This is a genomic window from Enterobacter sp. Taxon_2 (assembly GCF_058355295.1).
Window position 1 is genome coordinate 3,377,326 of sequence record NZ_CM178024.1, and the last position, 56,715, is coordinate 3,434,040.

Here is a 56,715-nt window from a genome sequence, read left to right on the forward strand (position 1 = left end):
CGAAAGCTGGGTACGCAATTGCTCCAGCGCGAGGAAAATCGAATTCACGCGAACCTCTCCCTGTTAAAGCCTCGTATTATACGGGGTACCATACGAAATATCAGTACCCACGTATAGGGAGTGGTTAAACGGCTTAACGACGGGCTAACAGCAGCCCCAGCACCAGGCCTACGGCAGCACCTACTCCAATGCCCTGCCACGGTTTTTCATGCACGTAATCATCGGCACGGTACACCGCTTTTTTGGCGCGGTAGTAGTAAGTATCTGACGCATGGCTGACGCGGTTTTTCACTTCATGCAGCGCCTGCTCGGCGCGGGCTTTTAGCTCAATATATTTCTGATCGGCAGGGTCGCCCGAGGAACGTAACACCTCTTCCAGCGTTTCGCTCAGTAAGGCCAGGTCGTCGTCGATACGGGTATCCCAGGATTGAAATGACATATTTTTCTCCATGTTAGTACACCAGTCCGCTAACTATAGCCAACGACTCGTCATTACGCCTGCTTCGCTTCCCGCGCCATGCCGATGTGGGGAATGCCGTCTTCATCGTACACCTCGGTGACGGGCACGAAACCAAAGTGGTCGTAGAAGGACTGCAGGTGCGCCTGCGCACCCAGGTATAACGCTTTGTCCGGCCACTGTTTCTGGCACGCCTCCAGCGTTTTTTCCATCAGCTGATAGCCGAGTTTTTCACCACGCGCTTTGCCGCTGATGATGACGCGGCCAATGACAACAGGCTCAAAATCGTCTTCGCTTTTCAGAATCCTCGCATACGCCACCAGCTCGTTATCCCGCCAGCCGAGGATATGGCGGTTCTCGCCGACGAGGTCATCGCCGTCGATGTCCTGATACGGGCAGGTCTGTTCAACCACAAACACTTCGCAGCGCAGCTTCAGCAGGGCGTAAAGTGAATGAACGGTGAGGTCACTATGGTGTAAATCTTGCCACTGGATCATGTCAGTCTCCTTCCTGGGGTTCATCACGTTATACTAAACCCCTCCCCGTTCGGCAAAGGGCTGATTGCGTTATGGAACTGATTTTTCTGGGTACGTCCGCTGGCGTGCCAACCCGCTCACGGAACGTGACGGCGATCCTGCTGGATCTTAAACACCCCACCCGCGGCGGGCTGTGGCTGTTTGACTGTGGTGAAGGGACGCAGCATCAGCTGTTACACACCGCTTATCACCCCGGCAAGCTGGATAAAATTTTTATCACCCATCTGCATGGCGACCATCTGTTTGGCCTTCCCGGACTGCTGTGCAGCCGCTCGATGGCCGGTAACGCCAACCCGCTGACGATTTACGGGCCTGCGGGTATTCGTGAATTTATTGAAACCACGCTGCGCCTGAGCGGGTCATGGACCGATTATCCGCTGGAGGTCGTTGAGATTACCAAAGGCCTGGTATTCGATGACGGGGATTATCGGGTTACTGCTCAACCACTTAATCATCCAGTGGAATGCTATGGCTACCGTATTGAAGCGCATGACAAACCCGGCGCGCTGGATGCCGCCGCGCTGATGGCCGACGGCGTAAAACCCGGACCGCTGTTCCAGCGTCTGAAGCACGGAGAGACCGTCACGCTGGAGGACGGACGCGTCATCAACGGCCAGGATTATCTCGCCGCCCCACAGCCCGGCAAAAAGCTGGCGATTTTTGGCGATACGGCCCCGTGCCCGGCGGCGCTCACGCTGGCCCAGGGCGTGGACGTGATGGTGCATGAAGCGACGCTTGAAATGGCGATGGAAGAGAAAGCCAATAGCCGGGGACACAGCTCCACGCGTCAGGCGGCGCAGCTTGCCCGTGACTCGGGCGTCGGGAGGCTCATCGTCACCCACGTCAGCTCCCGCTACGACGCGCGGGGATGCGCAAGCCTGCTGGCAGAGTGCCGCACGCTGTTTCCGGAATGTGAGCTGGCCGAAGATTTCGCTCAGGTCAGCGTTTAGTCCTTCATTTTTCCCTCAGGATGCCGATAACGATTAAAAGGTCAGCATTTCTCTCGAGGGTAGAATGGATAATTTCCAGAAAGATATTGATGACAGGGCGAATCTGACCCTGTCGAACCGTTTTGAACTGTTGCTGTTCCGTCTTGGCACCTCTCTGAACGAAAATAAATCTGAGCTGTTTGGCATTAACGTCTTTAAGCTACGTGAAATTGTGCCGATGCCGGAGTTCACGAAACCCGCCGGGATGAAGTCACCGCTGATGGGAATGGTGAATATTCGCGATCAGGTGATCCCGGTGATTGACCTGGCCGCCGTGGCGGGCTGTAAGCCCACCACCGGGCTGAACATTCTGCTGATCACCGAATATGCGCGCAGCGTGCAGGCGTTTGCCGTGGAATCGGTTGAGAACATCATGCGTCTGGACTGGAAGCAGGTGCACGCGGCGGAAACCGCCGTCAGCGGCCGCTACATCACCAGTATCGCGTGTCTTGACGAGAAGACCGATACCAACGATCTGGCGATGGTGCTGGACGTTGAGCAGATCCTGTATGACATCACCCCGGCCAATCACGATCTGCACGCCACGAACCTGAAGACCACCAAATTCCATATCAAGCCAGGCGCTGTCGCCATCGTCGCGGAAGACTCCAAAGTGGCGCGCTCGATGCTGGAGAAAGGTCTGCAGGCAATGGAGATCCCGGCCCAGCTGCATATCACCGGCAAAGAAGCGTGGGAGAAAATTGGCATACTGGCGGCACAGGCCCAGGCTGAAGGGGTTCCCATCACCGATAAGATCGCGCTGGTGCTGACCGACCTCGAAATGCCAGAAATGGACGGCTTTACGCTGACGCGCAAAATCAAAACCGACCCGGTACTGAAAGATATTCCGGTGGTGATCCACTCTTCCCTTTCCGGCAACGCTAACGAAGACCATATTCGTAAGGTGAAGGCGGACGGGTATGTGGCGAAGTTTGAGCTGAACGAACTGTCGTCAGTGATTGAGGAAGTGCTGGACCGCTCGATGAAGAAGATTGACGGGCCGTTAATTAGCCGCAAACAGCTGGCTTAGTCGGGTGGCGCTTCGCTTACCCGACCTACAAAACCCGTAGGCCCTGCAAGCGTAGCGCCGCTGGGCAATAAAAAACCCGCCGAGGCGGGTTTTTTGTTTTTACATTAATGGCATTGCTCGCTGCACGATATCAATCAGCGGCTGCGGATAGATACCGAAGATCAGCACCAACAGCGCGGAGATAAGCACTACGATACCACCGGCGCTGTACTGCCAGTTGGTTGGGGCATCGCGGTTGAGCTGCTGAGGTGCGCTCAGGTACAGGCTCACGGCCACGCGCAGGTAGTAGTAGAGACCAATCGCGGAGCCGATCACCACGCCCGCAGTCAGCCACCACAGGTGCGCCTGCACACCGACGGCCAGCACGTAGAACTTACCGATAAAGCCGAGCGTCATCGGAATACCCGCCAGAGAGAGCATCATCACCGTCATCACCGCAGACAGGATCGGACGGTGCCAGAACAGACCACGGTAGGAGAACAGTGAATCGGCATCCGGACCACGGTATGGGCTGGACATCAGGCTCACCACGCCGAAGGCGCCGAGGCTGCTGAACAGGTAGCCGGCCAGATACACGCCCACGGCTTCCATCGACATCTCACCGCTCTGCAGCGCAATCAGCGCCACCATCAGGTAGCCCAGATGAGAGATAGACGAGTAGCCCAGCAGACGCTTGATGTTGGTCTGGCTCAGCGCCATCAGGTTACCGAAGATGATGGAGACGAACGCGATAATGCCCAGCACCACGCGAACCGCTTCGCTGTCACCCACCGGTGCGTACAGGAAAAGACGCATGACCACACCGAAGATAGCAATTTTGCTCGCCGTCGCCAGGAAGGTCGACACCGGAGCCGGAGCGCCCTGGTAGACGTCTGGCGTCCACAGGTGGAACGGCACCAGAGAGAGTTTAAAGCCGAGGCCAACGATCATCATGCCCAGACCCGCCAGCAGCAGCGGCTCATGAAGCATGCCGTCACCGAGGCTCTTGCCGAGCGCCATGAAGGAGAGGTTACCGGACTGTGCGTACACCAGCGCAATACCAAACAGCAGGAACGAGGACGCCGCCGCAGACAGGATGGTGTACTTGATGCTTGCTTCCAGGGAGCGCTTCTGGCGGAAGGCGTAACCAATCAGACCGAACAGCGGCAGAGAGATCAGCTCAATGCCGAGGAACAGCGCGGCCAGGTGGTTCGCATTCGCCAGCAGAATGCCGCCCAGCGCCGCAATCAGAACCAGCAGGTAAAACTCTTCTTTGTTGTCGTTGTAGCCTTCGAGCCACGGGTACGCAAAGGTGCAGGTTGCCAGGCTCGCCAGCAGCACCAGACCGGTATACAGCATGGCGTAACCGTCAACGCGCATCAGCGGAGTGACGTCCATCGCCCCACCCTGGCCAACAAACCAGAGAGAGACTAACGCGGCGTTCAGGCCGATGACCGACAGCGTGGCATTCAGGAAGTGATTGCGTCGCCACGCAATGGAGAGCATCACAACCACCACCGTCAATCCGACGATCAGCAGCGGTAGCAGCGCGATCAGTTGTTGTGGAGTTATTGTCATGGCGAATTACGGCCTTGTAGTAGAAACAGAATTAACAAACCACTGCTGGATATTGCCCATCGCGCTGTGCGAGGTATCCAGAATCGGCTGCGGGAAGAAGCCCAGCAGCACCAGCAGTACGACCAGCAGCAGGATGATGAACAGCTCACGCAGCGACATCCCCGGCAGTTCTTGTGCAGCAATTTCGCTCTTCGCTTTACCGAAGTACGCGCGGTGCAGCATCGCCAGCGAGTACACGGAAGCGAACACCAGACCAAAGGTGGAGATCACGGTAATCACCGGTACCACTTTGAAGCTGCCGAACAGAATCATAAATTCGCCGACGAAGTTACCGGTACCCGGCATCCCCAGAGTCGCCACCGCGAAGAACATGGAGAGCGCTGGCAGCCACTTAATTTTGCTCCACAGGCCGCCCATCATCCGCATGTCGCGGGTATGCAGACGTTCATACAGCTGACCACACAGGATGAAGAGGCCGGCTGCGGACAGACCGTGCGCAATCATCTGGATCACCGCGCCCTGGTACGCCAGCTGGCTGCCGGTGTAGATAGCAATCAGCACGAAGCCCATGTGGGAAACGGAGGTGTAGGCAATCAGACGCTTGATGTCGTACTGCGTGAAGGCCATCCAGGCACCGTAGAAGATACCGATCACACCCAGCCACATGGCAATCGGTGCGAATTCTGCGGAGGCGTTCGGGAACAGCGGCAGAGCGAAACGCAACAGACCGTAGGCCGCCGTTTTCAGCAAGATGCCCGCCAGGTCAACGGAACCCGCCGTTGGTGCCTGAGAGTGCGCGTCTGGCAGCCAGCCGTGCAACGGAACCACCGGCATTTTCACCGCGAAGGCGATGAAGAAGCCCAGCATCAGCAGGTATTCAACGCCGTGGGACATTGGCGTCTTCAGCAGTTCTTCGTAGTTGAAGGTCCAGGTTCCGGTCGCGTTGTGGTGAACAAACACCAGCGCCAGAATGGCAATCAACATCACCAGACCACTCGCCTGGGTATAGATGAAGAACTTGGTTGCCGCCGTGATACGCGTTTTACCGTCGGACGCCTTATGTCCCCACAGCGCGATCAGGAAGTACATCGGCACCAGCATCATCTCCCAGAAGAAGAAGAACAGGAACATGTCGATGGCAAGGAACACGCCGATCACGCCGCCCAGGATCCACATCAGGTTCAGGTGGAAGAAGCCCTGGTATTTTTCGATTTCTCGCCAGGAGCAAAGTACCGCCAGAACGCCGAGCAGACCGGTCAGCACCACCATCAGCAGTGAGAGACCGTCAATCGCCAGGTGGATCGTAATGCCGAAACGTGGGATCCACGGCAGGATGAACTCAGACTGCCACTGCGGAATGCCCGCAGACTGGGTCAGTGAGTAACCGCCCTGCAACCACAGTTGCAGGCCAAGCGCGAGCGTCAATCCCATGGTGATCAGCGCGATCCAGCGCGGCATCTTCACGCCAAAGCGTTCAGTCTGCCAGCACAGGAAGCCGCCGATGAAGGGAATTAATATTAGCCAGGGTAGTAACATGGCGATTTACATTCCTTTTTAAGGCCCCCAGCAGGGGCCTGATTTTCAACGAATTCGAATAAAATTCACTTAACGATCAACGCAACACCATCAGCAGCGCCAGCACGACAACCGCACCGATGCTCATGGACGCCACATACCAGCGCAGGTAACCGTTCTCGCTGTATAGCAGGCCTTTACCTGCAAAGCGGGAGAGGATCGCCGGGATATTCATCAGGCTGTTCAGTGGGTCGCGCTTCACCAGCCACGCAATGCCCAGGAACGGCTTAACGAAGATCATGTCGTACAGCCAGTCGAAGCCCCACGCGTTGTACCACCAGGTGCCCAGCAGACGGCCTGGCGCACTGTTGGCAACGGCAGTCACCAGCGTACGTTTGCCCAGCCACAGCCATGCCGCGATCAGGATGCCCGCGATAGCAACCACACCGGAGGTGATTTCAAGCGTCATAACGCGACCGTGCTCAAGCTCGGTGGTGTCTGGCAGTACGCCCTGCAGCGGCGGCACAATCATCGCGCCAACGAAGGTGGACAGTACCAGCAGCACAATCAGCGGCAGGTGGTGGGTAATCCCCTTCCCTGCGTGAGCGTGAATTTGTTCTTTACCGTGGAATACGATGAAAATCATACGGAAGGTATACAGCGAGGTCATGAACGCACCGACCAGACCCGCAACCATCAGATTGATATGACCATTCGCCATGGCACCCGCAAGGATTTCGTCCTTACTGAAGAAGCCCGCGGTGATCAGCGGCAGTGCCGCCAGCGCCGCGCCGCCCACCAGGAAGCAGACATAAACCAGCGGAATGGACTTACGCAGTCCGCCCATCTTGAAGATGTTCTGCTCGTGATGGCAGGCCAGAATCACCGAACCGGATGAGAGGAACAGCAGCGCTTTAAAGAACGCGTGCGTCATCAGGTGGAAAATGGCCGCGTCCCACGCCTGAACGCCCAGCGCCAGGAACATGTAACCAATCTGGCTCATGGTGGAGTACGCGAGAACGCGTTTGATGTCGGTCTGCACCAGCGCGGCAAAGCCTGCCAGCACCAGCGTGACCGCACCGACGATACCCACCAGATGCAGAATTTCCGGGGTCATCAGGAACAGGCCATGGGTACGCGCAATCAGGTAGACACCGGCGGTGACCATGGTCGCAGCGTGGATCAGCGCGGAGACAGGGGTTGGACCTGCCATCGCGTCGGCCAGCCATGTCTGCAGCGGCAGCTGCGCGGATTTACCCACAGCACCACCCAGCAGCATCAGCGTTGCCCACCACAGCATGTTATTGCCTGCGGCGAAGTGCGCTGGCGCCAGTTCCACCATTTCGCGGAAGTTCAGCGTGCCCAGTTCGTTGTAAAGAATGAACAGCGCGAAAGCGAGGAAGACGTCACCCACGCGGGTCACGATGAACGCTTTCATGGCCGCTGCGCCATTCTTCGGATCGGTATAGTAGAAACCGATCAGCAGGTAAGAACACAGACCCACGCCTTCCCAGCCCAGATACATCAGCAGCAGGTTATCGGCCAGGACCAGAACCACCATGCTGGCGATAAACAGGTTGGTGTAGGCGAAGAAGCGGGAGTACCCCTCTTCACCGCGCATATACCAGGAGGCGAACATGTGGATCAGGAAGCCAACGCCGGTAACCACGGAAAGCATGGTCAGCGAGAGGCCGTCCAGCACCAGGTTGAAACCGATGTTGAAATCACCGACCGACATCCACGTCCACAGCGGCACGCTGAAAGGCTGACGCCCGTTGTTAAAGAAGTCGATACCCGCATACGCTGTCACCAGCGCGGCCAGGCCAACAGAGCCCATGCCGACGGTTGCAGACAGATTCTCAGACCAGCGGCCGCGAGAAAACGCCAGCAGCACGAAGCCAATCAGCGGAAAAATAATGGTTAAGGCAAGCATGTTCATCCACGCAACTCACTTACTGAATCGATGTTCAGATTCTGGCGGCGACGATGGAGCTGCAGCAACAGCGCCAGGCCAATACTCGCTTCGGCAGCCGCGAGGCTGATGGCGAGAATGTACATCACCTGACCATCGGTCTGGCCCCAGTAGCTTCCGGCGACCACGAAGGCCAGCGCGGAGGCGTTAATCATGATTTCCAGCCCGATCAGCATAAACAGCAGATTGCGGCGGATAACCAGACCGGTCAGACCCAGAACGAATAAAATCGCAGCGAGGATCAGTCCATGTGTTAAGGGGATCATGCGCGCTCCTCCGTTTTTCTTTTCGCGCGGTCGTCAGTGCGGTTGCTCAGCACCTCGCCAGCACGCTCTTCGCGGCCAACGTGGAAAGCCACAACCAGACCTGCCAGCAGCAGCATTGAGGCCAGTTCCACTGCCAGAACGTATGGGCCAAAGAGCGTGATACCCACCTCTTTCGCGCCAATCGGCGTGCCGTCGATGCCCTGATCGTTAACACCCAGAATGGCGTAAACGATCACCACCAGCATGATGGCCGACAAAATTGCCGGGCCGATCCACACCTGCGGTTTTAACCACTGACGTTCCTGCTCAATTTCAGAGCCGCCCAGGTTCAGCATCATCACCACGAACACGAACAGCACCATGATGGCCCCGGCGTAGACGATGATTTCCAGCGCACCGGCGAAGTGCGCGCCCAGTGCGAAGAACACCCCGGAAATGGCCAGCAGCGAGATGATTAAGTACAGCAGCGCATGCACCGGATTGGTGTGCGTGATCACTCGCAGCGTAGCCAGGATGGCGATAAGGCCACAGATATAAAAAGCGAATTCCATTGCCCTCTCCTTACGGTAACAGGCTCTTGACGTCGATAGGCTTAGCTTCGTTCTCTGCTTCGCCCTTATCTTTGCCGTCGATTGCCATACCCGCCATCCGGTAGAAGTTATATTCCGGGTATTTGCCCGGACCGGAAATCAGCAGATCCTCTTTCTCGTACACCAGGTCCTGACGCTTGTACTCACCCAGCTCGAAGTCTGGAGTCAGCTGAATCGCCGTGGTTGGGCACGCTTCTTCACACAGACCGCAGAAGATGCAGCGTGAGAAGTTGATGCGGAAGAACTCAGGGTACCAGCGACCGTCTACCGTCTCGGCTTTCTGCAGAGAGATACAGCCGACCGGGCACGCTACCGCACACAGGTTACAGGCAACGCAGCGCTCGGAACCGTCCGGGTCGCGCGTCAGCACGATACGGCCACGGTAGCGCGGCGGAAGATATACCGGCTCTTCCGGGTACATCCGGGTTTCGCGTTTGGCAAACGCGTGCAGGCCGATCATCCAGATACTGCGTACCTGGGTACCGAAGCCTACCAGTAATTCTTTTAAGGTCATGGTCTATTGCCCCTTATGGCTGCTGCCAGAGAATGACAGCGGCCGTTACCAACAAGTTGACGAGCGTCAGCGGCAGGCACACTTTCCAGCCGAAGGACATTACCTGGTCATAACGCGGACGCGGTAACGCTGCGCGAATCAAAATGAACATCATCATGAAGAACGCGGTTTTCAGCGCGAACCAGATGAACGGCGGTAAGAACGGGCCATGCCAGCCACCGAAGAACAGCGTTACCATCAACGCGGAAATGGTGACGATACCGATGTACTCGCCCACGAAGAACAGACCGAATTTCATACCGGAATATTCGATGTGGTAACCGTCGGCCAGTTCCTGTTCGGCTTCTGGCTGGTCAAACGGGTGACGGTGACACACGGCCACGCCCGCGATGGCAAAGGTAATAAACCCAAAGAACTGCGGAATAACGTTCCAGATGTCGGCCTGGTTGTTGACGATGTCGGTCATGTTGAATGAACCGGCCTGCGCCACCACGCCCATCAGGGAGAGACCCAGGAACACTTCGTAGCTCAGGGTCTGCGCGGAAGCACGCATCGCACCCAGCAGCGAGTATTTGTTGTTACTGGACCAGCCTGCGAACAGGACCGCGTAAACCGCGAGGCCTGCCATCATCAGGAAGAACAGAATGCCGATGTTCAGGTCAGCGACCACCCAGGTCGGGCTGACCGGCACGATAGCAAACGCCAGCAGCAGCGAGGTGAAGGCGATCATCGGTGCCAGAGTAAAGATCACGCGATCCGAGAAGCGCGGGATCCAGTCCTCTTTAAAGAACATCTTGATCATGTCCGCGACCAGCTGGAGTGAACCACCCCAGCCCACGCGGTTCGGTCCGTAACGGTTCTGGAACAGACCGAGCAGACGACGTTCACCAAAGCTCATGAACGCGCCGCAGGTGACCACCACCAGCAGGATAACAATCGCTTTCAGAATGCTCAGCAGGATGTCGATAAGATCCGGCGTTAACCAACTCATGCTTTTGCCTCCTGCAGATTATCAAGACGCGCACCCGCCAGAACCGGCGCGATGCCAGGCATACCCATCGGCAGACCGACCTGCCCTGCTGTCAGACTTTCAGAAATAATCAGCGGCAGGCTGATGGTCTGGCCGTCATAGCTAAAGGCAATGTTCGCGCCCGCGTTAACGCCAAGCTTCGCGGCATCCGCCGGGTTGAGCTTGATGTACGGCTGCGGCATACGGGTCTGGAAGACCGGTGAACGCTGGGACAGCTCGTCGCTACCGAACAGATGGTAGTACGGCGCAATACGCCAGTTGCCTTCCTGCGCCTGGAAGCTCGCCGGAACGGACGTGAAGAAGTCCAGACCGGTTTCGGAAGCTTCTATCAGACGCACGCCCGGATCGCCGTGGCGCAGGGAGCCGCCCACTTCAGCCTGGAACTTGTTCCATGCCTGCGGGGAGTTCCAGCCCGGTGCCCATGCGAACGGGATTTGCGAACGCGGTGCAGACGGCTGGTTGTTCCCTTCCATGGAGAAGGCGAACATGGTGTCTTTATCCTGCGGCTGGCGCGGTTCGTGCACGCTGATATTGGCGCGCATTGCGGTACGGCCGCTGTAACGGTGCGGTTCACGCGCCAGTTTCTGGCCGCGAATGCGGAAGCTTGCTTCAGGCGCGGCATCTTTAATGCCTGCCAGCTGAGGCAGTTTTTCCACCACCGCGTCGATAACGTGGTCGAGCTGCGTCCAGTCCACTTCACGGCTCTGCACGGTGCTGTGCAGGGAGTGCAGCCAGCGCCAGCTTTCCAGCATCACGGTGTTGCTGTCGTAGTAAGCCGGGTCATAAACCTGGAAGAAACGCTGCGCGCGGCCTTCGTTGTTGATAACGGTACCGTCGCTTTCTGCGAAGCTTGCCGCAGAGAGCACCAGGTGCGCTTTGTCCATAATCGCGGTGCGCTGATGGTCAATCACCATCACCAGCGGCGCTTTGGAGAGCGCGGCGTCAACGCGAGCGGCAGAAGCATGACGATGCAGGTCGTTTTCCAGCACCACCACGGCGTCAGCGGCACCGGATTCCAGTTCGCTTAACGCAGCTTCCAGCGAGCCGCCGCCAATCATGCCCAGACCGATGCTGTTCACCGCACGGGCAATCATGGTCACGCCGACGTCAGCACCGCGGCCTTTCAGGGCTTTGGCCACGTTGGCTGCGGCCTGAATGATCTCAGCGCTGCCGGCGTTGGTACCGGAAATAATCAGCGGTTTCTTCGCACCTGCCAGGGCCTGAACAATCACGTCAACCTTGTTCTGCAGGTCGCGATCCAGTTCTACCGCCGGAGAGTTGCTGTCCAACGCGTGGGCAATGGCAAAGCCAAGGCGCGCCTGATCTTCAACCGGTGCGCAGTAGGTCCACGCCGCGATGTCGTCCAGACGGGTGTTGTCGACGTTGGTCACAAACAGAGGATGCTTCGCGCGCTGACCGATGTTCAGGATCGCCGCAATCTGCCAGTCAGCCACTTTTTGCGCCGCTGCCATTTCACGTGCTTTACCCTTCACCGCCTGACGAACCGCCAGAGCTGCGCGGGCGCCCGTCTGCGTCAGGTCTTCACCCAGCACCAGGACCGCATCATAGGATTCGATTTCGCGCAGCGCAGGGGTATGGATACCGCCTTCACGCAGCACTTTCAGTACCAGCTGCAGACGTTCCTGCTCGCCCTGGGCGATGCCGGTATAGAAGTTTTCCGCCCCGACCAGCTCGCGCAGCGCGAAGTTGCTTTCGATGCTGGCGCGCGGGGAGCCGATACCGATCACTTTCTTCGACTGGCGCAGAATATCTGCCGCGCCCTGCATCGCCTGTTCTGCGTTCAGGGTAATGAAGTCGTCGCCACGGCGCTGAACCGGCTGACGCGGACGGTCTTTCAGGTTCACATAGCCATAGCCGAAACGACCGCGGTCGCACAGGAAGTAGTGGTTAACGGTACCGTTGTAACGGTTTTCGATACGGCGCAGTTCGCCGTAGCGCTCACCCGGGCTGGTGTTACAGCCGAGGGAACACTGCTGGCAGATGCTTGGCGCAAACTGCATGTCCCATTTACGGTTGTAACGCTCGGAGTGGGTTTTATCCGTGAATACGCCGGTCGGGCAGATTTCTACCAGGTTACCGGAGAATTCGCTCTCCAGCACGCCGTCTTCCGGACGACCGAAGTAGACGTTGTCATGCGCGCCATACACGCCCAGATCCTGACCGTCTGCATAGTCTTTGTAGTAACGCACGCAGCGGTAGCAGGCGATGCAGCGGTTCATTTCGTGAGAGATGAACGGCCCCAGGTCCTGGTTACGGTGGGTACGCTTGGTAAAGCGATAGCGACGGAAGCTGTGACCGGTCATCACGGTCATATCCTGAAGGTGGCAGTTACCGCCCTCTTCACAAACCGGACAGTCGTGCGGGTGGTTGGTCATCAACCACTCCACCACGCTTTCGCGGAACTGTTTGGCTTCTTCGTCATCAATCGAAATAAAGGTGCCTTCGGTGGCTGGCGTCATACAGGACATCACCAGGCGACCACGCGTGTCTTCCGCGTTTTGATATTGCTTCACCGCACACTGGCGGCAAGCACCGACGCTGCCCAGCGCCGGATGCCAGCAAAAGTACGGAATATCGAGGCCAAGAGACAGACAAGCTTCCAGCAGGTTGTCCGCCCCGTTGACTTCGTATTCTTTGCCGTCTACATGAATCGTAGCCATTAGCATGCTTCCAGTTGGCTCGGTCGAAACCGAGCGTTAATCAAAATTCTTGTCGTTACCAGCGCGCTTTAAGCAGGTTCGGCTGAATCCCATTGATCGCATGGGTATTGCTGAACGGCTGCTTGATGCCTGCTTCGAACTCGTCGCGGAAATATTTGATCGCGCTCTGCAGAGGTTCGACGGCACCCGGTGCGTGGGCACAGAAGGTTTTACCCGGGCCTAAGAATCGACACAGTTGCTCAAGCGTCTCGATATCACCAGGCTGGCCTTCGCCACGTTCGATTGCACGCAGGATCTTCACGCTCCACGGCAGACCATCACGGCACGGTGTACACCAGCCGCAGGACTCACGGGCGAAGAACTCTTCCAGGTTACGCACCAGCGAGACCATGCCGATCTCGTGGTCGACGGCCATCGCCAGCGCCGTACCCAGACGGCTGCCTGCTTTACCAATGCTTTCGAATTCCATCGGCAGGTCAAGGTGGGCTTCAGTCAGGAAGTCAGTCCCTGCCCCACCCGGCTGCCAGGCTTTGAATTTCAGGCCATCGCGCATGCCGCCCGCGTAGTCTTCAAGAATTTCACGTGCGGTAGTACCGAACGGCAGTTCCCAGACGCCAGGATTTTTAACGCGACCGGAGAAGCCCATCAGCTTGGTACCGGCATCTTTGCTTGAGGAGATGCCCTGATACCACTCCACGCCGTTGGCGAGGATAGCCGGAACGTTACACAGGGTTTCGACGTTGTTTACGCAGGTCGGTTTACCCCATACGCCGGAGCTTGCCGGGAACGGTGGCTTGGAACGCGGGTTCGCGCGGCGGCCTTCCAGGGAGTTAATCAGCGCGGTTTCTTCACCGCAGATGTAACGCCCGGCGCCGGTGTGCACGAACAGTTCGAAGTCAAAGCCGGTGCCCAGGATGTTTTTACCGAGCAGGCCCGCTTCGGTGGCTTCGGCAATCGCGCGACGCAGGTTTTCCGCCGCTTCGATGTACTCACCGCGCAGGAAGATGTAGCCACGGTACGCTTTCAGCGCAAACGCGGAGATCAGCATGCCTTCCACCAGCAGGTGCGGCAGTTGTTCCATCAGCAGGCGGTCTTTATAGGTGCCCGGCTCCATTTCATCGGCGTTACACAGCAGGTAACGGATGTTCATGGATTCGTCTTTCGGCATCAGGCTCCACTTCAGACCGGTGGAGAAGCCCGCACCGCCGCGCCCTTTCAGGCCGGAATCTTTTACCGCATTAACGATGTCGTCCGGCGCCATGCCGCCAAGGGCTTTACGCGCGCCGGCATAGCCGTTTTTGCTCTGGTACTCGTCGAGCCATACCGGCTGTTTGTCATCGCGCAGACGCCAGGTCAGCGGATGCGTCTCAGCAGTACGAATTACAGTTTTCATTTGTACTGCTCCAGCAGGTCAGGAATCGCTTCCGGCGTCAGATGGCTGTGAGTGTCCTCATCAATCATCATGGTCGGCCCCTTGTCGCAGTTACCCAGGCAGCAGGTTGGCAGCAGAGTAAAGCGTCCATCGAACGTGGTCTGGCCCGGCTTGATATTGAGCTTCTTCTCAATCGCAGCCTGAATGCCCTGATAACCGGTGATGTGGCAGACTACGCTGTCACAGTAGCGGATCACATGGCGGCCTACCGGCTGACGGAAGATCTGGCTGTAGAACGTGGCTACGCCTTCTACGTCACTTGCCGGAATACCCAGCACTTTCGCGATCTCATAGATCGCCCCATCCGGCACCCAACCACGCTGTTTCTGTACGATTTTCAGCGCTTCAATGGACGCCGCACGCGGGTCTTCGTAGTGGTGCATCTCGTGCTCAATAGCGGCACGTTCTGCTTCACTCAGCTCAAAAGCCTCGGTTTGTGGTTGTTGATTCTCGTGCATAATTAGCGGTCCACATCTGACATAACAAAATCGATACTACCCAGATACACAATCAGGTCGGAGACCAGACTGCCGCGGATGGCGGACGGGATCTGCTGCAGGTGCGCAAAGCTCGGCGTACGCACGCGGGTACGGTAGCTCATGGTGCTGCCGTCACTGGTCAGGTAGTAACTGTTAATACCCTTGGTCGCTTCAATCATCTGGAAGGATTCTTGCGCCGGCATGACCGGACCCCAGGAAACCTGCAGGAAGTGGGTGATCAGGGTTTCGATATGTTGCAGCGTGCGCTCTTTCGGTGGCGGCGTCGTCAGCGGGTGATCCGCCTTGAACGGGCCTTCCGGCATGTTGTTGAGGCACTGCTCAAGGATGCGCAGACTCTGACGCAGCTCTTCTACTTTCAGCATCACGCGGGTGTAGCAGTCGGAAACACCGCCGCCCACCGGGACTTCAAAGTCGAAGTTCTCGTAGCCAGAGTAAGGACGGGCTTTACGCACGTCGAAATCAATACCGGTCGCACGCAGACCTGCACCTGTCGTCCCCCACTCCAGCGCCTCTTTCGCGCCGTAGGCAGCAACGCCCTGGGAACGGCCTTTCAGGATGGTATTGCGCAGCGCGGCTTTCTCGTAAGAGGCCAGACGTTTTGGCATCCAGTCGAGGAATTCACGCAGCAGACGGTCCCAGCCGCGCGGCAGATCGTGTGCCACACCGCCGATACGGAACCAGGCCGGGTGCATACGGAAACCGGTAATCGCTTCCACCAGATCGTAGATTTTCTGACGGTCGGTAAAGGCGAAGAAGACCGGGGTCATCGCGCCGACGTCCTGAATGAAGGTGGAGATATACAGCAGGTGGCTGTTGATACGGAACAGCTCTGAGAGCATGACGCGAATCACGTTAACGCGATCCGGCGTAACGATACCTGCCAGTTTCTCAACGGCCAGCACGTATGGCATCTCGTTGACGCAGCCGCCGAGGTACTCGATACGGTCGGTATACGGAATGTAGCTGTGCCAGGACTGACGCTCGCCCATCTTCTCAGCACCACGGTGGTGGTAACCGATGTCAGGTACGCAGTCGACAATCTCTTCGCCATCAAGCTGAAGAATAATACGGAATGCACCGTGCGCAGACGGGTGGTTTGGACCGAGGTTGAGGAACATGAAGTCCTCGTTGTCGGTACCGCGCTTCATGCCCCAGTCTTCCGGTTTGAAGGTCAGCGCTTCCATCTCCAGATCCTGCTTGGCTTTGGTCAGCTCAAACGGATCGAATTCGGTGGCACGCGCCGGATAATCTTTACGCAGCGGGTGGCCTGTCCAGGTCTGCGGCATCATGATGCGCGTCAGGTGCGGGTGGCCGTCAAAGGTCATGCCGAACATTTCCCAGGTTTCACGCTCGTACCAGTTGGCGTTCGGGAAAAGTTTGGTGATCGTCGGCAGATGCATGTCGTTTTCAGACAATGCCACCTTGAGCATGATATCCGTATTACGGTCTATTGAGATCAGGTGGTAGAAAACGGAAAAATCCGCAGCAGGGAGACCCTGGCGGTGGGTACGCAGACGTTCATCCATGCCGTGTAAGTCAAACAGCATGACGTACGGTTTTGGCAATTTCTTGAGGAAATCGACAACTTCCAGCAATTGCTCACGCTTCACCCAAACAACGGGTACCCCGGTGCGGGTAGCCTGAACAGTAAAGGCATCCGGCCCAAAACGGTTGCGCAGTTCGCCAATGACTGGGTCATCCAGATGATCCCGGGTCTGCCAGGCGGCTTCTTGCGCGGTTAAGTCGGTCATATTGTTCACCATTGCAAATGGTCCGTGGTGACTGTTGAGCCTGGCTTCGCGCTATTTGAGTAGTGATATGCGAAGGTGTTCTCCAGGCCTACAGGCGCAAATTAAATTTCGTCAGGCGTACGCAGATTGGTGACGGCAATACGTTCACCACGTTTACGCTCGCGCTCAGACTGCATGTTCGCGCGATACACACCCTGATCGCCAACAACCCACGACAGTGGGCGACGTTCTTTACCGATAGACTCCTGCAGCAGCATCAGCGCCTGCATGTAAGCTTCCGGACGTGGCGGACAACCCGGGATGTACACATCCACTGGGATAAATTTATCTACGCCCTGTACGACGGAATAGATGTCGTACATACCGCCAGAGTTTGCACATGCGCCCATGGAGATAACCCATTTAGGCTCCAGCATCTGGTCATAAAGACGCTGAATAACAGGTGCCATCTTGGTAAAGCAGGTACCGGCTACCACCATCAGGTCAGCCTGACGTGGTGAAGCACGCAGTACCTCGGCCCCAAAACGCGCAACGTCATGCACCGCAGTGAATGACGTCACCATTTCAACGTAGCAGCAAGAAAGGCCAAAGTTGTACGGCCAGATGGAGTTCTTACGACCCCAGTTGACCATATCGTGCATGGCATGTTCGAGTTTGCCCATGTACACGCTTTTATTGACTTCTTGCTCCAGGGGGTCGGTTACGATCTCCTGTTTTTGCAGGGGGTAACGGTCATTCTCACCGTTAGGATCTATGCGGGTGAGCGTATAATCCATCTTATTGCCTCGCTGTTACTGCTGACGATTAGAGATACTGTTTTCCGGGTTGATGTGTTCACGACGTGAACGCGCAGGCGTCCAGTCAAGCGCGCCAATACGCACCAGATAAACCAGACCGGCCAGTAGCACTAAAATGAAAATTGCGGCCTCGACAAAGCCCACCCAACCACTTTCGCGGATGGACGTTGACCATGCGAAAAGGTAAAGCGCTTCCACGTCGAAGATGACGAAGAACATGGCTACCAGATAGAACTTGGCAGACAGGCGTAAGCGAGCGGAACCTACTGAATCAATACCTGATTCGAAAGGTGTGTTTTTGTGCCTTGCACGGGCGCGACCGCCCAGGAACCAGCCGCCGACTAACATCAGGCAGCACAGGCCAATGGCTACAATAAGAAAGATTGCGAATGCCCAGTGATGAGCGATGACTTCTGTGGATGTTGACATACTCATTGCTTACTCATCAAAAGTGATACCAACGACACTGCTCTTGCTGGCAGATGGGCATCACATCGATTCATGGGGAGGAACAAATAACCTTACACTAACTGTCAGAAATGAGACGTAGACAGCAAAATGATGGGGTTTTTTACTCCTTTCTATAACCTATTGTCAACTTTAACAAAGGTTTCTTCACATTAAATTACATCGAGCGATTCTCATTAACATTTGGTGCCCTTTAACCCTGGTGGGTGCATGACTTTCCGTCAAATGTATGTTGTTGAATCGTGTCCGTTTCGGAAGTAAAAAAAATAACCCTCCTATTTTGACAGGATTTGCCAACGATTCCTCCCCCCAAATAGGAGTATTTTCTTGATCTGTGACACGCTTTTGTTAATTCAACCAGGAAAACGGCAACATATTTCCTGTTTTTTTAACATGGGAGGTAGGTGGTTGAAGTTAGAACGGAAAACGGACAAGTTTTAAGCAAAAGCATTTAGCATGTTGATAAATATGAAGTATCCTGAAAACCCATGCGCCATAAGCGGATATTTTTGCTAAAAAAAAGCCACTGCATGTGAAAATCACACGAGTGGCTTTTTTTTACACTTACATTTTGTTACCAGAATTTTGAGCTATCGATCACTCGAAATCCCCTTCAACGATCAGGGAATCATCCCCCCCTTCGGAGGTAACGCGTTCGAACTGCCACGGGTTATGGTAGTTTTCCATCGCCTCGAACACCACTTTGGCCAACTCGTTATGGCTGGACGAATTGTGGCAGAGCAGATACTCCGTATCCGGCAGCGCAGGAAGCCCATCAGATTTTCCCAGGACGCGCAGATCGGGGCTCATCATCTCAACCGGACGGGCCGTCACACCCAGACCGGCCTTCACGGCAGCACGGACCGCTGGCAGCGTGGAAGCCACATACGCCAGACGCCACGGAATGTTGGCCTCATTCAGCGCCGTGAGCACCATATCGCGGAACGGGCTCGGGTCATCAAGTAAGACCAGTGGAACCGGCTCCCCTTTTTGCAGCACATATTCGGCCGCGCAATACCAGTGCGTAGGCGATGTACGCAGCGTCAGGCAGTCAAACTGCCCGGGACGATGCGTGGTGACCACCAGATCGACTTTATTCTCATTTAACATCTCAACCATAAAGGCATTACGCTTTACGCTTACGTCCAGCGCAAGCTTCGGATAAACCGAACTAATACGATTGAGAAGAAACGGCAATATAGTATCCGCTGACTCATCAGATGCGCCTAACGTTAGCACCCCTTGAAGGTTGCTAAACATTAATGACATACATGCTTCATCATTAAAGCGAAGAATTTTCCTGGCATAACCCAGAAGCTGAATACCGTGTTCCGTTAAGAGCTTATTACGCCCATGACGCGCAAAAAGCTCTTTACCAACCAGTTGCTCCAGCCGCTGCATTTGCTGGCTGACGGCAGACTGAGTTCGGCAAACGGCGGCAGCAGCGGCTGCAAAAGTGTTGAGATCGGCGACCGCAACAAACGTTCTCAGCAGATCGAGGTCGAGATTCATTATCGGACGATTTGCATTTATCATATCTATTCACTTTCAGGTTGCTCGTGCGGAGCTGCCCGGGTTGAAGCTGTGTGTGTACAGTTAAGCAATTCCCTCTGAAGATTTTCCCTCGCATCCCGGCCCGGCAGACTGCCTGACAGATAGTTATTGTGCTGCTTTATATCAACAGTCAGAAAGCACGTTTCATGACGTTATTTTTATTCTCTTAAACGTTCAGGATATTTAGATGTTCGCAGGTTTATGTAAATTACATTAAAGGTATAACACCTTTTCTGCCATCTGTATCGCAGCGCTGTCAACGTAGCAGGAGATGTTCGACACATTCCTGCCAGAGATAACTCCAACAATAACAATCAATTAATGAGGAAAACCAGTCACAGATATACAAAAAACGTGTATCTGCACTCTGCTTTCCTGGAAGGCATCTTAACCCAAATCCACTTTATTTATAAGTCTTATTGCAATATTGAGGATTAAAGAAGAATGTTAAGCTTCTAAACTAATTTTATTAGAATTAACTAAAGTTGCATTTTTTAGGTTAATAATAAATAAATTTTAATTTAGATTAAGACCATTCATTAATGGCACTTAACATTAATTTCACATGAGTAACTTTTAGCCACAGTATGCTATTACAGAAACAGGTATCAAGCATTCAGGTTTAACGAAATGTCACTCAGAGTGATTGCCACCTTTGTCCTGCTTCCCACCTATTTTTACCAGCACAATATACACAATTTTGACAAATGAATAGCACATTTAACCTAACATGGCATGGTGCGCACAACTTTAATCCAGCATAAAAGCATGCAAGCAGAGAAAAAGATTTATCAAAATTTTGCTGCCGACACAAAATCTTCTACTGCACACCCTTCAAAACGAAGCGAGGGGGGAGTACATTATTCCGTGCTGACTTCCACGGCAGGGAGCGGCAATCATAGCGAAAAGGTTAAAGGTTCATGTCCCCTATCGAAAAATCCAGCAAGCTAGATAACGTCTGTTATGACATCCGCGGCCCGGTTCTGAAAGAGGCAAAACGCCTTGAAGAAGAAGGCAACAAGGTTCTGAAACTCAACATTGGTAACCCTGCGCCATTTGGTTTTGAAGCGCCGGATGAAATTCTGGTTGATGTGATCCGCAACCTTCCTACTGCACAAGGCTATTGCGATTCAAAAGGACTTTACTCCGCACGTAAAGCCATTATGCAGCACTACCAGGCACGCGGTATGCGTGATGTTACCGTTGAAGATATCTATATCGGCAACGGCGTCTCCGAACTGATCGTGCAGGCGATGCAGGCGCTGCTGAACAGCGGTGACGAAATGCTGGTACCCGCGCCGGACTATCCGCTGTGGACGGCAGCCGTGTCACTGTCCAGCGGTAAAGCGGTGCATTACTTGTGCGACGAGTCCTCTGACTGGTTCCCGGACCTCGATGATATTCGCGCGAAAATTACGCCCCGCACGCGCGGCATCGTGATCATTAACCCGAACAACCCGACGGGCGCAGTGTACTCAAAAGAGCTGCTGATGGAGATCGTCGAGCTGGCCCGTCAGCACAACCTGATCATTTTCGCCGACGAAATTTACGACAAGATCCTGTACGACGCGGCACAGCACCACTCAATCGCTGCGCTGGCGCCGGATCTGCTGACCGTCACCTTTAACGGCCTGTCCAAAACCTACCGCGTGGCCGGTTTCCGTCAGGGCTGGATGGTACTGAACGGTCCGAAAAAGCACGCCAAAGGCTATATTGAAGGGCTGGAGATGCTGGCCTCCATGCGTTTATGTGCCAACGTTCCGGCGCAGCACGCGATCCAGACGGCGCTGGGTGGTTATCAGAGCATTAGCGAGTTCATCGTTCCCGGCGGTCGCCTGTATGAACAGCGCAACCGCGCGTGGGAACTGATCAACGATATTCCGGGCGTCTCCTGCGTGAAGCCGAATGGCGCGCTCTACATGTTCCCGAAAATTGACGCGAAGCGCTTCAATATTCACGACGACCAGAAAATGGTGCTCGATTTCCTGCTGCAGGAAAAAGTGCTGCTGGTTCAGGGCACGGCGTTTAACTGGCCGTGGCCGGATCACGTGCGTATCGTGACGCTGCCGCGCGAAGATGACCTGGAAATGGCCATCAGCCGCTTCGGGCGCTTCCTCTCCGGATACCATCAGTAACGTTGCTTTTCTGCCGGGTGGCGCTTCGCTTACCCGGCCTACAAAATCCGCAAATTTGCATCTTGCCTCCCCTCCCCGCACAATGAACGCCTGTCGCAGTGAAGACAAAAGGTAACCTATGAGTCAGAGTCATTTCTTTGCCCACCTCTCCCGCCTGAAACTCATCAACCGCTGGCCGCTGATGCGCAATGTTCGCACGGAAAATGTGTCAGAGCACAGCCTGCAGGTTGCGATGGTCGCTCACGCGCTGGCCGCCATTAAAAACCGCAAATTCAACGGTCAGGTCAATCCAGAGCGCATCGCCCTGCTGGCGATGTACCACGATGCGTCAGAAGTGCTGACCGGCGATCTGCCTACGCCGGTGAAATATTTCAACTCGCAAATTGCGCAGGAATATAAGGCCATCGAGAAAATTGCCCAGCAGAAGCTGATTGAGATGGTGCCCGAAGAACTGCGTGATATCTTCGAGCCGCTTATCAACGAGCATCAGTACACGGAAGATGAAAAGTCGCTGGTCAAACAGGCCGACGCGCTGTGTGCCTATCTGAAGTGTCTCGAAGAGTTGTCCGCAGGGAATAACGAATTCCTGCTGGCGAAAACGCGCCTGGAAAAAACGCTGGAATCCCGCCGCAGCGAAGAGATGGATTACTTTATGCAGGTGTTTGTACCGAGCTTCCATCTGTCGCTGGATGAGATTAGCCAGGATTCGCCACTCTGATTTTCGCCCAGCGGCGCTGCGCTTGCAGGGCCTACGGGATTGTAGGCCGGGTAAGGCGTAGCCGCCACCCGGCAAAATGCTCAGAACGGGAACAGAACCGGTATCAATACCACGCACACCACCATCACCAGCACGGTGAACGGCACGCCCAGCTTCACGAAATCACTGAATGTGTAGTTCCCCGGCCCCAGCACCAGCGTATTCACCGGTGAAGAAACTGGCGTCATAAATGCCGCTGAGGCCGCCATTGCGACCATCATCGCAAAAGGATACGGCGACACGCCCATGGATTTGGCCATCGCCAGCGCAATCGGCGCCATCAGTACCGCCGTCGCGGTATTGGAGATAAACAGACCGATAGTGGCACACATGATAAACAGACAGACCATCATCATGTACGGCCCATACCCGCCGCCCACGTCCATTAAGCCTTTAACGATCAAATCCACCCCGCCGGTTTTTTGCAGCGCCAGGGCGAAAGGCATCATCCCGACAATGAGAATGATGCTCGGCCAGTGAATGGCTTTATAGGCGCTTTCGGCGTCAATACAGCGGAATTTACCCATCAACAGACAGGCAATAATTGCAGCGACCGGATTGGGGATCTCATCGGTCAGCATTAGCGCCACCATCAGCACCAGACAAAAAATCGCGTGGGGGGCCTGGCTGTGCGCCGGGGAGGCATCGCTCTCCTCGACAGGCATGTTGAGCACCACAAAATCACGCCCTTTTTGCCCGAGCTGGCTTATCAGCTTCCAGTTACCGACGACGAGAAAAATATCGCCCAGCAGGATCGGTTCATCCACCACTGCCCCTTCCATCGCTACGCCATCGCGCTTCAGCCCCACGACATTCAGGCCATAGCGGGTTCGGAACCCCATTTCCCGCACGGTTTTGCCCAACAGTTCCGATTCAGGGATCAGCGACACCTCGGCCATGCCAACATCCAGCGCCTGATCGGAGAAATACTCCCCACGCAGCACCATTGGTTCCAGCAGCTGTTCGCTGCAAAACTCGCGCAGATCCACGTCCGCAGTGGACATATCAATCAGGAGGACGTCCCGCGCGCGGAATTCCGACACCCCGTTGACGTTGACGATCACCCGACGAAACCGCCGCCAGCGCTCTACGCCGATCACGTTCGCGCCATAGCGCTCACGCAGCTTCAGGTCGTCAAGGCGCTGCCCCACCATCGGCGAGCCGGGGCGAATAGCCAGACGGCGCGCGCGCCCGGTAAGGCGGTACTCTTTAATCAAATCGCGGAAGGTGCGTCGCTTCCACCCTTCTTTGTTTTTGTCCTGTTTTTCACCTTTCAGGGCAAACCGGGTCAGCAGCATGTAGACCACGCCCAATACCAGAATGACCAGCCCCAGCGGGGTGACGCTGAAAAAGCTGAAGCCCTCAAATCCTTCCCGGATCAGTTCGCTGTTGACGACCAGGTTCGGCGGTGTTGCCACCAGCGTCATCATGCCGCTAATCAAACCGGCAAAACTCAGAGGCATCATCAGGCGTGACGGCGAGCTCTGCATCCGCATGGAGACGCTCAGCACCACCGGGATAAAGATAGCGACCACGCCCGTGGAGCTCATAAACGCCCCCAGCCCGGCGACGGTCACCATCAGGTAGATCAGCATTTTGGTTTCGCTGTTGCCCGCCACCTTCACCAGCCACGACCCCATGATGGTCGCCACACCGGTGCGCACCAGCCCATCCCCGATGATAAACAGGGCGGCGATGAGGACAACGTTGGGATCGCTAAATCCGGAGAAGGCTTCCGGTAGCGTGAGCGTACCGCTCAGCACAAACGCGACGATGACAAACAGGGCGACGGCGTCCATGCGTACCTTGCCCGTTGCAAAAAGAAGGATGGCGATTAAAAGCAGGCTCAGGACCCAAATCAGTTCACCGTTCACAACTTATCCTTGTCAGTGGAAGATGAGGAATTTTGCCATAAAAAAGCCCCAGCAATGTGGGGCCATATCATGGGATTACACTTTTAGCGAGACGGTTACAACTCCGTCAGAGGCTTTTGAAACAGACAGGGCCGTCAGTGAATCCAGCACCAAATCTGCCTCGTCCAGCCGGGGGGATCCGGCCGGAACGTTAACGGCGATGACGTGACTTCCTGCGTTCAGCCCGGCCAGTACGCCAGCGGCCGCGTCTTCCACCACCACACACTCTGCGGGGTCGAGGCCCAGCAGTTCAGCCCCCAGTAAAAATGCATCGGGTTCAGGTTTGCCGCGCTTAACGCGCTCCGCGGTGATAAACACTTCCGGTTTCGGTAAACCAGCCGCCTTATGACGGGCGTGGGCAACCGGAATGGAGCCTGAGGTGACGATAGCCCACGGGATCTGCGCCTCGTTCAGATGCTCAAGCAGCTCGCGCGCGCCCGGTAACGCAGTAATGCCGTCCGTATCCGTGGCTTCAATGTGTTCCAGGTATTTGAACTCCGCCTGAATTTCTTCCTCAGAACGTCCGGCCAGGAAGTGCCGTAACGAGGTAATGGCCTGTTTGCCATGGATAAAATTCAGCACCTCCTGATGGTCGATGCCATGTCTGTCAGCCCAATGGCACCAGGAACGCTCCACCACCGGCAGCGAATCCACCAGCGTACCGTCCAGATCAAACAGAAAACCTCTACACTGCACACGCACCTCCGTCAGGCATTAATGATTTGTTGAATTTCGTTGCTGCTTAAATGGTACTGACGCGGGCAGGCATGCCACGCGCTCAGCATACGCTGATATTTATCCCACATCGGGGTCTGCGCGTTGAAGCCGTGGGTGCCCGCGTCAAAGTGGGTATAGCGCCCTTCCGTATTCACCATAAAGCGAACATAGCTCAGATAACGCGCTTCCGTTGCCGCATCAAAGCCTAAGAAGGTCACACGGCGCTCGTCAATGGACTGCTGATCTTTGAGATTCGTCCAGGAGACGTGCAGGGCGTGATACATCTCCATAATGTCGATCACGATGCGGCAGGTTTCTTCTTTCAGCTCGCCAAACTCGCGGTCCAGTTCGCGCATTTGCAAACCAAAACCGCGTTCGACGATAGTTTGCAGGCGGCTGTAGCGCGCAGCGTTATCGGGATCAAGCATAGTCATCATTTTGTACTGATTGGACAAAATCAGACGTTGAGCATGGGTCATTTCCATCTTTCGACTCCTGTAGCGCATTGCACTTAAAAAAAAGACACGGTAACTGATTGTTACTGTGCCTTCTTTTCGTCGTCGTTTCGATGATCAATCACAAGTCATCGAGGAATGTTTTATCGAGTTGCTTAAAAGCACGCTTTAATGTGTCCGCCAGCGCCTGGTAATCCGGCTTGCCTTCCACCGGGGCGAGCGCCTGCCCGGCCTCCTCCAGTTTTCCGCGCACTTCATAAAACCAGTGTAAAATAGAAGGGGGAAGCGGGGTGATGGACCGTTTACCTAACCACCACAGGCCCTGCATCGGCAGGCTTAATGCGAAGAGCGCCGTGGCGACGGCAGGTCCAAGCTGCCCACCCAACGCAATCTGCCAGCACAATGTAAAGATAGCGACAGGCGGCATAAAGCGAATCGCATAGCGCGTGGCGCGGATGGTGCGATTCTCAATAAACATAGGCGCAAGGCGCTTTTCCATCGGCCACGTCTTTGCGTAATGCTGTCCCCGACGAAACAGACTAAAGAAATTTACGGACGGGTTCTCTGGTGTCGACATGGCTGTACCTCAACTTCACATATAAAAATTAAAATTTTCGTGCAAAACCACAACAAGCTATGACAACGTTCAAAATATTTTGTCATCTCTACCCCGTATCGGGTATCCTGTGCCAGCCTGATAGGGCCATAGACGAGAATCAGTAACTCGTCAAATTATTGCATATTATGCCATTGGCTGAAAATTGTGCAAAATGGCATAAAATCATAGTTATTTCTTCCATCATGCCACAATGTTCGTTTGGCATGATGTTAATCATAAATGTCTGAGTCATCATGCGTTACGCTGTTAGACTCACTGACGTTTTTTTAGCCACGTATCAATAATAGGTACTTCCATGTCGAGTAAGTTAGTACTGGTTCTGAACTGCGGTAGCTCCTCACTGAAATTCGCCATCATCGATGCGCTCAACGGTGACGAATACCTCTCTGGTTTGGCCGAATGTTTCCATCTGCCTGAAGCACGTATCAAGTGGAAGATGGACGGCAGCAAACAAGAAGCGGCTTTAGGTGCAGGCGCCGCTCACAGTGAAGCGCTGAACTTTATCGTTAACACTATTCTGGCACAAAAACCAGAACTGTCTGCTCAGCTGACTGCGATTGGTCACCGTATCGTCCACGGCGGCGAAAAATACACCAGCTCTGTCGTTATCGACGAGTCTGTGATTCAGGGTATCAAAGACTCTGCATCCTTCGCACCGCTGCACAACCCGGCTCACCTGATCGGTATCGCTGAAGCGCTGAAATCCTTCCCGAATCTGAAAGACAAAAACGTGGCCGTGTTCGACACCGCGTTCCATCAGACCATGCCGGAAGAATCTTACCTCTATGCCCTGCCGTACAGCCTGTACAAAGAACACGGCGTACGTCGTTATGGCGCACACGGCACCAGCCACTTCTATGTAACTCAGGAAGCGGCAAAAGTGCTGAACAAGCCGGTTGAAGAAGTGAACATCATCACTTGCCACCTGGGCAACGGTGGTTCTGTTTCTGCTATCCGTAACGGTAAATGTGTTGATACCTCCATGGGTCTGACCCCGCTGGAAGGTCTGGTGATGGGTACCCGTTCCGGTGACATCGACCCGGCGATCATCTTCCACCTGCACGACACCCTGGGCATGAGCATTGACCAGATCAACAAAATGCTGACCAAAGAGTCTGGCCTGCTGGGTCTGACCGAAGTCACCAGCGACTGCCGTTATGTTGAAGACAACTACGCAGACAAAGAAGACGCTAAACGTGCAATGGACGTTTACTGCCACCGTCTGGCGAAGTACATCGGTTCTTACACTGCGCTGATGGAAGGCCGTCTGGACGCGGTTATCTTCACCGGTGGTATCGGTGAGAACGCAGCGATGGTTCGTGAACTGTCCCTGGGTAAACTGGGCGTTCTGGGCTTCGAAGTTGATCACGAGCGTAACCTGGCTGCCCGCTTCGGCAAGTCTGGCTTCATCAACAAAGAAGGCACCCGCCCGGCTATCGTTATCCCAACTAACGAAGAGCTGGTCATTGCGCAAGACGCGCATCGCCTGACTGCCTGATTCCACACCGCCAGCAATGCTGGCGGTGCTGTTTTGTAACCCGCTACATTTGGGCGGTAACGAAAGAGGATAAACCGTGTCCCGTACTATTATGCTGATCCCTACCGGAACCAGCGTCGGCCTGACCAGCGTCAGCCTTGGCGTTATCCGTGCTATGGAACGCAAAGGCGTTCGTCTGAGCGTCTTTAAGCCAATCGCCCAGCCACGTGCCGGTGGCGATGCGCCAGACCAGACCACCACCATCGTTCGCAAGAATTCCAATCTGCCAGCGGCTGAACCGCTGAAGATGAGCCACGTTGAGTCTCTGCTGTCCAGCAACCAGAAAGATGTGCTGATGGAAGAGATCATCGCCAACTACCATGCTAACGCGCAAGACGCGGAAGTGGTGCTGGTTGAAGGCCTGGTCCCGACCCGCAAACACCAGTTTGCCCAGTCTCTGAACTTTGAAATCGCGAAAACCCTGAACGCAGAGATCGTTTTCGTGATGTCTCAGGGCACCGACACCCCAGAGCAGCTGAACGAGCGTATCGAACTGACGCGCAGCAGCTTCGGCGGCGCGAAAAACACCAACATCACCGGCGTGATCGTGAACAAACTGAACGCACCGGTGGATGAGCAGGGTCGTACTCGCCCTGACCTGTCCGAGATCTTCGACGACTCGTCTAAAGCGAAAGTCATCAAAGTTGACCCGGCTAAGCTGCAGGAATCCAGCCCGCTGCCAGTACTGGGCGCGGTGCCATGGAGCTTCGATCTGATTGCCACCCGTGCAATCGATATGGCACGTCACCTGAACGCCACCGTGGTTAACGAAGGTGACATTAACACCCGCCGCGTGAAGTCCGTGACCTTCTGTGCGCGCAGCATTCCGCACATGCTGGAACACTTCCGCGCAGGTTCCCTGCTGGTGACTTCCGCAGACCGCCCTGACGTGCTGGTTGCAGCCTGCCTGGCCGCGATGAACGGCGTGGAAATCGGTGCGATCCTGCTGACCGGTGCCTACGAGATGGACCCACGCGTCAGCAAGCTGTGCGAACGTGCGTTCGCCACCGGCCTGCCGGTCTTCATGGTGAACACCAACACCTGGCAGACCTCCCTGAGCCTGCAGAGCTTCAACCTGGAAGTGCCTGTTGATGACCACGAGCGTATTGAGAAAGTTCAGGAATACGTTGCAGGCTACATCAACGCAGATTGGGTCGAATCCCTGACTGCGACCTCCGAGCGCAGCCGCCGTCTGTCTCCTCCAGCATTCCGTTACCAGCTGACCGAGCTGGCGCGTAAAGCGGGCAAACGCGTTGTTCTGCCAGAAGGCGACGAACCACGTACCGTTAAAGCGGCTGCTATCTGTGCAGAGCGCGGCATCGCGACCTGTGTGCTGCTGGGTAACCCTGATGAGATCACCCGCGTTGCGGCGTCTCAGGGCGTTGAGCTGGGCGCTGGCATCGAAATCGTTGACCCGGAAGTGGTTCGCGAAAGCTACGTTGCCCGTCTGGTTGAGCTGCGTAAGAGCAAGGGCATGACCGAAGCCGTTGCGCGCGAACAGCTGGAAGACAACGTGGTGCTGGGCACGCTGATGCTGGAGCAGGACGAAGTTGACGGTCTGGTTTCCGGTGCGGTTCACACCACGGCGAACACCATCCGTCCACCGCTGCAGCTGATCAAAACCGCACCGGGCAGCTCTCTGGTTTCTTCCGTATTCTTCATGCTGCTGCCTGAACAGGTTTACGTTTACGGTGACTGCGCGATCAACCCGGATCCAACCGCAGAGCAGCTGGCAGAAATCGCTATCCAGTCCGCGGACTCTGCGATTGCCTTCGGTATCGAACCGCGCGTAGCGATGCTCTCCTACTCCACCGGTACTTCTGGTGCAGGTAGCGACGTAGAGAAAGTGCGTGAAGCGACCCGTCTGGCGCAGGAAAAACGTCCTGACCTGATGATCGACGGCCCGCTGCAGTACGACGCCGCGGTTATGGCTGACGTTGCGAAATCCAAAGCGCCGAACTCGCCGGTTGCAGGTCGCGCTACCGTGTTCATCTTCCCGGATCTGAACACCGGTAACACCACCTACAAAGCGGTACAGCGTTCTGCAGACCTGATCTCCATCGGGCCGATGCTGCAAGGGATGCGCAAACCTGTGAACGACCTGTCCCGTGGCGCGCTGGTTGACGATATCGTCTATACCATCGCTCTGACCGCGATTCAGTCTTCGCAGCAGCAGTAATGTTAAAAAGCCCGGTGGCGCTAGCGCTTACCGGGCCTACGGTTTTGTAGGCCGGATAAGCGAAGCGCCATCCGGCAAGAAAGGCGACCACTTAACCGGTCGCCTTTTTTATTTACAGCAGCTCGCGCGCCGCCGACACAATGTCATGTGCCGTCAGGCCATACTCCTTCTGCAGGAAATCCTGCGTCCCTACCTGACCGTAGCGCTCCTTGACGCCCACCCGCCGCATCGGCACCGGGCAGGTTTCCACCAGCACTTCCGCCACCGCCGACCCCAGGCCGTTGTGAATGCTGTGGTTTTCACAAGTGACGATGCGTCCGGTTTTCTCAGCGTAGTTTTTCATCAGCATCCGGTCGATGGGCTTCAGGGTAAACATGTCGATGACCGCCGCGCTGACCCCCTCTTGCTCCAGCTGGCGCGCCGCTTCCAGCGCTTCCGCCACCATGATGCCGTTGGCAATCAGGGTAATATCGGTTCCTTCACGCAGCACGTTGCCTTTGCCGATGGTGAAGGTGGAACCCGGGGCATAGACGCTCGGCGCCTGCTTACGGATAGTCCGCACCCAGTAGAAGCCTTCGAGGTCGATAAGCTGGCGCAGCACGTCCTCGAACATCACCGCGTCGGTCACCTCCAGCACCACCGAATGCGCCAGACCGCGTACGATGCCCATATCCTCAAATGACATATGGGTCCCGCCGTTGTGACAGGCCGTTACCCCCGCATCCGAGGCAATTACCTTTACGTTGTTGCGCTGGTAGTCCAGTGACATAAACAGCTGGTCGAAGCAGCGGCGGCTGGCAAACGCGGTGAAGGTGTGCACGAACGGCTTACGTCCGGTAAGCGACAGCCCCGCAGCCGTGCCGATGACGTTGGCTTCCATAATGCCGCAGTTAATCACGTGCTGCGGATAATCGCGCGCCACGCCGTCCATCGCCATTGAGCTCATCAGGTCGGCTTCCAGGGCGATAATCTCACTGCCAGCCTCAATCTGTTTTGCCACAAAGCCCGCGTATACCTTGCGCATCTCAACGGCGTCTTTCTGTCCTGCCGGTGCAACCTTAATCATGTGAAGCCTCCAGTTGGCGAATCGTCTCGTTGAGGGCCGCTTTGCTCTCCGGGGTTAACCGCAGGTGATGCGAGTTGCTGAGCTGCTCCAGGCACGGCACCCCCTGCCCTTTGATGCTGTCGAGGATGACGACTAACGGACGTGCATCGGCAGTCGGGACCCGCGACGTTACTGTCAGCAGGCCCGGAATGTCGTCACCCTTCACCGTCGCGACGTCAAAGCCAAAGGCGCGGAATTTCCCCTCCAGGTCGAATGCGCTGATGATCTCATCCAGCTCGCCGTCGAGCTGCTGTTTGTTCCAGTCGACAAATACCGTCAGGTTATTCAGGCGATGGTGGGCAATAAACTGGAAGGCTTCCCAGCACTGCCCCTCGTTCAGCTCGCCGTCACCGACGATGCAAAACACCCGATTCGGTCGCCCCGCCAGCTTGTGCGACAGCGCCATGCCGCCGGCGATGGAAATCCCCTGCCCCAGCGAACCGGTGGTGGCATCCACGCCGCGCGTTTTCAGGCGGTCCGGGTGGCTTGGCAGCCGCGTACCGTTGTGGTTGAGCGTGCTCAGCTCCTCCACCGGGAAGTAACCCTTAATCGCCAGCGTGCTGTAGAGCGCCGGGCCTGCATGGCCTTTCGACAGAACAAAATAGTCCCGCTCTGGCCAGTCCGGGTCCGCCGGGTCGATTTTCATCACCGCGCCGTACAGCACGGCCAGAGTTTCAACCACCGACATGCTGCCGCCGTAGTGGCCAAACCCCAGCTGCGTCAGCGTTTTCAGGGTCTCAAGACGAATTTGACGCGCAAGTTCGGTTATCTCTTTCTCATTCATGATTTGGCTCCGGTGTTTTCCTGCGCGTTACCGCCCGCAGGTTTGTTTTTCGCGAAGACGTTGTACGCCACCAGCAGCGCGAACAGCGCCACGACCAGCCCGGTGATAGCAAGCGGCGACAGGAAGCGCGCAAGGTTGCCGAGCACAATCCCGACCGCGCCGAAGTCGGCGTCAGAGAAGGTGGTGTTGGCAAAGCCAATGGCGCCCAGCACCGGCAGCAGCAGGACCGGCAGGAAGGTGATCAGCAGGCCGTTGGCAAAAGCGCCAATCATCGCCCCGCGACGTCCGCCGGTGGCGTTACCAAACACGCCCGCCGTTGCGCCGGTGAAGAAGTGCGGTACGACGCCCGGGAGGATTAGCACCCAGCTAAACTGACCGCAGATAAACAACCCCACAATCCCGCCGAGGAAGCTGAACAGGAAGCCAATCAGCACCGCGTTTGGCGCATAGGGATACACCACCGGGCAGTCCAGCGCAGGACGCGCATTGGGTACCAGCTTTTCCGAGAAGCCGGTAAAGGCAGGAACGATTTCCGCCAGAATCAGGCGTACGCCCTGCAGGATGATGAACACGCCCGCCGCAAAGGTAATCGCCATGATGATGGCGTAGACCAGGTAGTTCTGACCGCCGCTGAAGGTGGCCTCCACGTACTCGCGCCCGGCGCTCACCGCCATGATCAGGTAGATGATCATCATGGTCAGGGAGATGGAGATCGAGCTGTCACGCAGGAAGCTAAGGTTCTTCGGCAGGTTCATCTCCTCAGTTGAGCGGGATCCTTTGCCGACCTTGCTGCCAATCCAGCCGGACAGCACGTAGCCCAGCGTGCCGAAGTGGCCGAAGGCAATCTCATCGTTGCCGGTAATGCGCTTCATGTAGCGCTGGGCAATCGCCGGGAAGAAGGCCATGATCAGGCCGAGGATCAGCGACCCGGTAAAGACCAGCCCCACGCCCTCAAAGCCCGCCACCGTCAGGATCACGCCAATCATGCACGCCATATAAAACGTGTGGTGTCCAGTCAGGAAGATATACTTCAGGCGGGTAAAACGCGCGACGATAATATTCGCCACCATCCCGAAGGCCATAATCAGCGCGGTCGCTGCACCGTATTTTTCCAGCGCAATAGACACTATCGCTTCATTGTTTGGAATAATGCCCTGGATCGTAAATGCGTGTTCAAACATCCCGCCCAAAGGATTTAATGACCCCACCAGCACCGTGGCACCGCCGCCCAGCACAATAAAGCCCAGGATGGTTTTAATGGTCCCTTTCACCACGTCGGAAAACGCTTTTTTCTGCGCAACCAGACCGATTAACGCGATTAAACCGACCAGCACCGAAGGGACTTTTAAAATATCAACAACGAAATTCAGCGTTTCAAGGATAAACATATCCACCTCGCCTTATCAGGGTTATTGTCTTTCGAACCAGCCGCGCAGCTGCGCTTCAAGTTCGTTAATGTCGATGATGTTGTTGATCACCACCAGCTGGCTTTCCGGCACGCTGGCGCTGGCGGCAATGTCTTTTGCCATCACGAACAGATCGGCCGCGCCCGGCGTGGCCGAGGAGAGATCGGAGTGTTCAACCTCAGCTTCAATCTCCAGCTTTTTGAGCACCTTTTTAATATTCATTTCGACCATAAAACTACTGCCCAGGCCAGAACCGCAAATAGCCATGATTTTCATTGTTGTCCCCTTATTTTGAGTAGAGTACACCCCATCACGCTGACGCGTAATGTTGTGAAAAACCGGATTAAAGAATTAAATCAGAAGCGGTTAATAATCGTTTTAATTTCCTCCAGGGTATTCACCTGATGCAGTTCGTCCATATCGGTATCGCTGGAAAATAACTCTGCCAGCGACGAGATCATCTCGATATGGCTATTTTTGTCGGGTGCCGCGAGCATAATAATGACGTCGACAGGGTCAAACTCACCGGCACCAAACGAGACGCCCTGTTTTAGTTTTAATAACGACAACCCCAGTCCTTTGGCGCCTTCCTCCGGCCGCGCATGCGGCATCGCCAGCCCTGGTGCCAGCACATAATAGGGTCCTAACGTGTGGTGCTGCTGGATGATGGCGGTGACGTATTCAGGCTCAATCACCTGCAAATCCAGCAGCGGCTTCGCGCACAGCTCCAGCGCCTGCGGCCAGCCTTCCACGCTCTCCTGCAGCGTGATGGTTGTATCATATATCCATTTTTTGAGCACTTTTCACTCCCGCGACACGCTTAAGATGAGCAAACTTTATTCAACGCATCAGTGATTGACTGCGATCGCGATCACAAAGATAGCGCTACCAATCGTTATCGTGCAGAAATGTGATAGCGCTATCAAATTGCAATCACGTTGCTAAATCACAGCAAAAAAAGGGATTTAAGGCGTATACTGCCTGTCACGTGAAACGAAGGAAAAGAAGAACGCGTCTGGTCAGCAGGAAGGTGTATGTCTCTAACCCGAAAACGGCGCAGTACTGGTAAAGTGACACTCGCCGATGTCGCACAGCTTGCCGGTGTGGGCACGATGACCGTGTCCCGTGCACTCCGCACGCCCGAACAGGTTTCCGATAAACTACGTGAAAAAATTGAAGCTGCCGTGCAGGAGCTGGGTTATATGCCTAATCTTGCCGCCAGCGCGCTGGCCTCGGCGTCGTCATGGACGATAGCCATGGTGGTGCCTAATCTCTCCGAAGCCGGCTGCTCGGAGATGTTCGCCGGGCTACAGCAGGTGCTACAGCCTGCCGGGTATCAGATCATGCTGGCTGAATCCCAGCATCGTCTTGAGCAGGAGGAGAAGTTGCTGGAGACGCTGCTGGCGTCAAATATTGCCGCCGCTATCCTGCTCAGCGTTGAACATACCGACACCGTTCGCCACTGGCTGAAAAATGCCTCTATCCCGGTGATGGAGATGGGTGCCATGCGCGCCGATCCGATTGATATGAATATCGGGATTGATAACGTGGCGGCCATGTATGAACTCACGGAAATGGTGATTAAGCGCGGCTACCAAAACATAGGCCTGCTGTGCGCCAACCAGGAACAGTGGATTTTCCAGCAGCATCTGCAGGGCTGGTACAAAGCCATGCTTCGCCACCATATGTCGCCGAACCGGGTCATTAACGCGGCGATGCCGCCGAGCTTCTCGACCGGTGCAGCACAGCTGCCCGAGTTCCTGCTGGCCTGGCCGGAGCTGGATGCGCTGGTGTGCGTCTCTGACGAGCTGGCGTGCGGCGCGCTGTACGAGTGCCAGCGCAGGCGAATCAAAGTGCCGGACGATCTGGCGGTAGTAGGCTTTGGCGATAGCGACGTGAGCCGCGTCTGCCAGCCGCCGCTAACGACCATGGCGGTGCCGCATCGTAAGATTGGAATTGAAGCCGGGAAAGCGTTACTGGAGCGCCTGAATGGCGGAGACTGGCGCGATCAAAAGCCCATCGCGTCCAGTCTGTGTCTGCGAGAGAGTTGCTGAGCTTACTCAGCCTCTTCTTCTTTCTCTGATTTTGTCGATTCGTTATTGGCGTTGCGGCTCATCCAGAGCGCCAGCGCTTTTAACGAATCCGGCGTGAACTCGTCGCAGCGCGCGGTGATCTCTTCCGGCGTCATCCAGCTGACCTCACTCACTTCTTCTTCCTGCAGGGCAAACGGGCCGTGAGAAACGCAGCTAAACAGCCCGCCCCAGACGCGGCAGTTTTCGTCTTCAAAATAGAACTGACCGTGCTCGGCAAACGGCACACCGGCAATGCCTAACTCTTCTTCTGCTTCACGACGTGCAGAATCCAGCAGTACTTCATCTGCCTGGACAACACCGCCTGCAGTGGCATCCAGCATACCCGGGAGAAAATCTTTGGTATCCGTACGGCGCTGGACCAGAATTTTGCCCATCCCGTCATGCACAACGATGTACGTTGCGCGGTGGCGCAGACGCTCCGCACGCATTTGTTCGCGGCTGGCCTGCGCGATCACTTCATTCTCTTCGCTGACAATGTCAACCCACTCTGTACTTGCCAAATGACTCTGCTCCACCATCGGGAAACCTTCTCTTCTAAGCGCTCTTTCGGCGCGTTTGCAGTTGAGGTGTAACTTACGGATTAATCGCTACTTGCGCAATAACTTGCTGATCATTAAGTGCGATAACACTCAGGGTATTTCCATCCAGCATGCCATAGCTCGCAGAATAGCCACCTTTCGGGATACTGACCGAACCCGGGTTGAAGTGATAAATCTCACCGCGCTTTTCAGCAACCGGAATATGAGTATGACCGTAAACCAGGACATCGCCAGCCGCGAGCGCCGGAAGATTATCCGGGCTAAAAAGATGCCCATGGGTCAGAAACAGTCGGCTTTGTTCCAGCAGCACCTGCTGCCACGGCGCAGTAAGGGGAAAATGCAGCAGCATCTGGTCCACTTCGCTGTCGCAGTTGCCGCGAACGGCGATGATGCGCGAGGCATACGGGTTGAGCTTTTCCGCGACCTGCGCAGGGGCGTAGCCTTCCGGCAGCGCGTTGCGCGGGCCGTGATTGAGCACGTCGCCCAGAATAATCAGCCACTGCGCGCCGCTTTGTGCAAACAGGGAGAGGACACGCTCGGTAGCGGGCAGCGATCCATGGATATCCGACGCAAACATCAGTTTCATCAGTCACTCCTCGGGAAAACAGACTGCCCCCATCATACCTGAAGCGTCAGGGCTTATCAGCCCGCACGCTTAGCCGAGAGTGCCACATAGCGCTGCACGGAGGCGCGCTGCCACTGAAACGCGGCATAATCCACCAGCAGCTGCGGCACCTCATCGCCGTTGAGGATCAGGCGGTTTAGCATCAACGCCAGATCGGCATCAGCAATGCACCACTCGCCGAACAGGTTCGGGTTGCCGTGTGCGAGGAGAGAGGTGGCGGTTTCAATGAGTTTTTGCGCGCTTTCTGCACCTTCTGCGCTGAGAGCTGGTTTTTTCACCCCGGCAAACACGACGTCCGTCGAGCGTTCGACGCGAATCGGTACCAGATCGCTTCGCAACCACGCCTGGATCTGCCGCGCCCGGGCGCGCTTTTGCAGATCGTGAGGATAGATGCGCTCCCACTCAGGCGGCGCAAACCGATCTTCCAGATATTCATCAATCGCCGAGGATTCGCTCAGGGCAAAACCGTCAATCTCCAGCACCGGCACGCGTCGGGTCAGATCGTAACCCTGCCACTGCGGTTTAAGATGTTCACCGCCGTCGAGATCAACGGTCTTCAGCGTAAACGTGAGCCCTTTTTCGGCCAGCGCAACGTATACGCTCATAACATAGGGAGAAAAGAAATTCGCATCGGACCACAACGTGATGACGGGCTGGTTCATAACATCCTCATAGGCTGATCGGTTTTTACTCAACATATAATCTCTTTGCCTCGCTGTCACTTGATGAAAACTCACGATTTACAACAACCACCTATACTCATTTGTCATGGCACCACTCTTCGCATGGACAGGAGTTGAGAATGATCGACCTTTATTACGCCCCTACCCCAAACGGCCATAAGATCACCCTCTTTCTTGAAGAAGCCGAGCTGGATTACAGGATCATTCGCGTGGATATCAGCAAGGGCGAACAGTTCAGCCCTCTCTTTCTGGCTATCTCGCCGAATAATAAAATCCCGGCCATTATTGATAACCAGCCGGCGGACGGGGGCAGACCGTTGAGCCTGTTTGAATCCGGTGAAATTTTGCTCTATCTGGCAGAGAAAACCGGCAAGCTGCTGAGCGGCGAGCTGCGTGAGCGTCACCATACCCTGCAGTGGCTCTTCTGGCAGGCGAGCGGGCTGGGGCCCATGCTGGGTCAAAACCATCACTTTACTGCTTACGCCCCGCAGCCCATTCCCTATGCGATAGAACGCTATCAGGTCGAGACGCAGCGGCTCTACGACGTTCTGAACCGTCGGCTGAAAAAAACGCCGTGGCTCGGGGGGGATCATTACAGCATTGCCGATATCGCCTGCTGGCCATGGGTGAATACGCATGAAAAACACCGAATTGACCTGGCCTCTTACCCGGCGGTGAACAACTGGTTTGAGCGCATCCGGACCCGCCCGGCGACCGAGCGGGCGATGCAAAAAATCCAGCAGATTTAACCCTCTATGAGGCTGGGTGCCTGCGAGCCTCTCATGTATTATGAGCAGGAAATACTGACACGGAGAAGACCTGCAATGTCACAGCCAGATGCTGTTATTCGTATAAAAAATTTACGCCTGCGTACCTTCATCGGCATCAAAGAGGAAGAGATCGCTAACCGTCAGGATATTGTCATTAACGTGGTGATTCACTACCCCGCAGATAAAGCGCGGGCCAGCGAAGATATCAATGACGCGCTGAACTACCGCACAATCACCAAGAACATTATCCAGTTTGTGGAGAATAACCGCTTCTCTCTGCTGGAAAAATTAACTCAGGATGTGCTCGATATCGCACGCGAACATCACTGGGTCACTTATGCTGAAGTTGAGATCGATAAACTTCACGCCCTGCGCTACGCCGATTCCGTCTCCATGACGTTAAGCTGGCGGCGCCAGGCGTAAACCTGGAGGTTGTATGAAGATTTTGCTGACCGGCGGGACAGGCCTGATTGGTCGTCACCTCATTGCGCGTCTGCAGGCCTTGCATCACGACATCACCGTGGTCACGCGCAGCCCGGAGAAAGCGCGTCAGGTGCTGGGGGCGGGTGTCGATATCTGGAAAAATCTGGCCGAGCAGCAAAATCTGGACGGTTTCGACGCCGTCATTAACCTCGCGGGTGAACCCATCGCCGATAAGCGCTGGACGGAAGAGCAAAAACAGCTGTTATGCAGCAGCCGGTGGAACATTACCGAAAAGCTCGTCGAGCTGATCCGTAATAGCCACACCCCACCTTCAGTGCTGATTTCGGGTTCAGCGGTAGGCTATTACGGCGATCTCGGCGAGGTGGTGGTGACCGAGGAAGAGCCGCCCCATAACGAGTTTACCCATAAACTTTGCGCCCAGTGGGAGCGTATCGCCTGTGCGGCGCAAAGCGATCGTACCCGCGTCTGCCTGCTGCGGACCGGGGTCGTCCTCGCGCCGAAAGGCGGCATCCTGGCGAAGATGCTTCCTCCTTTCAGGCTCGGACTCGGCGGTCCCATCGGTAATGGCCGTCAATATATGGCGTGGATCCATATCGACGATATGGTCAACGGTATTCTCTGGCTGCTGGATAACGATCTGCGCGGGCCGTTTAACATGGTCGCGCCGTATCCGGTGCGTAATGAACAGTTTGCCCACGCGCTGGGGCATGCCCTGCACCGTCCGGCGATACTGCGCGTGCCTGCTACGGTCATTCGTCTGCTGATGGGAGAAGCGTCTGTACTGGTATTAGGCGGGCAGCGGGCGCTGCCAAAACGGCTGGAAGCCGCCGGGTTTGCGTTCCGCTGGTATGAATTAGAAGAGGCGCTGGGGGATGTAGTGCGGTGAATATGTTACAGTGACAGGCCATGTTCCGAAAATATGGCGTCACAATGGCAACGATCACCACTCCCCGGCTTTACCTCACCCCTTTCGAACCCACTGACTGGGCCTTCTTCCGCTCGCTGCGTGAAGATCGCCGTATCATGCGCTACATGGCCGCCATCGCGCCAGAAAAAGAGACCCGACGCGTGTTTGCCGCGCGACTCGCTGCTGCTCATGTGTTTGTCATTCGCGCCCGGGATGATGATACGCCGCTTGGCGATATTGGCCTGCAAATCAGCCCTGAGAATCGTGAGGAGGCCGATATCGGCTATACGGTTGTACCTGCCGCGCAAGGGAAAGGTATCGCCAGCGAGGCGCTGCGCGCGGTGTGTGATTATGCGTTCAACCAGACCAGCGTGAAGGCGATTAACGCGTACGTGCTGGCGGACAATGGCGGATCGGTGCGCGTGCTGGAGAAAGCCGGGTTTGTGCGTACGCAGGTGCTGGAAAAGGCGTATGAAATTGACGGCGTGCGCTATGACGATTGGGTGTATCGGCTGGAGTATGCCGGTCAGCAACAGAATTAGTAGGCCCGGTAAGCGAAGCGCCACCGGGCGATTGGGCTGTACTGCGGCCTGATGCCCTCACCCCGCCCCTCTCCCACAGGGAGAGGGAGAAAGGCAAACCTACTTCAACGACCCCTTCAGGAACTGCTGCAAACGCGGGCTTTGCGGGTTCGCCAGCACCTCGTCCGGATGCCCCTGCTCTTCAATTTTCCCCTGGTGCAGAAAAATCACGTGGTTCGAGACGTTACGGGCGAAGCCCATCTCGTGCGTCACCACCACCATCGTTTTGCCCTCTTCAGCCAGCTTCTGCATGATGCGCAGCACTTCGCCAACGAGTTCCGGGTCGAGCGCGGAGGTCGGTTCGTCGAACAGCAGCACCTCGGGTTCCATCGCCAGCGCGCGCGCGATGGAGACACGCTGCTGCTGACCGCCGGAGAGATGCACCGGGTATTTCATCTGCTGGCGCTCGTCGATGCCCACTTTCGCCAGATATTTCACCGCACGCTCGCGGGCTTCCTGCTTGCTCAGCCCCAGTACCTGAACCGGCGCTTCCATCACGTTCTCCAGCACCGTCATGTGGCTCCAGAGGTTGAAGTGCTGGAACACCATCGTCAGGCGCGTACGCAGCAGGCGCAGCTGGTGTTTATCCGCCACCTTCAGCTGGCCGTCTTTGTCACGCACCAGGTTGATGTTCTGCCCGCTCACCACGATCGAGCCTTCGCTCGGCTTTTCGAGGAAGTTAATGCAGCGCAGGAAAGTACTTTTACCCGAGCCGGATGAACCGATGATACTGATTACATCGCCTGCGTTAGCCTGCAGCGACACCCCTTTCAGCACTTCATGTTCGCCGTAGCGTTTGTGCAAATCAATAACGTTTAATTTGTTCTCAGCCATCATCTTTCTCAGTGCGTCGAAGAAGGTTTTATATGCTGCAACCAGCGTTTTTCAGCCTTACGGAACAGGCTAATCAAAACATAAGAGATAATTAAATAGAGCACCGCCGCAATGCCAAACGCGGTAAACGGCTGATAGGTCGCGGAGTTAATATCGCGCGCGATTTTGAGCAGATCCGGCACCGTCGCGGTAAAGGCAAGCGCGGTGGAGTGCAGCATCAAAATCACTTCGTTACTGTACGCCGGTAACGCGATACGCAGTGCCGACGGCAGAATAATGCAGCGATAAAGTTTCACTGAGGAAAAGCCGTACGCGCGTGCCGCCTCAATTTCACCGTACGGAACCGAACGAATGGCTCCCGCGAAAATCTCGGTGGTATAGGCGCAGGTGTTGAGCGTCAACGCCAGCACCGTACAGTTCAGACCGCTGCGGAAGAACGCATTCAGCATCTCAGTGCCTTTTACGATCTCAAGCGTATACATCCCCGAATAGAACACCAGCAGCTGCACGTACAGCGGCGTACCGCGAAACACGTAGGTAAACAGCCAGATCGGGAACTGGATAAATTTATTGTTCGACACGCGGCCAATGGCAAGAAACACCGCCAGAATGCCGCCCATCACCACGGAGGAGATCAGCAGCCAGAGCGTAATCGCCACGCCGGTAAAGCGGTAGCCATCTGTCCACAGCAGCGATTTCCAGTATTCCTGAATAATCTCAATCACAGGTCAGCCCTCTTCACACCCACGGAGTAGCGACGCTCGAGCAGAAGCAGCACACCATTGGAGACGGTCGTAAAGACCAGATAAATCACGCCGCAGACCACCGCAAAGTAAAACGGCTCCCAGGTGCTCTTGCCCGCCAGCTGAGTCGCCTTCACGACGTCTTCCAGACCGAGCAGCGAGACCAGCGCTGTCGCTTTGAGGATAACCTGCCAGTTGTTGCCGATGCCCGGCAGCGCGTAACGCATCATGGCCGGGAACATAATCCGACGAAACGTTTGTGAAGAGGTAAAACCAAATGCGGTTGCCGCTTCAATGTGCCCCTTCGGCACGGCCATGTAAGCACCGCGGAAGGTTTCGGTGAAGTAGGCACCGTAGATAAAACCGAGGGTAATAATACCGGCCACCATCGGGTCGATATCAATTTGTCCCATGCCCATCGCGTCCGTCACGCTGTTCAGCGCAATCTGCAGACCGTAAAAGATAAGCAGCATCAGCACCAGATCGGGAACGCCGCGAATAAGCGTGGTGTAGCCTTCAAAAATTAGCGCCAGCGGTTTGTTAGCCGAAAGCTTCGCCCCTGCGCCTGCCAGACCTATCAGCACCGCCAGCACCACGGAGCTGATAGCCAGCTCAAGGGTGACAAGCGCGCCATGTAAAATAACGCCAGAAAATCCGTACAGCATACCGCGAGCCCTGTCGTATCGTGAGTGGTGGAACCGTGTCTTTCCCCCTCCCACGGAGGGAGGGGCCGCACGTTATTTGACGGGGCGATTAGCCGCCGTAAACATTAAAATCAAAGTACTTTTTCGCCAGCTTGTCGTAGGTGCCGTCAGCGCGCATTTCAGCAAACGCTTTGTTCAGCGCCTCACGCAGCTCATTGTCTTCTTTGCGCAGGCCCATACCGGTGCCCACACCAAACAGCTTCACGTCCTTAATGGACGGGCCGCCAAACTTGTAATCTTTACCGACCGGCGTTTTCAGGAAACCTTCGCTTGCCGCGACTTCATCCTGGAATGCCGCATCAATTCGGCCTGCCGTCAGGTCAGCGTAGATATTTTCCTGGCCCTGATAGGAGACGATTTCAATCCCCTTCGGCGCCCAGTGTTCGTTACCGTAGGTTTCCTGGGTAGTGCCCTGCAGCACGCCGACACGTTTACCTTTCAGGGACTCCAGCGTTGGCTGAACGTCAGACGATTTAGCCACCACCAGACGAGAATCGGCCGCGTAAAGTTTGTCTGTGAAGGCAATCTCCTGCTGGCGTTTTTCAGTGATGGAGAGCGAGGACATGATCACGTCGATTTTTTTCGCTTTCAGGGACGGGATCAGCGCATCCAGCGGGTTCTCAACGTAGGTACACTGTGCTTTGATGCGTTTGCACAACTCATTGGCCAGATCGATGTCAAAACCAACCAGTTCACCCTTTGAATTCTTCGATTCGAACGGCGCATAGGTGGGATCGGTACCGATCCGAATTTTCTGCGGAATGGCTGCGAATGCCGCGGTGGCGCTGGAAAAGGCCAGCACCAGAGATAGTGACAACACGAGTTTTTTCATATTTGTCCTCAACAAACTGTCTTCATACGGGATTTTTACGACGACGGGGTGGTGCTAATGTGCCATTAATTCCCTCTGACAGGCAAAGACTAATGCCCTTCAGGCGGGAATTTTTGCATTATAAATGCGTAAGTATGCACAAAGCGATCCAATACGGTGCAACGCGCGCACCGCATTGGGTCAACCGTTCCCGTAATGCACCTTTCCGGTGCGTTAGCGCCAGGTATTATTCACCGTATACGTTGAAGTCGAAGTATTTCTTCGCCAGTTTGTCGTAAGTACCGTCTTTACGCAGCTCTGCAAAGGCTTTGTCGAAGGCGGCTTTCAGCTCGGTATCATCCTTACGCAGGCCAATACCGGTGCCGTCACCAAAGTATTTTTTGTCTTTCACCGACGGGCCCGCAAACGCGTAGTCTTTCCCCGCAGGCTGTTTCAGGAAGCCTTCGCTCGCGGCGACTTCATCCTGGAATGCCGCATCCAGACGGCCTGCCGCCAGGTCAGAGTAGATCAGATCCTGGTTCTGGTAAGCCACCACGTCTACACCCTTCTCACGCCAGGTGGCATTGGCATAACCTTCCTGGGTCGATCCCTGAAGCACGCCAACATGCTTGCCTTTCAGCGAGTCGATGGTTGGCTTAATCGGGGAGCCTTTTGGCGCAATCAGGCGAGAATCCGCGGCGTAGAGCTTGTCAGAGAAGGCAATCTCCTGCTGGCGTTTTTCGGTGATGGAGAGAGAAGAGATAATGGCGTCGATTTTCTTGGCTTTCAGCGACGGGATTAACGCGTCAAAGTCGCTGCCCACCCATGTGCATTTCACCGCAATGCGTTTGCACATTTCATTTCCCAGATCGATATCAAACCCCACGAAATCACCTTTCGCATCCTTGGAAGAGAATGGCGCGTAGGTTGCGTCAGTACCGATACGAACCGTCTGTGGAAGCGCTGCGTAGCTACCTGCTGCCGCACTTAACCCCACGAGCAAAGACAGAGCCAGAACCGTCTTCTTCATACATTTACCCTCAAGTACCGTGATTTTATTATGTATTGTGTTGTGTGTTGTGTTGCAGGCTTCATCTTGCAGGTCTTATGCCACATTGCCGTCTGGTCAAAACTTCGACGTTAAATATGTTAATAAAACGTTGCGATACTGCCTTAATGGTGAAAGATAGCAGGTCTGCCGAACGAACCGGAGTGAGAAAAAGGGAAAAAACGAATTAAATGTCGAGGATATGATCGCCGTTGCATAATTGCCCTGAAACAGGGCAACTTGTCTTTTCATGCACCTGGTTTGTGCACAGATTCAGGCCCCCTGCCAGCGGGTGAAGAGATCGTCAGGCAGGTCGATGTCAAACTGATCCAGCACGCGGTTAACGGTCTGATTAATCACGTCATCCAGCGTTTGCGGGCGATGGTAGAACGCCGGTACCGGCGGCATGATGATGGCTCCCAGCTCCGCGGCCTGGGTCATCAAACGCAGGTGGCCAAGGTGCAGCGGCGTTTCCCGCACGCAGAGCACCAGAGGACGACGCTCCTTCAGCACCACATCCGCCGCGCGCGTTACCAGGGTATCGGTATAGCTGTTCACAATGCCGGAGAGCGTTTTAATGGAACAGGGCAGGATAACCATGCCGGCCGTTTTAAACGAGCCTGAGGAGATGCTGGCGGCGATATCACGGGCATCGTGAACCACGTCCGCCAGTGCCTGAACATCGCGCAGGGAGAGATCGGTTTCCAGAGAGAGGGTCTGACGCGCCGCCTGGCTCATCACCAGATGGGTCTCGACTTCCGCCACGTTACGCAGAACCTGTAACAGACGTACGCCGTAAATCGCGCCGCTGGCACCGCTGAGCCCAACAATGAGTCGTTTCATGATTTTCGCCCTTACTGATTTCAGGGCAGACTGTGCAGGATTTTGCGGGGAGTTGCAAGTGAGGGCATTCGCCCTCACCTGCCGGAGCATCAACCTTCGTTGTGCATCTCTAAACTTTCGAGATCGTTCTGCATCTGGACGGCTTTCGCATCGTCGTTGCGCAGCGAATCAAGATAGTCGAGGTACTGCTGGTCAACGTCTTTGGTCACATAAATACCGTTGAACACGGAGCATTCAAACTGCTGAATTTCCGGGTTCTCGGCACGCACCGCGTCGATGAGATCGTTCAGATCCTGGAAAATCAGGCCGTCAGCGCCGATGATTTGGCGAATTTCATCCACTTCACGCCCGTGAGCGATCAGCTCGTTGGCGGTTGGCATATCGATGCCGTACACGTTCGGGAAGCGAATCTCCGGCGCAGCAGAGGCCAGATAGACTTTCTTCGCACCCGCTTCGCGCGCCATCTCGATAATCTGTTCAGAGGTGGTGCCGCGAACGATGGAGTCATCCACCAGCAGAACGTTCTTGTCGCGGAATTCCGCGCGGTTGGCGTTCAGCTTGCGGCGCACGGACTTACGACGCAGGTGCTGCCCCGGCATGATAAAGGTGCGGCCAACGTAGCGGTTCTTCACGAAGCCCTGACGGTATGGCTTGTCCAGAATGCGGGCGATCTCCAGCGCGATATCGCAGGAGGTCTCCGGGATAGGAATCACCACGTCGATGTCGAGATCGTCCCACTCGCGGGCAATCTTCTCGCCCAGCTTGGTGCCCATGTTGACGCGCGCGCTGTAGACGGAAATCTTGTCGATGAAGGAATCCGGACGGGCAAAGTAAACGTATTCAAACAGGCACGGGTTGCTGACCGGGTTGTCGGCACACTGGCGGGTAAACAGCTGGCCCTTCTCGGTGATGTAGACCGCTTCGCCCGGCGCAACGTCACGCAGGAATTCGAAGCCCAGGGTATCCAGCGCCACGCTCTCAGAGGCAACCATATATTCGGTACGGCCATCGCCGAGGTCGCGCTTGCCGAGCACCAGCGGACGAATGCCGTTAGGATCGCGGAAGGCGACCATACCGTGACCGATGATCATCGCAACGCAGGCGTACGCGCCGCGGATCTGACGGTTTGTCGCGGCAATCGCGGCAAAAATGTTGTCTGCTTCCAGCGGATAGTGACGGAAGTTATCCAGCTCGCTGGCGAACACATTGAGCAGGATTTCAGAATCAGAGGTGGTGTTAATGTGGCGACGTTTCTCTTCGAACAGCTTTTTACGCAGCTCATGCGCGTTGGTCAGGTTGCCGTTATGAGCAAGGGTAATGCCATACGGTGAGTTGACGTAGAAAGGCTGTGCCTCAGAGGCGCTGGAACTGCCAGCAGTAGGATAACGAACGTGACCGATCCCCATATTACCTTGCAGACGCTGCATATGGCGGGCTTCAAACACATCGTTTACCAGGCCATTCGCCTTGCGTAAACGGAAGCAGTTGTTTGCATCAATGGTAATGATACCCGCAGCATCCTGCCCACGGTGCTGAAGCACCGTTAACGCGTCATAAATCGACTGGTTTACCGGCATGAAACCGGCGATACCGACAATACCGCACATTCGTCTTTTCCTCGTTAAGCCACATCTCAGGGTTTATGCCCTGGGCAAAAAACTTGACGAGCTTTGCAGATAGTCAAAGAACCATCTGATGATGAAGCTGAACTCTGGAATGAGCTGCGATTTTTGCCAGTCTTCGCTTTTGGAGAACCCGGTGAAGGTATCCAGGAAGAACAGGATCGCGGCCACAATCAGCACGCCTCGTAATGCCCCGAAACAGATCCCGAGCACCCTGTCCGTTCCTGACAGACCGGTTTTCTCGACCAGCTGACCTATCACGTAATTCACGATAGCGCCGACAATCAGCGTTGCGATAAACAGCACCGCGATAGCGATTCCATTTCGGACCAGTTCATCTTCAAAGCCCGTGAACCAGACAGACAGGTAAGTGTAGTAATGACTGGCAACAAAGAAAGCACAACCCCATGTCACCAGCGATAACGCTTCACGAACAAAGCCACGGATCAGGCTAACCAGACAGGAAAAACCAATCACCGCAATGATGGCGTAATCAATCCAGACCATATGTGTCCCACGATTTAACGCCCTGTCATCCAGTTCGGGGCGAATTCTAACAGAAAAAGAAAACGTTTGCGTAGGGATTTCCTTCCCGCGCGTAAATAAAAAAGGCGCTGAAAAAATGTTCAACGCCACGGTCCATTTGACGTCTCTGTGGACGTCTGCTCCCCCCTCACCCCAACCCTCTCCCTCAAGGGAGAGGGAGCAAACCATTCCGGGGATGGGTAAGATCTTATCAGTTCGCGCTGTAGCCCATCACCACACCGCTCAGGCCGGAGATCTGCTTCAGCTCACCGAGCGAACCTTTAAGCTTATCTTTAGACGCTTCTGGCCCCACGAGGATACGGGTAATTTTACCCTGCACCGGCGTGGAAGGTGAAGTGTAAACACGATATCCCGCACTGCGCAGTTTGCTCACGACCTCGTTGACCTTATCGGCGTTTTTCAGCGCACCAAGCTGCACCACGTAGGCCTTACCCGTTGGGGCGGCGGCATCCTGCTGCGCCGGTTTTGCTGGCGGAGGTGTCTCTGACGCCGCGGCTAGCTGTTCTGCGGCTTTATCCCGCTGCGGTTTCGGCTGCGGCTTCTCAACCGGTTTCGGTTTTTCAACCGGTTTAGGCTGCTCGACCGGCACCGGATCGATATCGCTGTTGCTCGCTGCCGCCAGGCGAGACGGATCGAGCGATGGTGCGGCGGCATCGCCTGCACGCACCTCTTCCGCCGCCCCTTCCGGCGGCTGAGCAGGCAGCGCCTGCGTCGCCGCGGGCAGCATATCCGGCTCATCGCGGTCACCCGGTTTCGGCACCAGCGGAATAGCGGCAAACTCATCCTGATAATGCTTTTTCTGCCCGTCGAGCAGACCCGGGAGAATAATCACCCCGAGCGCGACCAGCACAATGGTTCCTGTTAAACGGTTCTGAAACTTACTCGCCACCGGTTCTCCCCGCGTCCATCACTTCCATGACATGTGCCACAGTGTGGAATGACCCACACACCAGCACGGTATCTTCTGGTTTAGCATCCGCCATCGCGGCATGCCAGGCCTGAGCCACGCTACTGTAGATTGCGCCTTTGCCGAGATGTTCCATCAGTTGCTCAGCCGTCGCGCCGCGCGGCCCCTCCAGAGGAGCACAATACCAGCTATCGACCACACTCTCCATGCAGGCCAGCGTCCCGCCGATATCTTTATCATGAAGCATACCGATAACCGCCAGCACGCGCCCGGTTTTTGGTAACGAATTGAGACGTCCCGCGAGATACGCCGCCGCATGGGGGTTATGCGCCACGTCCAGAATCAGGCGCGGTGACTCGCTGACGATCTGGAAACGCCCGGGCAACAGCGCATTCTTAATGCCGTCGCGGATCGCCTGCTCGCTGACCGTGAGGCCACTGGCGCGCAGTGCCGCCAGCGCGGTTGCTGCGTTCGGCTGCGGTACCTGCGGCAACGGCAGGTTGTCGAGCGCGCCCTGCGCGTCGCTAAAGCGCCAGCCGTTATCCTGGACCTCGTACTGCCAGTCAACGTCGCGGCGCAGCAGACGCGCGCCCTTCTCGTTCGCCACGTCAGCAATGGTATGCGGCATATCCGGCTCGCCAACCACCGCGGGCTTATTTGCGCGGAAAATACCGGCCTTCTCGCGGCCAATACTTTCACGATCCGGTCCCAGCCAGTCGATATGGTCCAGCGCGATGCTGGTGACCACCGCCACGTCCGCATCCACCATATTGGTCGCATCAAGACGTCCGCCGAGGCCAACCTCAAGAATCACCACATCCAGCTGCGCCTGTTTGAACAGCCACAGCGCCGACAGGGTGCCGTATTCAAAATAGGTTAATGAGATCTCACCGCGTGCGGCTTCAATTTCCGCGAACGACGCCGTATGCGCCGATTCCGGCAGTTCGCGGTTCTGCACACGAACGCGCTCGGTGTAGCGGACCAGGTGTGGCGAGCTGTACACGCCAACTTTGTAACCTGCGGCCATCAGGACAGATTCCAACGTGCGGCAGGTCGTGCCTTTACCGTTGGTCCCCGCGACGGTGAACACGAAAGGTGCCGGTTTGAGCACATCAAGACGCGCGGCGACCTGGCTTACGCGCTCAAGCCCCATATCGATGGTTTTACTGTGCAGGTTTTCCAGATAAGAAAGCCACGCGGCCAGGGGCGACGTGGCTTGGGGAATGCTTTTATTTTCCATAATGCCCGGTTGTCATTAACAGATTAGAAAGCAAAAGGGCAGCGCCAACCGGCCCTGCCCTTTTCAGTTATCAGGCCTCGGGTTCCTGATCCGGTACCACCACGCCTTCGCGCGGCTCATCCGGGTTCGGCGCTGGCAGATTCATCAGCTTCGCCAGGATGCTCGCCAGCTTCAGGCGCATTTCCGGACGGCGGACGATCATGTCGATGGCGCCTTTCTCGATGAGGAACTCACTGCGCTGGAAGCCCGGCGGCAGTTTTTCACGAACGGTCTGCTCAATAACGCGAGGACCCGCAAAGCCGATCAGCGCTTTTGGCTCAGCGATGTTCAGATCGCCCAGCATTGCGAAGCTCGCGGAGACGCCGCCCATGGTTGGGTCGGTCAGCACGGAGATATACGGCAGACCGCGCTCCTGCATCTTCGCCAGCGCAGCAGAGGTTTTCGCCATCTGCATCAGTGACATCAACGCTTCCTGCATACGCGCACCGCCGGAGGCAGAGAAGCAGATCAGCGGACAGTTGTCTTCCAGCGCCTGCTCAACGGCACGCACGAAGCGCGCACCGACCACAGAGCCCATTGAGCCGCCCATAAAGGAGAACTCAAACGCAGCGGCAACAACCGGCATCTCATGCAGGGTGCCTTTCATGACGATCAGCGCGTCTTTCTCGCCAGTCTCTTTCTGTGCAGAGGCCAGACGATCTTTGTATTTTTTGGAATCGCGGAACTTCAGCACGTCTTTTGGCTCGAGTTCGCTACCCAGCTCTACCAGAGAGCCTTCGTCCAGCAGGCTATGCAGGCGGTTGCGCGCCGACATACGCATATGGTGGTCACACTTCGGACACACCTCAAGGTTGCGCTCCAGCTCTGCGCGATACAGAACCTGACCGCAGCTATCACACTTCGTCCATACCCCTTCAGGAATGCTCGCTTTACGCGTTGGGGTAATGTTACTTTTAATTCGTTCAATCCAGCTCATTGATAACCTTTCTGCCTGAACCTGGTCGTTTGCCAGTTTTGCTATAAGAGGCGAATAATGCCATTTTTGCCTCCAACAGACCATGAATGTTGCACATTAAAACATAACAGCCCGAAACTTTGGATAAAAAAGTGGTCGAACCGCCAGCGTGCATTTACTTCGCTTGTTTTGCCGCCGCACGTTTATGACGAATAATTTCGATAACGCCCGGCAGTACGGAAAGCACAATAATCGCTACAATCAGTAACTTAAGATTTTCCTGAACCACCGGGAGATCGCCAAACAGGTAGCCTGCATAGGTAAACAGCAGTACCCACAGCAGCGCCCCCACGACGTTATACATGGCAAAATGACGATAGGACATATGTCCCATTCCCGCCACAAACGGTGCAAATGTGCGCACAATAGGCACAAAGCGCGCAAGGATAATGGTTTTTCCGCCATGGCGTTCATAAAACGCATGGGTTTTGTCTAAATAGCTGCGGCGGAAAATTTTTGAATCCGGATTGCTGAACAGCCGCTCACCGAATACGCGTCCAATCGTGTAGTTGACCGCATCACCGACAATAGCGGCAATCACCATCAGCACCACCATAAGATGCACGTTCAGATCGTTAGTGGGTAACGCCGATAGCGCGCCGGCAACGAACAGCAGGGAATCCCCTGGCAGGAATGGGGTAACGACCAGACCGGTTTCACAAAACAGAATGAGGAACAGAATAGCGTAAACCCAGACGCCATACTGCGCGACCAGCTCCGCCAGGTGAACATCAATATGCAGGATGAAATCAATCAAAAAACGAATTACGTCCATATTGTCTAAGCCCTAATTGCACCTTTGTTTAGTCCGCTAAAAAAAGCGGGCCCATTGGCGGTTTCGGCAGGTCAAACCGATCCGGATAGTCTACCGAGACCAGATACAACCCTTCCGCTTTCGCCGTAGCTGCCGCAAGCGTTCTGTCCTTCGCTGCCAGCAGGTCTGCAATCCAGCTCTCCGGCTGGTGTCCGGCGCCCACTTCCATCAGGCTGCCCACAATATTCCGAACCATATGATGTACAAAGGCATTGGCTTTGATATCCACCACCACATACGCGCCAAAACGGCTGACGTTTATGTGCATGACGTTTCGCCACGGCGTGCGGGACTGACACTGCACCGCACGAAACGACGTAAAGTCATTTTCACCAATCAGACACTGCGCCGCGCGATGCATACGTTCAGCATCAAGCGGTTCATAAAAATGCGTCACGCCCTGGCTTAACACCGCCGGACGCAGGCGCTGGTTGTAGATGACATAACGGTAGCGACGCGCCGTGGCGCTGAAACGCGCGTGAAAATCATCCGGCACAGCTTTTACCCAACGCACCGCAATGTCACCAGGCAAATTCGCATTTACACCCAGGGTCCAGGCGGCATCCTTACGCACGGCGGTGGTTTCAAAGTGCACGACCTGCCCCGTACCGTGAACACCCGCGTCCGTACGTCCTGCGCACAGGACGTTAATCGGCTCGTTTGCCACCTGAGAGAGCGCTTTTTCCAGCTTCTCCTGGACGCTGCGCACCTCGTTCTGACGCTGCCAGCCATAATACTTACTGCCGTCGTACTCAATGCCGAGGGCAATTCTATGGACCGGCTTTTGTTCCACTTCTGACATCAGTACAGGTACTCCTGCACCAGTTTTTCAGCAATTTTGACCGCCATCAGCGCGCCGCCAAAGCGAACGTTGTCGGCAACGGACCAGAACTGAACCTGTTCCGGCATGCCGTAATCGTTACGCACGCAGCCAACGGAAAGATGCGCGCTGCCGGTGGCATCGCCCACCTGGGTCGGGAACTCGCTCTCTTCAGAGAGCACGATGTCTTCACCGCGGCCAAACGCATCGCGCGCCTCTTCTGCTGCCAGCGGACGCAGCGCTTCAAAGCCGACCATCTGCGCGTGGCCGTAAAAGACCGGGGACTGCACAACGTTCGCAGAGATCATCAGGCCATCGTCCTGCAAAATCTTACGCACCTCATCGACGATACGACGCTCTTCGCGCACGGAACCCTCGCGGTCCGGCAGCAGCGGCAGCATGTTGAACGCCAGCTGGCGGCCAAAGAAATCATCTTCATCAATCGGGATACCGTTCAGCAGCTTCGCGCTCTGCCCGGCCAGCGCGTCAACGGCCTTTTTACCGTTCGCGGACGCGGACAGCAGGCTGGTGACGGTAATGCGCGACAGGCCGCCGTCGTCGATCAGCGGTTTCAGGGCAGTCAGCAGCTGGCTGGTCAGGCTGTTCGGCACCGCAATGACGTTACGGTTGCGGTAGTCAGCCAGCACAAACGGGTTCACGTCCGGCACCACCAGCGGCACATCCGGCTCCATCGAGAACAGGCCGCTCAGGTCGATCACCAGGCAGCCTGCATTGGTCGCCTCTTCAACGTACGCAGCAGTGGCTTCAGCGCCCGCAGCGAAAAACGCCAGCTGCGCCTGGGTCCAGTCGAATGCTGCCGCGTCCTGGACCATCACGGATTTACTGTTAAAACGCAGATGCTCACCTGCACTGTCGGTACGCGCCAGCGCATAGATATCGCCCACCGGGAACTGACGCTCAGCAAGGGTTTCGAGCAGGGCTTCGCCCACGGCACCCGTGGCACCTAAAATGGCAATGTTCCAGCCTTCAGACATGGTGGTTTACTCCAGAAATAAAAAAGCGTCCCTGTCGGAGTATCCGACAGGGAGCATTAAGAAGACATTAACGTGCCGGATGATGAACGGCGTTAAACCCCAGCTTATGCAGAAGCGTCGCCGCCGACGCGTCGTCGCACATCACATACAGGGAAGACCACTCGCGGCGCTCAACATAGTTCTTGCGCAGCTTATCAAACTCACCCGGGATCCCCGCCACTTTACGCAGCAGCGCATCATCGCGGCGCACATCATACACCAAATGCACCAGCCTTTTCAGCGTTGCCTGATCGAGCGGACCGTGCAGGGTAATGCGGCCAAATTCAGGCGCGGGGAGTAAGGTATCCAGCGCCACCTGCTGCGGATGGCCGATAAAAGCGCTGTAGGCCTCGAAGACCTGCGTCGTGCCGCGCGCTTTCCCCTCAAGGGTATAACCGGCGATATGCGCTGTGCCCACGTCCACCTTGTTAAGCAACTCAACGTTGAGATCCGGCTCCGGCTCCCAGACGTCCAGCACCACGCTGAGGTCTTGTCCTTCATTCAGACATGTCAGCAGCGCAGCGTTATCGACCACAGGGCCACGGCAGGCATTTATCAGAATAGTGCCAGCCTTCAGCCGACGGATCAGCGCCTCGTCAGCAAGATGCAGCGACTTATATGGCCCCTCTTTAAACAACGGCGTGTGGAAAGTCAGCACATCGCACTGTTCGACCAGCTCGTCCAGCGAGCGGAAATCCCCGTCATCACCGTTGTCTTTGCGCGGCGGATCGCACAGCAGCGTGCGGATCCCTAACGCTTCAAGACGCTTTTGCAGGCGTCCGCCGACGTTACCCACGCCAACAATCCCCACGGTGCGGTCCTTCAGCGCAAATCCGTCGCGCTCGGCCAGCATCAGCAGCGAGGAGAAAACGTATTCCACAACGGCAATGGCGTTACAGCCCGGCGCGGCGGAAAAACCGATTCCAGCCTGCTTCAGCCACTTATCATCCACATGATCGGTCCCTGCCGTTGCGGTTCCGACAAACTTAATCGCTTTACCGGCGAGCAACGCCTCATTTACTTTGGTCACCGAGCGCACCATCAGCGCGTCTGCGTCATCCAGTTCGTTGACCGGGATCGGGCGACCAGGGACAGCCTTAACGTTACCCAGGCGGCTAAACAGCTCACGGGCATAAGGCATATTTTCATCAACGAGGATTTTCACGTCTGAGTACCTGTTTGAGAGGAAGAAAACCTGCCAAGTGTGCCATAATCTGGCCGCCAGGCATATACGTATACCTGGTTTACGCTGAGTTTTGACTTTAAGGATTTTTGACGATGCAGCCCATTTCAGGTACGCCGCCACGCCCTCCGGGTGAAGGCCCCGTCACGCCAAACGTTGCCGGTGAACAACCGCTATCCACGCAACAGCGCACCGTGCTGGAGCGACTGATCACGCGCCTGATTGCGCTGACTTCTCAGCAAAATGCGGAAGTCTGGGCCGGGGTAAAGCATGATTTAGGCGTGAGGAACGACGCACCGCTGCAGTCGCGCCATTTCCCTGCTGCCGAGCAAAATCTGAACCAGCGTATTACTACCGCGCAGCAGAACCACACCACGCGCCAGATTGTTGCTCAGCTGACGGAGCTGCTGGGCCAGGGTAATAACCGCCAGGCGGTGAGTGATTTTATTCGCCAGCAGTATGGTCAGACCGCGCTGGGGCAGCTGACGCCCGACCAGCTTAAAACCGTGCTGACGCTGCTGCAGAACAACGAGCTGTCAATTCCGCAGCCTCAGGTGCGCCCGTCGACCGAGCGTCCGCTGCTGCCCGCCGAGCACAACACGCTCAAGCAGATGGTGACCAAGCTGGCCGCGGCCACCGGGGAACCGACAAAGCTTATCTGGCAATCCATGCTGGAGCTGTCCGGCGTGAAGGCGGGTGAACTGATCCCGGCCAAACAGTTTACTCATCTGGTGACCTGGCTCCAGGCGCGCCAGACGCTCAGCACCCAGAATGCTCCTACCCTGCATACCGTCCAGGCGGCACTGAAGCAGCCGCTTGAGCCGCACGAGTTCGACGTGATTCGGGATTACGCCCAGCAAAACTGGCAGGCCACGCCGCAGACGGTGCTGACCACCGCGCAGGTGCAGGATCTGCTCAATCAAATCTTCGTTCGTCGCGCCGAACGTGAAGGCGGCGTATCGGAGGTGAGAAACATTCAGCCGATCTACAGCCCGCTGTTTGCGCCGGTCGTCGAGACATTCAGAACGCTCTCTGCGCGTCCGGGGTTGATGTTTATTGCACTGCTGATTGCCCTGGCGATTTTCTGGCTGGTTGCCTGAGGTTTTGCCCGGTGGCGCTGCGCTTACCGGGCCTACAACGGCTCGAATCGTAGGCCGGGTAAGGCACAGCCGTCACCCGGCAACAACGGCTTAACGCCTGCGAAACGCCACCAGCGTCACCACGATCCCCACCACCGCAGAAACCGCACCGGCCAGGAAGACGGACGGATAGCCAAACGAGGTCGCTAACAGCCCGGCCAACGGCCCGGTTACCCCGTATGAGATATCCTGAAACGCCGCATAGCCGCCGAGCGCCGTCCCGCGCACCTGCGGGGCCACGCGCTTCACCACTTCAACGCCCAGCGCCGGGAAGATCAGAGAACAGCCGCAGCCGGTCAGCGCAGCGCCCAGCAGGGCCACGGATGCCACGGGAGCATTCCACAACAGCAGAAGACCGATAGCTTCAATGACCAGCGATGCCACCGCCACCTTCACGCCGCCAAAGCGATCCGGCATCCAGCCAAAAAGCACGCGCATCAGCACAAACGCGCCGCCAAAGGCAGTAAGCGTAAAACCGGCCATCGCCCAGCCACGGCTCATAAAATAGAGCGAGACGAAGGTGCCAATCACCGCAAACCCCACGCCCTGCAGCGCCAGGCCCAGGCCCGGCTGCCAGATTTGGCCGACCACGCTCCACAGGGAAGGACGCTCGCCTTTGTGCGCAGGTACCTTACGCACCGAGCCGTTAAACGCCCATGCCACCAGCGGCAGCGCCATGGTTGTTGCAGCCAGCGCCGCAAATCCAAACTGGCTATTGATCAGCAGGCCAAGCGGTGCACCGGCGGCCAGCGCGCCGTAGATGGCCATGCCGTTCCAGGACATCACCTTGCCGGAACGTGCTGGCCCCACCAGCCCCATTCCCCAGGTCAGGGTGCCGGTCAGCAGCTGGCTTTCACCGAAGCCAAGAATTAAACGGCCTAGCACCAGCAGCGCAAATTTATACGCGGCGTCTACCGGCAGGAGAGCCGCCAGCAGCCAGGCGCCGCCAGCCAGCCCGCAGGCAAACATCCCCTGCAGCGCCGAGCGTTTAGCACCGTGCTGATCCGCCAGCCGTCCGGCGTAACCGCGGGTTAATACCGTGGCTAAAAACTGAATGCCCACGGCAATGCCGACCATGGTGTTGCCATAGCCCAGCTCCTGATGAACGAACAGCGGGATCACCGGCAGCGGCAGGCCAACGGTCATATAGGTCAGGAATACCGCAAAGGCGATACGGAACAGCGAGACGTTCGCTGAAGGGGTTGTTTCTGTTTGAGTTACTGCAGTCATGCTTTACTCCGAAATGAAGAGTAAGGCGGGGAAATGCCACGCCCCCTCTACCTGATAATCAGGATTAAGGTGCGTTGGTTGACGTTAAACGCTTACGCATTATCGTGAGGATAATGTTGAGGGGTGAAGTTTGCCTGTGAGATCAGCTGCTTGTCAATGCATAAAAAAAGGGAGCCTTATGGCTCCCCTTCTGAATCAAACATAAAACTTATGCTTTCAGCTTACGCATGACCAGCGTGGCGTTGGTGCCGCCGAAACCGAAGCTGTTGGACATGACGGTAGTCAGCGTCGCTT

The 56,715-nt window shown here is 56.0% G+C and carries 58 protein-coding genes (2 of these 58 cut by a window edge); 12 read left to right on the top strand and 46 right to left on the bottom strand.

Annotated features, from left to right (window positions below; translation table 11 throughout):
* The 3 genes from menF to AC4IC4_RS16010 all read right to left on the bottom strand — a co-directional run.
* Positions 1-48, bottom strand: partial view of an isochorismate synthase MenF gene (gene menF, locus AC4IC4_RS16000; protein WP_491471502.1) — the 5' end (the start) only. It extends 1,248 nt beyond the left edge of the window; the window shows 48 of its 1,296 coding nt (coding positions 1-48); the start codon lies at positions 46-48; its stop codon lies beyond the left edge, outside the window.
* Between the two features lie 85 nt (positions 49-133).
* Positions 134-439, bottom strand: a complete 306-nt coding sequence (gene elaB, locus AC4IC4_RS16005; protein ID WP_008500219.1) for a stress response protein ElaB — start codon at positions 437-439, stop codon at positions 134-136.
* A gap of 53 nt (positions 440-492) precedes the next feature.
* Positions 493-954: a GNAT family N-acetyltransferase gene (locus AC4IC4_RS16010; protein ID WP_032646607.1), complete on the bottom strand. Its 462-nt coding sequence runs from the start codon at positions 952-954 to the stop codon at positions 493-495.
* 71 nt (positions 955-1,025) lie between these two features.
* Between AC4IC4_RS16010 and rbn the strand changes: the two genes are divergently transcribed.
* Both rbn and AC4IC4_RS16020 read left to right on the top strand, forming a co-directional pair.
* Positions 1,026-1,943, top strand: a complete 918-nt coding sequence (rbn, locus tag AC4IC4_RS16015; RefSeq protein ID WP_491471503.1) for a ribonuclease BN — start codon at positions 1,026-1,028, stop codon at positions 1,941-1,943.
* A gap of 64 nt (positions 1,944-2,007) precedes the next feature.
* Positions 2,008-3,012: a chemotaxis protein gene (locus AC4IC4_RS16020; protein WP_491471504.1), complete on the top strand. Its 1,005-nt coding sequence runs from the start codon at positions 2,008-2,010 to the stop codon at positions 3,010-3,012.
* 99 nt (positions 3,013-3,111) lie between these two features.
* On the opposite strand, the gene nuoN is transcribed toward AC4IC4_RS16020, so the two are convergent.
* From nuoN to lrhA, 14 genes are all read right to left on the bottom strand, one after another.
* Positions 3,112-4,569, bottom strand: a complete 1,458-nt coding sequence (gene nuoN, locus AC4IC4_RS16025) for an NADH-quinone oxidoreductase subunit NuoN (protein WP_024908971.1) — start codon at positions 4,567-4,569, stop codon at positions 3,112-3,114.
* Between the two features lie 6 nt (positions 4,570-4,575).
* Entirely contained in the window at positions 4,576-6,105 is a 1,530-nt protein-coding gene (gene nuoM, locus AC4IC4_RS16030; RefSeq protein ID WP_024908970.1) for an NADH-quinone oxidoreductase subunit M, read from the bottom strand.
* A 76-nt stretch (positions 6,106-6,181) separates the two neighbouring features.
* A complete protein-coding gene (gene nuoL, locus AC4IC4_RS16035) occupies positions 6,182-8,023 on the bottom strand; it encodes an NADH-quinone oxidoreductase subunit L (protein WP_491471505.1) in 1,842 nt (613 codons plus the stop codon).
* Positions 8,020-8,322, bottom strand: coding sequence for an NADH-quinone oxidoreductase subunit NuoK (gene nuoK / locus AC4IC4_RS16040; protein WP_003861496.1), 303 nt, complete (start codon positions 8,320-8,322; stop codon positions 8,020-8,022). Before nuoK ends, nuoL begins: the two co-directional genes overlap by 4 nt.
* Positions 8,319-8,873 carry an NADH-quinone oxidoreductase subunit J gene (nuoJ, locus tag AC4IC4_RS16045; protein WP_008500212.1) on the bottom strand — a complete coding sequence of 185 codons (555 nt, stop codon included), beginning with the start codon at positions 8,871-8,873 and terminating at the stop codon, positions 8,319-8,321. The genes nuoK and nuoJ overlap by 4 nt, the downstream gene beginning before the upstream one ends.
* A gap of 10 nt (positions 8,874-8,883) precedes the next feature.
* Positions 8,884-9,426 carry an NADH-quinone oxidoreductase subunit NuoI gene (gene nuoI / locus AC4IC4_RS16050; RefSeq protein ID WP_003861491.1) on the bottom strand — a complete coding sequence of 181 codons (543 nt, stop codon included), beginning with the start codon at positions 9,424-9,426 and terminating at the stop codon, positions 8,884-8,886.
* Positions 9,427-9,439: 13 nt separating this feature from the next.
* On the bottom strand, positions 9,440-10,417 hold the full coding sequence (gene nuoH / locus AC4IC4_RS16055) for an NADH-quinone oxidoreductase subunit NuoH (protein WP_008500211.1): 978 nt from the start codon (positions 10,415-10,417) through the stop codon (positions 9,440-9,442).
* On the bottom strand, positions 10,414-13,137 hold the full coding sequence (nuoG, locus tag AC4IC4_RS16060; RefSeq protein ID WP_491471506.1) for an NADH-quinone oxidoreductase subunit NuoG: 2,724 nt from the start codon (positions 13,135-13,137) through the stop codon (positions 10,414-10,416). The genes nuoH and nuoG overlap by 4 nt, the downstream gene beginning before the upstream one ends.
* 55 nt (positions 13,138-13,192) lie before the next feature.
* The gene (gene nuoF, locus AC4IC4_RS16065; RefSeq protein ID WP_023312536.1) at positions 13,193-14,530 is read right to left on the bottom strand and encodes an NADH-quinone oxidoreductase subunit NuoF; all 1,338 of its coding nucleotides are present in this window, start codon (positions 14,528-14,530) and stop codon (positions 13,193-13,195) included.
* Positions 14,527-15,027 (bottom strand): NADH-quinone oxidoreductase subunit NuoE, encoded by a 501-nt coding sequence (nuoE, locus tag AC4IC4_RS16070; protein WP_006176513.1) that lies wholly within the window; start codon positions 15,025-15,027, stop codon positions 14,527-14,529. The genes nuoF and nuoE overlap by 4 nt, the downstream gene beginning before the upstream one ends.
* A gap of 2 nt (positions 15,028-15,029) precedes the next feature.
* Positions 15,030-16,832: an NADH-quinone oxidoreductase subunit C/D gene (gene nuoC, locus AC4IC4_RS16075; RefSeq protein WP_023312537.1), complete on the bottom strand. Its 1,803-nt coding sequence runs from the start codon at positions 16,830-16,832 to the stop codon at positions 15,030-15,032.
* 89 nt (positions 16,833-16,921) lie between these two features.
* Positions 16,922-17,596, bottom strand: a complete 675-nt coding sequence (gene nuoB, locus AC4IC4_RS16080) for an NADH-quinone oxidoreductase subunit NuoB (RefSeq protein WP_003861482.1) — start codon at positions 17,594-17,596, stop codon at positions 16,922-16,924.
* A 15-nt stretch (positions 17,597-17,611) separates the two neighbouring features.
* Positions 17,612-18,052: an NADH-quinone oxidoreductase subunit NuoA gene (nuoA, locus tag AC4IC4_RS16085; RefSeq protein WP_014171000.1), complete on the bottom strand. Its 441-nt coding sequence runs from the start codon at positions 18,050-18,052 to the stop codon at positions 17,612-17,614.
* 630 nt (positions 18,053-18,682) lie between these two features.
* The gene (gene lrhA, locus AC4IC4_RS16090; RefSeq protein ID WP_021241557.1) at positions 18,683-19,621 is read right to left on the bottom strand and encodes a transcriptional regulator LrhA; all 939 of its coding nucleotides are present in this window, start codon (positions 19,619-19,621) and stop codon (positions 18,683-18,685) included.
* A gap of 938 nt (positions 19,622-20,559) precedes the next feature.
* On the opposite strand from lrhA, the gene alaA reads away from it, so the two are divergent.
* Together alaA and yfbR are read left to right on the top strand one after the other, a co-directional pair.
* Entirely contained in the window at positions 20,560-21,774 is a 1,215-nt protein-coding gene (gene alaA / locus AC4IC4_RS16095; RefSeq protein WP_008500204.1) for an alanine transaminase AlaA, read from the top strand.
* A 118-nt stretch (positions 21,775-21,892) separates the two neighbouring features.
* The gene (gene yfbR / locus AC4IC4_RS16100; protein WP_008503531.1) at positions 21,893-22,492 is read left to right on the top strand and encodes a 5'-deoxynucleotidase; all 600 of its coding nucleotides are present in this window, start codon (positions 21,893-21,895) and stop codon (positions 22,490-22,492) included.
* A gap of 80 nt (positions 22,493-22,572) precedes the next feature.
* Here yfbR and AC4IC4_RS16105 read toward each other — a convergent pair whose 3' ends face one another.
* The 4 genes from AC4IC4_RS16105 to yfbV all read right to left on the bottom strand — a co-directional run bounded on the left by AC4IC4_RS16105 (position 22,573) and on the right by yfbV (position 26,193).
* Positions 22,573-24,405, bottom strand: a complete 1,833-nt coding sequence (locus AC4IC4_RS16105; RefSeq protein ID WP_267216870.1) for an SLC13 family permease — start codon at positions 24,403-24,405, stop codon at positions 22,573-22,575.
* A gap of 75 nt (positions 24,406-24,480) precedes the next feature.
* Positions 24,481-25,140, bottom strand: coding sequence for a sugar phosphatase (locus AC4IC4_RS16110; protein ID WP_148770472.1), 660 nt, complete (start codon positions 25,138-25,140; stop codon positions 24,481-24,483).
* Between the two features lie 11 nt (positions 25,141-25,151).
* On the bottom strand, positions 25,152-25,646 hold the full coding sequence (locus tag AC4IC4_RS16115; RefSeq protein ID WP_008502874.1) for a YfbU family protein: 495 nt from the start codon (positions 25,644-25,646) through the stop codon (positions 25,152-25,154).
* 91 nt (positions 25,647-25,737) lie between these two features.
* Positions 25,738-26,193 (bottom strand): terminus macrodomain insulation protein YfbV, encoded by a 456-nt coding sequence (gene yfbV, locus AC4IC4_RS16120; protein ID WP_008502875.1) that lies wholly within the window; start codon positions 26,191-26,193, stop codon positions 25,738-25,740.
* Between the two features lie 337 nt (positions 26,194-26,530).
* Here yfbV and ackA point away from each other — a divergent pair, with 337 nt between their 5' ends.
* Positions 26,531-27,733: an acetate kinase gene (ackA, locus tag AC4IC4_RS16125; RefSeq protein ID WP_024908964.1), complete on the top strand. Its 1,203-nt coding sequence runs from the start codon at positions 26,531-26,533 to the stop codon at positions 27,731-27,733.
* A 76-nt stretch (positions 27,734-27,809) separates the two neighbouring features.
* A complete protein-coding gene (pta, locus tag AC4IC4_RS16130; protein WP_024908963.1) occupies positions 27,810-29,951 on the top strand; it encodes a phosphate acetyltransferase in 2,142 nt (713 codons plus the stop codon).
* A gap of 112 nt (positions 29,952-30,063) precedes the next feature.
* Here pta and AC4IC4_RS16135 read toward each other — a convergent pair whose 3' ends face one another.
* The 5 genes from AC4IC4_RS16135 to AC4IC4_RS16155 form a co-directional block, all read right to left on the bottom strand.
* A complete protein-coding gene (locus AC4IC4_RS16135; protein ID WP_491471507.1) occupies positions 30,064-31,017 on the bottom strand; it encodes a transketolase family protein in 954 nt (317 codons plus the stop codon).
* On the bottom strand, positions 31,010-31,840 hold the full coding sequence (locus AC4IC4_RS16140; protein WP_491471508.1) for a transketolase: 831 nt from the start codon (positions 31,838-31,840) through the stop codon (positions 31,010-31,012). The genes AC4IC4_RS16135 and AC4IC4_RS16140 overlap by 8 nt, the downstream gene beginning before the upstream one ends.
* On the bottom strand, positions 31,837-33,228 hold the full coding sequence (locus tag AC4IC4_RS16145; RefSeq protein WP_023312548.1) for a PTS ascorbate transporter subunit IIC: 1,392 nt from the start codon (positions 33,226-33,228) through the stop codon (positions 31,837-31,839). The genes AC4IC4_RS16140 and AC4IC4_RS16145 overlap by 4 nt, the downstream gene beginning before the upstream one ends.
* 21 nt (positions 33,229-33,249) lie before the next feature.
* Positions 33,250-33,522, bottom strand: a complete 273-nt coding sequence (locus AC4IC4_RS16150) for a PTS sugar transporter subunit IIB (protein ID WP_024908960.1) — start codon at positions 33,520-33,522, stop codon at positions 33,250-33,252.
* A gap of 80 nt (positions 33,523-33,602) precedes the next feature.
* Positions 33,603-34,046, bottom strand: a complete 444-nt coding sequence (locus AC4IC4_RS16155) for a PTS sugar transporter subunit IIA (protein WP_024908959.1) — start codon at positions 34,044-34,046, stop codon at positions 33,603-33,605.
* A 234-nt stretch (positions 34,047-34,280) separates the two neighbouring features.
* Here AC4IC4_RS16155 and AC4IC4_RS16160 point away from each other — a divergent pair, with 234 nt between their 5' ends.
* Positions 34,281-35,300: a LacI family DNA-binding transcriptional regulator gene (locus AC4IC4_RS16160; protein WP_024908958.1), complete on the top strand. Its 1,020-nt coding sequence runs from the start codon at positions 34,281-34,283 to the stop codon at positions 35,298-35,300.
* 2 nt (positions 35,301-35,302) lie between these two features.
* Here AC4IC4_RS16160 and yfcD read toward each other — a convergent pair whose 3' ends face one another.
* From yfcD to yfcF, 3 genes are read right to left on the bottom strand one after another with little or no spacing between them, the layout of a single operon-like run.
* Positions 35,303-35,857 (bottom strand): NUDIX hydrolase YfcD, encoded by a 555-nt coding sequence (yfcD, locus tag AC4IC4_RS16165; protein WP_032646619.1) that lies wholly within the window; start codon positions 35,855-35,857, stop codon positions 35,303-35,305.
* Between the two features lie 55 nt (positions 35,858-35,912).
* Positions 35,913-36,464, bottom strand: coding sequence for a phosphodiesterase (gene yfcE, locus AC4IC4_RS16170; protein ID WP_024908956.1), 552 nt, complete (start codon positions 36,462-36,464; stop codon positions 35,913-35,915).
* Positions 36,465-36,520: 56 nt separating this feature from the next.
* A complete protein-coding gene (gene yfcF / locus AC4IC4_RS16175; protein WP_032646620.1) occupies positions 36,521-37,165 on the bottom strand; it encodes a glutathione transferase in 645 nt (214 codons plus the stop codon).
* Positions 37,166-37,305: 140 nt separating this feature from the next.
* On the opposite strand from yfcF, the gene yfcG reads away from it, so the two are divergent.
* The 4 genes from yfcG (at position 37,306) to AC4IC4_RS16195 (ending at position 39,849) form a co-directional block, all read left to right on the top strand.
* Positions 37,306-37,935: a GSH-dependent disulfide bond oxidoreductase gene (gene yfcG / locus AC4IC4_RS16180; protein ID WP_032646621.1), complete on the top strand. Its 630-nt coding sequence runs from the start codon at positions 37,306-37,308 to the stop codon at positions 37,933-37,935.
* 75 nt (positions 37,936-38,010) lie between these two features.
* Positions 38,011-38,379, top strand: a complete 369-nt coding sequence (gene folX, locus AC4IC4_RS16185) for a dihydroneopterin triphosphate 2'-epimerase (RefSeq protein ID WP_395304324.1) — start codon at positions 38,011-38,013, stop codon at positions 38,377-38,379.
* Positions 38,380-38,392: 13 nt separating this feature from the next.
* Positions 38,393-39,286, top strand: a complete 894-nt coding sequence (locus AC4IC4_RS16190; RefSeq protein WP_032646624.1) for a TIGR01777 family oxidoreductase — start codon at positions 38,393-38,395, stop codon at positions 39,284-39,286.
* A gap of 44 nt (positions 39,287-39,330) precedes the next feature.
* On the top strand, positions 39,331-39,849 hold the full coding sequence (locus AC4IC4_RS16195) for a GNAT family N-acetyltransferase (protein WP_267215119.1): 519 nt from the start codon (positions 39,331-39,333) through the stop codon (positions 39,847-39,849).
* Positions 39,850-39,948: 99 nt separating this feature from the next.
* On the opposite strand, the gene hisP is transcribed toward AC4IC4_RS16195, so the two are convergent.
* From hisP to pdxB, 15 genes are all read right to left on the bottom strand, one after another.
* Positions 39,949-40,722 carry a histidine ABC transporter ATP-binding protein HisP gene (hisP, locus tag AC4IC4_RS16200; RefSeq protein WP_010433274.1) on the bottom strand — a complete coding sequence of 258 codons (774 nt, stop codon included), beginning with the start codon at positions 40,720-40,722 and terminating at the stop codon, positions 39,949-39,951.
* Between the two features lie 8 nt (positions 40,723-40,730).
* Positions 40,731-41,447, bottom strand: a complete 717-nt coding sequence (locus AC4IC4_RS16205; RefSeq protein WP_008502590.1) for an ABC transporter permease — start codon at positions 41,445-41,447, stop codon at positions 40,731-40,733.
* Complete coding sequence (locus AC4IC4_RS16210; RefSeq protein ID WP_024908951.1) at positions 41,444-42,130, bottom strand: histidine ABC transporter permease HisQ; 687 nt, start codon at positions 42,128-42,130, stop codon at positions 41,444-41,446. Before AC4IC4_RS16210 ends, AC4IC4_RS16205 begins: the two co-directional genes overlap by 4 nt.
* Before the next feature lie 88 nt (positions 42,131-42,218).
* On the bottom strand, positions 42,219-43,001 hold the full coding sequence (gene hisJ / locus AC4IC4_RS16215) for a histidine ABC transporter substrate-binding protein HisJ (protein ID WP_024908950.1): 783 nt from the start codon (positions 42,999-43,001) through the stop codon (positions 42,219-42,221).
* A gap of 226 nt (positions 43,002-43,227) precedes the next feature.
* On the bottom strand, positions 43,228-44,010 hold the full coding sequence (gene argT, locus AC4IC4_RS16220; protein ID WP_023312560.1) for a lysine/arginine/ornithine ABC transporter substrate-binding protein ArgT: 783 nt from the start codon (positions 44,008-44,010) through the stop codon (positions 43,228-43,230).
* Positions 44,011-44,301: 291 nt separating this feature from the next.
* The gene (locus AC4IC4_RS16225) at positions 44,302-44,871 is read right to left on the bottom strand and encodes a UbiX family flavin prenyltransferase (protein ID WP_491471509.1); all 570 of its coding nucleotides are present in this window, start codon (positions 44,869-44,871) and stop codon (positions 44,302-44,304) included.
* 89 nt (positions 44,872-44,960) lie between these two features.
* Entirely contained in the window at positions 44,961-46,478 is a 1,518-nt protein-coding gene (gene purF / locus AC4IC4_RS16230) for an amidophosphoribosyltransferase (protein WP_024908947.1), read from the bottom strand.
* A gap of 33 nt (positions 46,479-46,511) precedes the next feature.
* Positions 46,512-47,000, bottom strand: a complete 489-nt coding sequence (gene cvpA / locus AC4IC4_RS16235) for a colicin V production protein (protein WP_000262116.1) — start codon at positions 46,998-47,000, stop codon at positions 46,512-46,514.
* A 229-nt stretch (positions 47,001-47,229) separates the two neighbouring features.
* Positions 47,230-47,928 (bottom strand): cell division protein DedD, encoded by a 699-nt coding sequence (dedD, locus tag AC4IC4_RS16240; protein WP_148770464.1) that lies wholly within the window; start codon positions 47,926-47,928, stop codon positions 47,230-47,232.
* Positions 47,918-49,186 (bottom strand): bifunctional tetrahydrofolate synthase/dihydrofolate synthase, encoded by a 1,269-nt coding sequence (gene folC, locus AC4IC4_RS16245; protein ID WP_032646627.1) that lies wholly within the window; start codon positions 49,184-49,186, stop codon positions 47,918-47,920. The genes dedD and folC overlap by 11 nt, the downstream gene beginning before the upstream one ends.
* Positions 49,187-49,256: 70 nt before the next feature.
* Positions 49,257-50,162: an acetyl-CoA carboxylase, carboxyltransferase subunit beta gene (accD, locus tag AC4IC4_RS16250; protein WP_003861408.1), complete on the bottom strand. Its 906-nt coding sequence runs from the start codon at positions 50,160-50,162 to the stop codon at positions 49,257-49,259.
* A gap of 154 nt (positions 50,163-50,316) precedes the next feature.
* Positions 50,317-50,976: a DedA family protein gene (locus AC4IC4_RS16255; RefSeq protein ID WP_008502599.1), complete on the bottom strand. Its 660-nt coding sequence runs from the start codon at positions 50,974-50,976 to the stop codon at positions 50,317-50,319.
* A gap of 28 nt (positions 50,977-51,004) precedes the next feature.
* Positions 51,005-51,817: a tRNA pseudouridine(38-40) synthase TruA gene (truA, locus tag AC4IC4_RS16260; protein WP_205915733.1), complete on the bottom strand. Its 813-nt coding sequence runs from the start codon at positions 51,815-51,817 to the stop codon at positions 51,005-51,007.
* Complete coding sequence (locus tag AC4IC4_RS16265; protein WP_024908943.1) at positions 51,817-52,830, bottom strand: aspartate-semialdehyde dehydrogenase; 1,014 nt, start codon at positions 52,828-52,830, stop codon at positions 51,817-51,819. Before AC4IC4_RS16265 ends, truA begins: the two co-directional genes overlap by 1 nt.
* Before the next feature lie 67 nt (positions 52,831-52,897).
* Entirely contained in the window at positions 52,898-54,034 is a 1,137-nt protein-coding gene (pdxB, locus tag AC4IC4_RS16270) for a 4-phosphoerythronate dehydrogenase PdxB (RefSeq protein ID WP_032646630.1), read from the bottom strand.
* A 113-nt stretch (positions 54,035-54,147) separates the two neighbouring features.
* Here pdxB and flk point away from each other — a divergent pair, with 113 nt between their 5' ends.
* Complete coding sequence (gene flk, locus AC4IC4_RS16275) at positions 54,148-55,152, top strand: flagella biosynthesis regulator Flk (RefSeq protein ID WP_491471510.1); 1,005 nt, start codon at positions 54,148-54,150, stop codon at positions 55,150-55,152.
* 90 nt (positions 55,153-55,242) lie between these two features.
* Here flk and AC4IC4_RS16280 read toward each other — a convergent pair whose 3' ends face one another.
* Both AC4IC4_RS16280 and fabB read right to left on the bottom strand, forming a co-directional pair.
* Positions 55,243-56,421 (bottom strand): MFS transporter, encoded by a 1,179-nt coding sequence (locus tag AC4IC4_RS16280; protein ID WP_208763113.1) that lies wholly within the window; start codon positions 56,419-56,421, stop codon positions 55,243-55,245.
* A gap of 208 nt (positions 56,422-56,629) precedes the next feature.
* Positions 56,630-56,715, bottom strand: the end of a protein-coding gene (gene fabB / locus AC4IC4_RS16285) for a beta-ketoacyl-ACP synthase I (protein ID WP_014832795.1). It continues 1,132 nt past the right edge of the window; the window shows 86 of its 1,218 coding nt (coding positions 1,133-1,218); its start codon lies beyond the right edge, outside the window; it ends in the stop codon at positions 56,630-56,632.

What these genes read in the sequence shown, in the direction of transcription:
- elaB (WP_008500219.1), bottom strand. Translation starts at nt 439, where the DNA reads ATGTCATTTCAATCCTGGGATACCCGTATCGACGACGACCTGGCCTTA.
- AC4IC4_RS16010 (WP_032646607.1), bottom strand. Translation starts at nt 954, where the DNA reads ATGATCCAGTGGCAAGATTTACACCATAGTGACCTCACCGTTCATTCA.
- rbn (WP_491471503.1), top strand. Translation starts at nt 1,026, where the DNA reads ATGGAACTGATTTTTCTGGGTACGTCCGCTGGCGTGCCAACCCGCTCA.
- AC4IC4_RS16020 (WP_491471504.1), top strand. Translation starts at nt 2,008, where the DNA reads ATGGATAATTTCCAGAAAGATATTGATGACAGGGCGAATCTGACCCTG.
- nuoN (WP_024908971.1), bottom strand. Translation starts at nt 4,569, where the DNA reads ATGACAATAACTCCACAACAACTGATCGCGCTGCTACCGCTGCTGATC.
- nuoM (WP_024908970.1), bottom strand. Translation starts at nt 6,105, where the DNA reads ATGTTACTACCCTGGCTAATATTAATTCCCTTCATCGGCGGCTTCCTG.
- nuoL (WP_491471505.1), bottom strand. Translation starts at nt 8,023, where the DNA reads ATGAACATGCTTGCCTTAACCATTATTTTTCCGCTGATTGGCTTCGTG.
- nuoK (WP_003861496.1), bottom strand. Translation starts at nt 8,322, where the DNA reads ATGATCCCCTTAACACATGGACTGATCCTCGCTGCGATTTTATTCGTT.
- nuoJ (WP_008500212.1), bottom strand. Translation starts at nt 8,873, where the DNA reads ATGGAATTCGCTTTTTATATCTGTGGCCTTATCGCCATCCTGGCTACG.
- nuoI (WP_003861491.1), bottom strand. Translation starts at nt 9,426, where the DNA reads ATGACCTTAAAAGAATTACTGGTAGGCTTCGGTACCCAGGTACGCAGT.
- nuoH (WP_008500211.1), bottom strand. Translation starts at nt 10,417, where the DNA reads ATGAGTTGGTTAACGCCGGATCTTATCGACATCCTGCTGAGCATTCTG.
- nuoG (WP_491471506.1), bottom strand. Translation starts at nt 13,137, where the DNA reads ATGGCTACGATTCATGTAGACGGCAAAGAATACGAAGTCAACGGGGCG.
- nuoF (WP_023312536.1), bottom strand. Translation starts at nt 14,530, where the DNA reads ATGAAAACTGTAATTCGTACTGCTGAGACGCATCCGCTGACCTGGCGT.
- nuoE (WP_006176513.1), bottom strand. Translation starts at nt 15,027, where the DNA reads ATGCACGAGAATCAACAACCACAAACCGAGGCTTTTGAGCTGAGTGAA.
- nuoC (WP_023312537.1), bottom strand. Translation starts at nt 16,832, where the DNA reads ATGGTGAACAATATGACCGACTTAACCGCGCAAGAAGCCGCCTGGCAG.
- nuoB (WP_003861482.1), bottom strand. Translation starts at nt 17,596, where the DNA reads ATGGATTATACGCTCACCCGCATAGATCCTAACGGTGAGAATGACCGT.
- nuoA (WP_014171000.1), bottom strand. Translation starts at nt 18,052, where the DNA reads ATGAGTATGTCAACATCCACAGAAGTCATCGCTCATCACTGGGCATTC.
- lrhA (WP_021241557.1), bottom strand. Translation starts at nt 19,621, where the DNA reads ATGATAAATGCAAATCGTCCGATAATGAATCTCGACCTCGATCTGCTG.
- alaA (WP_008500204.1), top strand. Translation starts at nt 20,560, where the DNA reads ATGTCCCCTATCGAAAAATCCAGCAAGCTAGATAACGTCTGTTATGAC.
- yfbR (WP_008503531.1), top strand. Translation starts at nt 21,893, where the DNA reads ATGAGTCAGAGTCATTTCTTTGCCCACCTCTCCCGCCTGAAACTCATC.
- AC4IC4_RS16115 (WP_008502874.1), bottom strand. Translation starts at nt 25,646, where the DNA reads ATGGAAATGACCCATGCTCAACGTCTGATTTTGTCCAATCAGTACAAA.
- yfbV (WP_008502875.1), bottom strand. Translation starts at nt 26,193, where the DNA reads ATGTCGACACCAGAGAACCCGTCCGTAAATTTCTTTAGTCTGTTTCGT.
- ackA (WP_024908964.1), top strand. Translation starts at nt 26,531, where the DNA reads ATGTCGAGTAAGTTAGTACTGGTTCTGAACTGCGGTAGCTCCTCACTG.
- AC4IC4_RS16135 (WP_491471507.1), bottom strand. Translation starts at nt 31,017, where the DNA reads ATGATTAAGGTTGCACCGGCAGGACAGAAAGACGCCGTTGAGATGCGC.
- AC4IC4_RS16140 (WP_491471508.1), bottom strand. Translation starts at nt 31,840, where the DNA reads ATGAATGAGAAAGAGATAACCGAACTTGCGCGTCAAATTCGTCTTGAG.
- AC4IC4_RS16145 (WP_023312548.1), bottom strand. Translation starts at nt 33,228, where the DNA reads ATGTTTATCCTTGAAACGCTGAATTTCGTTGTTGATATTTTAAAAGTC.
- AC4IC4_RS16150 (WP_024908960.1), bottom strand. Translation starts at nt 33,522, where the DNA reads ATGAAAATCATGGCTATTTGCGGTTCTGGCCTGGGCAGTAGTTTTATG.
- AC4IC4_RS16160 (WP_024908958.1), top strand. Translation starts at nt 34,281, where the DNA reads ATGTCTCTAACCCGAAAACGGCGCAGTACTGGTAAAGTGACACTCGCC.
- yfcD (WP_032646619.1), bottom strand. Translation starts at nt 35,857, where the DNA reads ATGGTGGAGCAGAGTCATTTGGCAAGTACAGAGTGGGTTGACATTGTC.
- yfcE (WP_024908956.1), bottom strand. Translation starts at nt 36,464, where the DNA reads ATGAAACTGATGTTTGCGTCGGATATCCATGGATCGCTGCCCGCTACC.
- yfcF (WP_032646620.1), bottom strand. Translation starts at nt 37,165, where the DNA reads ATGAACCAGCCCGTCATCACGTTGTGGTCCGATGCGAATTTCTTTTCT.
- yfcG (WP_032646621.1), top strand. Translation starts at nt 37,306, where the DNA reads ATGATCGACCTTTATTACGCCCCTACCCCAAACGGCCATAAGATCACC.
- folX (WP_395304324.1), top strand. Translation starts at nt 38,011, where the DNA reads ATGTCACAGCCAGATGCTGTTATTCGTATAAAAAATTTACGCCTGCGT.
- AC4IC4_RS16190 (WP_032646624.1), top strand. Translation starts at nt 38,393, where the DNA reads ATGAAGATTTTGCTGACCGGCGGGACAGGCCTGATTGGTCGTCACCTC.
- AC4IC4_RS16195 (WP_267215119.1), top strand. Translation starts at nt 39,331, where the DNA reads ATGGCAACGATCACCACTCCCCGGCTTTACCTCACCCCTTTCGAACCC.
- hisP (WP_010433274.1), bottom strand. Translation starts at nt 40,722, where the DNA reads ATGGCTGAGAACAAATTAAACGTTATTGATTTGCACAAACGCTACGGC.
- AC4IC4_RS16210 (WP_024908951.1), bottom strand. Translation starts at nt 42,130, where the DNA reads ATGCTGTACGGATTTTCTGGCGTTATTTTACATGGCGCGCTTGTCACC.
- hisJ (WP_024908950.1), bottom strand. Translation starts at nt 43,001, where the DNA reads ATGAAAAAACTCGTGTTGTCACTATCTCTGGTGCTGGCCTTTTCCAGC.
- argT (WP_023312560.1), bottom strand. Translation starts at nt 44,010, where the DNA reads ATGAAGAAGACGGTTCTGGCTCTGTCTTTGCTCGTGGGGTTAAGTGCG.
- AC4IC4_RS16225 (WP_491471509.1), bottom strand. Translation starts at nt 44,871, where the DNA reads ATGAAACGACTCATTGTTGGGCTCAGCGGTGCCAGCGGCGCGATTTAC.
- purF (WP_024908947.1), bottom strand. Translation starts at nt 46,478, where the DNA reads ATGTGCGGTATTGTCGGTATCGCCGGTTTCATGCCGGTAAACCAGTCG.
- cvpA (WP_000262116.1), bottom strand. Translation starts at nt 47,000, where the DNA reads ATGGTCTGGATTGATTACGCCATCATTGCGGTGATTGGTTTTTCCTGT.
- folC (WP_032646627.1), bottom strand. Translation starts at nt 49,186, where the DNA reads ATGGAAAATAAAAGCATTCCCCAAGCCACGTCGCCCCTGGCCGCGTGG.
- accD (WP_003861408.1), bottom strand. Translation starts at nt 50,162, where the DNA reads ATGAGCTGGATTGAACGAATTAAAAGTAACATTACCCCAACGCGTAAA.
- AC4IC4_RS16255 (WP_008502599.1), bottom strand. Translation starts at nt 50,976, where the DNA reads ATGGACGTAATTCGTTTTTTGATTGATTTCATCCTGCATATTGATGTT.
- truA (WP_205915733.1), bottom strand. Translation starts at nt 51,817, where the DNA reads ATGTCAGAAGTGGAACAAAAGCCGGTCCATAGAATTGCCCTCGGCATT.
- AC4IC4_RS16265 (WP_024908943.1), bottom strand. Translation starts at nt 52,830, where the DNA reads ATGTCTGAAGGCTGGAACATTGCCATTTTAGGTGCCACGGGTGCCGTG.
- flk (WP_491471510.1), top strand. Translation starts at nt 54,148, where the DNA reads ATGCAGCCCATTTCAGGTACGCCGCCACGCCCTCCGGGTGAAGGCCCC.
- AC4IC4_RS16280 (WP_208763113.1), bottom strand. Translation starts at nt 56,421, where the DNA reads ATGACTGCAGTAACTCAAACAGAAACAACCCCTTCAGCGAACGTCTCG.